We start from the raw sequence: 57,671 nt of genomic DNA, 5'->3' as shown, positions 1-57,671 counted from the left end.
GCGTCCGGGACAGTGAATTGATCTTGTACCTTCGCCAAGCAATGCACAGACGGGAACAGGATCTAGGGTAGCCGACATCACCAGCAATTTTAGATCTGGACGTAACATCGCTCGCGATTCTAATGCCAGGGCCAAGCCCAATTCCCCGTGTAGATGCCGCTCATGGAATTCATCAAATATAATCATCGCCGTATCCTCAAGACCCTGGTCCTGCTGCAACATCCGGGTCAATACCCCTTCCGTCACAACTTCAATACGCGTCGCCTGACTCACCCTGGTATCCATGCGTACACGATATCCTACGGTCTGACCCGCTTTTTCTCCAAGCGTAGCCGCCAGTCTCGATGCAGCCGAACGCGCAGCCAGCCTTCGGGGTTCCAGCATAATGATTTTCCGTCCCGCAACCCACGGCTCCTCCAGCAAAGCCAGCGGAACAACAGTCGTTTTTCCCGCTCCTGGCTCTGCAATTAACACACCTGTATCTTGATCCCGAAATAACTGTCTTAACTCCGGAATAACCTCTTGTATCGGTAACTCTATATGCATATAATCGCTCCTAATGAATGTACCCTACTGCTCTTCAGTATCTCTATTCGAATGTTAGCATTATAACAAAAAAAGCCGTTCCAGAGGAACGACTATCGCAGACACACCCTAAGACACGCCTTAGCAAAAATGAAATTTATCCAGGATACTCACTTAGCTGAGCAATGATTCGGCACCATCAATAACGATCTCTGCTCCGGTAATATGTCTGGATTCGGACGATGCGAGGAAACTTACCAGATCGGCAACATGTTCCGGCTGACCCGGCCCGTCCGCCAGCGGCTGCTGTCCTTCCGGGAACTCCATCGGAATGATGATCTGCTGTAGATCATCCGTTTTGACCGTACTTTGATCGATATTTGTTGCAATCGCTCCTGGACAGATCACGTTCACACGTATCTTGAACTTCGCCAGCTCAAGCGCAGCCATCTTGGCAAAAGCAACCTGTCCTGCCTTGGACGTGCTGTATGCCGACATGCCAAAGCTTGAGAAGCGTTGATTGCCATTAATCGAACTCGTGATGATAATACTGCCGCCACCCCGTTTTTTCACGTGAGGCAATGCATATTTAATCGTGAAAAACGTACCATTCAGGTTGGTTGTAATAATCTGTTGCCAATCTTCAACCTGAATTTCCTCAATCGGTGCCGATACACCGTTAATGCCCGCATTGGCAAAAACAATATCCAAACCGCCGAATAACTCAACGGTTTCCAGTACAGCCTTTTCCACACGTGCCGGGTCGGAAATGTCTACATCAAATGCTCTTGCCGCACCGGGGTGCAGCGCATTAATCTCTGCTTCCGTTTCCGAGATCCGATCATTCACCAGATCAAACAATGCAACATGTGCACCCTCTTTAGCCAGCTTGACCGCAGTGGCTTTCCCAATCCCGGAGCCTGCTCCGGTAATAATCGCAACCTTGCCTTGGAACCGTGACTTGCCGTTATGCTGTGTCATTATCCATCCCACTCCTTCATTTTAGCAATTATGTAAGAATGTACGTTCAAGCTCATCGTGAAAGCCAATTCTTCACAAGATTACCCAAAAAGAGTGTCTTTTAAATCAACACCAACAAGTTTTTTCACAGTTTTGATCTACACCAATGTCACAGCAACATCAGGATCGGTCCACAACTTTATGACTGGCACTCACCATTCTAGCTCAATGAAAGCGGCATCATCTTCAAGACCGCCGGTATGTGTCGCATCCAGCAATACCTGAATGTGTTCATCCGGGACATAGGCTTGAATGGCATCCAGGTCGTTCAGTCCATCCGTATATAACTGAAGACGCAGTGAATCTCCTGCGGACCCTTTCATCTCGCAGATGTGCGGCTTACCACCAACAGGTCCTTCAAGGGTAGACCAACGCTCATTTGTCTTGCAGTGAGTCTGAAATAATTCAGACTGTTCCTGACCATTACGCCACAGGCGAATACGGGAATCTCCTTGCCACGCAAGCCACACCCGACTTTTGCGGCCGCCTCCCGTGAGCTCAATCCGCCCACAGACATACATGGCCTGACTGCCCCGACTTCGCTTTTCCATCAACACTTCACGCAGCAACAAAGGGGAACTTTCCAGTGGCTGTAATTTCTCCAATTGCTCCGATGCGGGAAGGGTAAGATCATGGAGAAGACGCTCAACACCCTCTACCGTTGTGTGTTGCGTCGTTTCCAACCAATCCAGCAAAGCATTCCCTAGAAAACGCGCTGCAAAATCGCCCAGGTAACTCATGCCTACGCCATCACACAAAACAAAATTACAGATATTCCCTTTCATACGTACCGCAGCAAAATCCTGTCCGGTATCTCCCTGATGTACCGTCTCAGCCGCTCTGCCATAACCATATCTGCACTTGAATGTGCCTTGATAGCGAGTTAGCGGCTGTTCCCCGGTCTGTACACTCACATAGCGAAAGTTGCCATGCCGTTGCTCGGCATGGCCCCCCTTATCTCCAGCAGACAATGTTGCCAAACGCATCGCTCTCATGATTCCCCTCCTATCTCACAGGCGTAGCAGCGGACATCTGGAACCCGATTGATACCAATTCTGCACATGTACCTGGCAGCATCATGAGTGCACCGGGTGCAAGCAAATAATCAGCTTCAACAAGCATTTCCCGATAACTTTCGGGTAGGACGGATGACATATTCCGCAGCTTCTCTCCATGCTCATCCTGTAGATTCGTTTCCGAAGAGATTCCCTTCCATCTTCTAGGTTCAGCAATTGGTCCTTCAAGCAAATGATCCGATATAAAAATATTCTCCACCAGTACATTGCCGTCAGGTACACTCATACCCATAATTCTTTTTGCAATAGGTTCGGGATCTTCACCTGTGGCTACCCCATCGGTCATGTGGCATACAAGTGGCGCAGGACAATCCTGCATATTTGGAATTTCGGCCTGTAGAATCTTTTCCGCCTGCAGGAAAGCCTTCGCAGAATCTGAAAACCTTCTCGGAGTCAGGTCAGGCAAAGAACCAACGGCAGCGATCTCATCAATTCCTTTGATTCCGTTCAACAAGTCATATACATCATCGCTGTAAGCCAATATGGCTATACGATAGCGAGGTGTCAGACGATTTCCCTTGGTAGACCGAAATACCATTTGGCGGATCGCGAGAGATAAGGCATCATAGACGACGTCAATCCGTCGACGATTTTCCAGAACCATGTTCATGGAGGCGCTAATATCAATTAAATATATAATAAGTGCAGGTGTACGCTGTGATGCTTGAATCGTGTAGTTCATCTAGGGTGAGTCACCTCCATCATTCACATTAATTTATAAGTTGGGCAACTTGTAACTGTTGTTGCTCAGGAATTTGTTAATGGCACTCATTCGAGCGGCTACTTTGCCAACACCTTTGAAATAGGAAGCATCGGTATTGTAAAGATTTTTGAAATCACGAGCATACGATTCCGCATTTTCAATTTTTCTGCCTTTTTGTGCGTTATACGTTTTATTGTAATGAGCAATCAGCGTGACCACATTCTGGGCGCGTTTTTTCTTGAGCGCGGCTTTCTGAGCGATCTGCTGCTGACGTTTAACTTCAGCTGCCGCTTTACGCTCGGCTTCCTGTTTTGCAAGCTTCGCATCATTCTCTTTTTTCCAGACCAGATAAGCTTCATATTTTGCCTGTTTATCGTATTTTTCCTGCTCCGCTCTCTTAGCCGCTTCTTTCTTCTGCTGTTCCTGCTTCACCAGAAAGGCCTCATATTTCGCCTGTTTGTCGTACTTGGCCTGTAACGCCTTACGTTCTTCTTCTTTTTTCTTTGCTTCAGCTTCCTTCTGTTTGGCTTCAGCAAGCTTTTTCTTTTCCTCTGCGTCCAGTTTTGCAGCATCTGCGGCCTTTTGCTTCTCTTGCTCTTCCTGCTGTTTGAGCGCAGCTGCCTTTGCTGCTTCAGCCTCTTCCGCAGCTTTGATATCTGCCAGTCGTGTGGCTTCCTGCTGTTCTTTCTGTTTCACCTCTGCCTGATCGGCGAGTATTTTGACGGTTGGCACGCCACCTGCCAGCAATACAATAAGCACAGCGGAGGAAATCATGAACTTTTTGGATCTGTAGAATGGCACAGGTACAGGTTTGTCTGTGTCTTCTTTTGGATTAAGCTTTGCATCCAGTTCCTTAATTGCAGCCTCTACTTCCATCTGCATCGCGCTGTTATGAGGAATAAAATGATAAAGCGAGCGGTACACTTCCAGTGCTGCAGCCGGTTTATCTTCATCCTCCAGGGCTCTTGCTTGCAGGAACAGACGGTTCACAACCGCTTCCTGATCGGGAGAGTGCGGCGTTTGAGGACGGTTCCCGTCTTGCGTATTCACCGGTTCACTTACTGGTTCTGAGCTCTTTTTCAGATTCACATCAGCTTCGGACGAATTGGCAGCTTCTTCTTCCGCTGTCACAGCAGCCGCTGCATTGGCCTGATCCACGTCTACCGCAGCCAATGCAACATACCACTCACCAAACGTCGGACAACTGCTCAGATCGTGACTTTCCCAAGCTCGAATAAACAGATCGGACAGTTTGGAACCCCAACGCTTCTCAAGGGACTCCCGCATCGCATAATACCGTTCACTCACCGTTTGCATTTCATGCTGATCAAAATAACTTTCGCCCCACGCTTTCTCTACAATCACAGGGTCGGACCAACTTAACATTTCAGCAATGATAACCGCTCCGGCAAATCGGTCAGCATATGAACTCCACAAACCGCTGTGCACTGTTCGATGAGCTGCATAACCGGGTGAACCGGCAAGCAGGGCATCCGGACGATCCATCTTTGAACCGTACATCTGCTCGACATCCACAAGTTCTACCGCAGACATCTTCCCCAGGTTCTCCACTTCGGAAAAAAACGGAATCATTACATTGGGAGCGGACATATCGCAATGAGCCAGTCCACGTTGTTCCATAGCCGAACCTGTTCCAGCAAGCGCTCTAGCCAGCTTCAGGCTCTCCTCAGCCGTCAACTGTCTCTGATCACTGATCACATCGAACCAGGTCTGACCTTGCACCCATGGCATCAACACCGCATATAACAGATCGGGATGTTTTCCAATGAGCGCTCCGTTTCTTTCCGGAGTGAGCACATCACGCTTGCATACCTGCAAACCTGGCAGTTCACTATAAGACTCCATATGCTCAGACTGATATACCATAGCCGGAATACGGAATTTAGGAAAAAATACTTTTAGTGCTTTAGCCCCATGAATGGAACCATTTCGGGGTAACAACTGATAAACAATCCCCTGCCTTCCGGCTTGGGCATAAGCCAGACCCGGCGCAGCCGGATGTTGCCCAATCGTATAGGCAATGTCGTTAATCACCACTTCATCCCCGGGATTTGGTTGAAAAGACATGCTTATCCCTCTCTCTGTCCTAGTGTCATAGTTGCAACAAAAACCGGGTGTTGTGAAAACGCCCGGTTTTTGCTGTAGTTGTACATCTTCAGCTTGCTATCCACCTATAATTCAGGACGAATTCAGACTTCACATCGGCCTGATCTATGTAAAGCAGATTAACGAGCTTGGTCAGCTGTACGGAATTTGTTAGCAATAGCTGTAAGTTCAGCGCTGATGCTGTTCAGCGTTTGAACGAATGATTGCATTTGTTTGCTAGCTTCTTGGAACTCTTGGAAGAAGCGTTGCTTTGTCATACCTTCCCATTGTCCTTCCATGCTTGTGATGGATTGAGTCAATGTAGATACGATTTGCTGACTTTGCTCACCGCTTTGTTTAAATTGGTTGGAAACCTGATCAAGCTGCTCTGGGGTAACTAAAATACGTCCTGCCATTTGTAAATTCCTCCTTGGTTTGTGCAATTAAATTTTTACTTGTTCAAATTGTACTATACCAGGATCGATCGGACAAAAGCCGAAGGACCTAATCCTATTTACCCCATTTTCAGCACTTGAAACTTCTCCTAACAGCCTATTTACAAAAAAATATTCACTTTCTGCTGTTACTTTTATTCACCCTGTTCAGGAAACAACAGGCTCGGTCCCTCTTCTTCCCCGAAAGGAAGGATCTGTGAATCTCCATGCTACAGGCTCAGGCTGCATAGCCTGCACCAGTGTAGCCGGGGAGCCATCAGGCGGAGCGGCATCCTGTACACGATATACGGCCGCCATTGCGGAAAGGGGATCGGATACTACAGCTACAGTTGCAGAATGTGCAGGCATGATTTCTCCTGTACGATTGTTCTGAAGAACATTCAGCATATTGACCGCATTACCATAGGCTGTGTTCACATGACTCAGCACGGAACGATACTCCATGTCTGCCTGCTGGAATAACAACGCTTTGCGTCCCAGCTGTACGCTTAAGTCCATTAATCGACGCAGCGCATCCTCGCCCAGTCGTTTACTGTGATTCCATTCATTCATCACCGCTGCGCGGGATTCAACCTCCCACTCCAGCGAATGAATCGCCTGATCCAACACTGTCATCTTTTGCTGTATTTGCTCCGCTGCATACTGAATCTGCTTGCTCAGTGCCCGAAGCACATCCGGTTCCACACGAATGCGCATTTACCATCACCTTTCCTCTTCCCCTGCAGGCTGTTTAAGCCAGTCCAGCAGCATCTCGTGAAACTGTTCTCTAGTCGTTAGTGCTGCAACAAGCCAATCATCTGAAGCCGCAGTGCTCATCCGGAACAACCAGTTGGATACCGCACTTGCAGCAAATGCTGCCGACTGCGACTTCCACCCGTCTTCATTCCATACAAGCAACCTAAGCTCCCCGTCTGACTCCTTACCCACCAGACAGCGTGCCAGTGCAAGTGAGCCCTCAGGATCACTTGTCTCCTGTTCGAGTTCCGCTGCTACGGTCTGTACTCCGCTGTTTTCGAGCTCATTCATGACATCATAAAATTTTTTCTTGGAGCACATTAGGGCCGGTTTCTCCGCAGGAGAATGGCCGCTCCATTTCATCCGCTCTATCAGAACATCAATGGCTTCACGAACACTTCCCAGATCGCTGAGCCGGAACGAGTCCGGTACGTCGTCCACACGGGAAACTTCAACGACCCGCTCATCCGTGCAATGTATATAACTCTCATACGACTTGCCGTTGATCGTGTAGCGAATCCAACAAGCTCTGTCGGACAATCCGGCAATGGCTACCCTGGAGAAAACGGTCGGTGTCATGATCAGCTCATCGGTATCCTGATCCCGAATCAGATATCCTTTGTCAAGCAAGGAGGTTTTGACACGCTCCCACTCCATCGCGATATCCTCCGCCATATAGCCGCGAAACGGATCTTCCACACCAAGCAGTCGGTCTGAACCGAGAATACCAGCCAGGAAAAAAAGTTCCTTTGTTTGCAACGTGACTACCTTTTGCTTAGAATCATGAACCGTCAACATTATGAGCCACCTCCCCTCAAACTACAACATGCCATCGGTCACGAATTTCAGAAATCCAATCGGTCATTTTCCAGCTGTCATCACATGGAACTGCACCTTTAACCCTGGAATATTTACGTTTTACATAATAACCTTGACCCGGAGGCAGTACCTTCAGCCCACCTGAACTACCTCCGGATTCGGAATAAGGTATACGGAAGAACGAGAGATCGTTAGGGTCTAAAGTCCCGAACAGCATTCCACTCTGGGAAGCCTTCACATCCGTTACCCAGTCAGAACCAAAAGTTGGGAAGTCTGCCGGAACTCCGGATAGAATCACGTGTACACCGCGATCCCTTCCTTGACGAACAATCGCTCCCAATTGATCTTTCACATTAAAATCGTTTAACTGCTTGGACAAGGTGTCCGCATCGTCGATGACGAGCACAAGTTCCGGTCCACCGGAAATCTCGCCTCTTTTCAGAACTTCATCGTACAACTGTTGAATGACAGGCGCAAGCTGTTCTTCTCGCGATACATGTCCACGGACATGGGGCAAACTGCTGATTTCCCCCAGCCCACCTGAGCCATAACGCATATCTACTGTGTATATTTGCACATCTTCCGGAGAAGCATGATAAGCCAGTGATAACATCCATGTCAATAAAAATGTCGTTTTGCCGCCTTCCATCGGACTCGTTACCATGAAATGCGGACCTTCACGCAGATTAAGCTCGAATGGTTCCAGATCATCCGTAAGCAATCCCACAGGGACAGTTACAGACGATGTATCCCAAGCCTGACCATATGATCCTGTCCGAATGAGCAGATCTTTCAGTTTGATCTCTTCCGGAAGTGGAGCAATCTGCGGCGCTTCTTCCCCTGTCCAGCCTTGGCGAATCTCAGCAATCGTACGGCGCAGTGCCGATGAACGCTTGCCCTCATCTGCCCCTGAAGAGGGTAATGCCGCCTGGAACATTAACGGAGGCACTTGCCCTTTGACCAGACCTCTTCCTGGCGGAAGTTGGCTTGGGGCCTTGGAAGGTCTTCCCACGGCATAATAATAATCGCTTGGATCGGATAACTCAAATGAAACCGCATTGGGAATATTGCTTCTGAATTTTTCAAATACATCTGTTACCCGATTGGCTGTGAGCACAAAGGTGATACCCAGACTTCCGCCTTCACGCAGGATCGTCTCCAGAAGTTCATTCTCTTCCGGATAGGCATTGCGGAATGAAAGATAACCATCGATAACGACCACAACCTGCGGGACAGCCGCGTGAGCTGTCCGGCGGTACGCCGAAATCGTTTTAACCCCCGCCTCCGAGATGATATCTTTGCGTTGTGCTGACAGCTTGAGAATATAGCGGAATAACCGCTTGATCCGGTCTTCCTCTTCAGCCATCATCACACCACCGATCTGAGGTAGTGCTGCAAAGTCTTTCATCATACGGCCCATGTCGATAATGTAACCATGCCAAGGCTCAGTTCTATGGGAACGGGCCAAAGACATAAGCAAGGTCTGAACAAATGTTGTTTTGCCCAGTCCTGGCATACCGTACACGACCAGATGGCCTTGATCCACAGGCAATGCGAGCGGTTGTTGGCGCTGATTAGGGAGATCATCCAGCAAACCAACCAGTGGTTTCAGACCACTCGCTCCGCCATCAAGCAGCAGATCCCGATTCTCTTCTTCCTGCCATTCCTGAAGACCTTCCCATTCCAGTGTCTCTGGTAAAGGTGGCAACCATGGTCCTGGCAAACGACGGATACCCGCATCCGCTGCAGACTGCGCAACATAATCAATAAATACCTGAAGCTGTTTCGGAACATCTTCACCTTTGAGAACGGCTCTGCGCTCTCCAGTTAACAGAGGCTCCCGCTTACCGTTCAGGCGCACTTCCATAACAGGCAATACCGTTGTTGAATCCTCCTGCTGGTTATACGGTGCACCACTCCAAGCGAATTGCATTTCTTCAAACACTTCATCACTACCAACCTGGAAATATCCACGACCAGGCTTTGTAATCCAGGCAGCATTCGGAATCTTGATCATATCCCTGCTATCTCCCTCACTCTGTACGCGAAGGCAGATCCGGAAGCGCGAATTACTCCATATTTTATCGTCCACAACACCGGCTGGCTTTTGGGTTGCCAGAATTAGATGAACCCCAAGTGTCCGGCCAATGGCCGCGATACTGATCAATTCATCCATGAACTCCGGCTGGTCCCGCTTCAATTGAGCAAACTCGTCAATGATAATAACCAGATGTGGAAGTGGCTGTTCATGTCTGGAACGCAGAATCTTGTAATATTCATCAATATGCTGGAGGTTTCCCGCATCATTTAATATTTTTTGCCTTCTGACCAGTTCGGCACGAAGTGAAATATTCGCCCGCTCGATCAAATTCCCATCCAGATTGGTGATTGTCCCTACCACATGAGGCAGATCAACAAATGTATTGGACATCCCGCCACCTTTATAGTCAATCAGCATGAAGGCCAGATCATGTGGATGGAATTCTGCAGCGAGTGAAGCTACGATGGACTGGATAACTTCACTTTTACCTGAACCAGTTGTACCTGCAATCAGACCATGGGGACCATGACCCTGACGTTCAATTTTGTCATGCAGGTTTATCGCAATTTTTTTGCCACCAGCGCGTACACCCATTGGTACAGGCAGCGTATCAGGATATCTCGTCTGTCCCCACCTGGACACCACATCCAGATCTTCCACGCGTGATGTACTCAGCATATCGAATAACGGAAGCACTTGCGGGATATCTGAAGCAGATGACCGCTTCAACCGGATCGGTGACATATAACGGGAAAGCGCCTCTGCCATCTCCTTCGAGATCACATCAGGCTTGTACGTTTGTTGAATAACATCCGCATCTTCCGTTTTTTTGATATACACCCCTTTGCCTTTGGAGGCATCCATGATCAACTGACAATGCATCGGTAGAGACTCCTTGCGATTAGCCAGTATGATGGTGCATACATCAATCTCGTGAGCCGACTCCAGCAGCAGCGGAAGCAACGGTTCTTCTTCAATTAATTGCGTATCGGAGAGAATTACAACGTAGCACGGCGTTTGTACGCTTTTCTTGTAGCGGTCTTCCTTATTGTTACGACGCCGATTCAACACGGAAAACAAGCTGTCCGCCAATTGATGCGCACCGCTGTGCCTGTCGGCCATATAGCGTTGTCCTTGGTCTTCATCCCAGATATGGGGCATCCAGCGAAGCCAGTCCCATTCCTTGCTGTCCTTTTCTTCATAGAAAGCAGCAAGCTTCAGTTCATCCGGGGAATGGCGTACCGTCAGTTGTGAGATGATGACTCGCAGGGAAGCAAGCACTTCCTCCCGATCACCGACAAGTCCCATAACCTTCGATTGGAACAAAGGCAATGTAATGGAAGCATCCGGTACCGTCTGGAATTCAGCCGCAAGTTCATGGGCCGCTTCAATCAGCTCATCCTTCTCATAACCATCAATCCGCGGAACCTGAAGTTTGATTCGGAATGGAATCTCTCCCGTACCAATGCGCACCTGAAGGAAATCATCATCCTCTGGTGAACGCTCCCACAAGGAACTGTTCCGGTTCTTCACCACTTGAAGACACACACCCGGATCACCATGAATTTCGTACAGGCTCTTCACTTGCTCCGCCTGAGCTTCTTTCAGTTCTTCCCGGTGTTTGTCCAGTTGGGCAAGATACATTATTTTTCGTTCTTCCAATTTTTTGCGATATGATTTCTTGTTGCTCAGATACACGAAGAATGGAATGGTGTAAGAAGTAAGCATCATCATGACCGTCATCATCTGAAACATCATATAATTGCTGTTATTCATTTTGCCGGTCATATTGATATATACGTAGAAACCAATGCTGACCATGGTCATCATGATCGGCACAATAATGGATATCATGGAAAACGTGGGTTTGCTCGGTTCTGTTGGAGGCCTGAGTATTTCGAGTCTCTCTTCCTTGAGAACCGGTGTCATTCTTGGAGAACGCTGATATAACACATTCACGAAGAGAAGACCTCCTTTAGTTCGTTCAATAATGAATGTATACGTTCAAAAGCCCTATTCGTTGCTGTCCTGCTGAAACAATGAACGTCTTCCATATACAGGCGCTTCTTCCGAAGTCGTTGAAAAAGCCCGCTGGACACGTACGCAACTGCCCTGTCGCAGCCCTGTTTCCATTAACTGCTGTGCGTTCTGCGGAGAGAACCACAGACCTTCTGGAAACTTGGCTTCAAGGATGTACTGAATGCCGTCTCCCGGTGCCTGTCCAAAAATGCGAACGCCGAGTAATGTCTTCAAATGTTCGATGGTACATTCGTCCGGAACATCGATGTCGAACCATTCTCCTTCCTCGCGGCCGGAATACACGGTTAGAATCATCCGAATCCCTCCCATGGTCTCATATGTAAATTGTCCTAATGTCAGATTAAATCAAAAAAAAGAGAATGAATCGTTATATCAACCCTATTTTCTTACATAAACACCCTGTTTGCAATGTACCACCTGTAATTTTGTTACATATGACCCACGTATATATTAAAATATCGTACATTCGACTCAGAACTTTCGTGGCAGTTATGCAATTAAATATTGCGAGGATACGAAAACTATCGTTTTTTGTTCCATTTAAATGGTAATTAAGTTACGTTTTTCAGGACTTTTATTCCTTCGCTCACAATTGAATTGTGAACACTTTTCAAACATTACCCACCTTTATGTTTTCATAAGCTGATTTTAAGGTAATTTTAAGCATTGGAATTTAATATTAGCTGTATGAAATAACAACCGTGAGGTGATTTCAAGTGAGAACCCTAATAACCTTTCAAAACAAATCAATCCCTGTATATTTTAATCAAGAAAACAAACAACCTATGCAGAAGACATTAAGATTGCTTAGCAGTGCTCTTGAGCATAAAATTAGCAACGGTAAACGCGCCATTCAAAAATGTCTGCATTCTTTAATTAGTATTGAGATTGTTAATGGAGAAGCCATTCTCCACAGTCGAAGTGAAAACGACTCCCTTGCTTTATCGTTATATTAAAAGGAGTCAAGTAAGACACAGTCATTACAAGACATGAAAAAGGAAGCTGTCGTTATAGACAAGCTTCCTTTTTTGAGTTGTATACACGTTAACAGCGGATCGCAATTATTATCAGCCATCACTCAGTGTAGTTTGCTCAGGACATAGGCGGCATCATGTTCTTCCGCAATCTCGGCTTTACGAATACGAATGACAAACAGCCGAACCAAATTGGCACGTGTATGTTCTTCCTGACAGGTATTCAGTTTCCTCAGAATAAAGCGGTCAATGGACATGAATTTAAAGCCCCTTTGCCATTGGATTTACGGATCGATTCTTCCGTGTATCCATAAATAACCAGATAGCGTCAGCCCCAAACAGCTTTTCCACTCTTATATTAAGTCGTATTTTGCCAAGGTGTAATATTGTGCAAAAAGCCCGTCCCACCAAGCTGGAGACGGACTTTCGCATGATTTGTCGATCTTTTTGTAACCCACTCTAATCATTCATAAATGCCCCTGCTAATTTACTCTTTTTCGACTTATTTCACTCCCGGATATTCCCGATATTGGTGCTGAATGCTGATCCAACGAGTACGTGTAAACTTCTCAATCGCCCAATCCCCACCGAAACGTCCAATCCCTGAAGCTTTTTCACCGCCAAACATCACATGCGCTTCATCGTTCACAGACTGATCATTTACATGCACCATACCCGATTCAATGCGCTGGGCAACCTGATATCCTCGATTCAGATCTTGGGTGAATACGGAACCACTAAGTCCATAAGGCGTATCATTCGCCAAACGTACAGCTTCCTGTTCATCATGAGCCTTCATGATCACTGCCACTGGGCCAAACAATTCCTGCTGCACGATATCCTGTTCAGGTTTAACATCGGCAAGTACAGTAGGAGACAGCACGCTGCCTTTACTGGTCCCCCCGAGCATTAACCGTGCACCTTCGGCCTTGGTTTTGTTCACAAGCTCCTGTAATCGTTCTACCTCTTTTTCCCGAATGAGAGGACCCACGAGTGTGTTAACATCCGCCGGATCACCTGCCTGGACATTCTTCGTTTTGGCTACAAATGAATCGACGAACTTATCGTAAATATCGGCATGCACAATGATACGATTCAGAGCCATACAGATCTGTCCCTGATGCAGAAACTTGCCAAAGACCGCCGCTTCGGCAGCACGTTCAATGTCCGCATCTTCCAGCACAACCATGGCGTTGTTGCCACCCAGTTCCAGTGCCGTTTCTTTTAAATGTTCACCCGCCAGTTTACCGATCCCTTGTCCAACTTCGGTGGAACCCGTGAATGAAATTACTTTGGGAACCGGATGAGCGACAAAGTAATCCCCGATCTCGCTGCCACTTCCCGCAACGACATTCAGCACGCCCTCAGGCAGACCGGCTTGTTCAAACAAATCGGCAATGAGCCAACCTGCCGTAATCGGAGTGTCTGATGCTGGTTTAATCACCACACCATTACCAAGAGCAATCGCTGGAGCTACAGATCGCAGGCATAGATGCAAAGGGAAATTCCATGGCCCGATAACACCAATCACTCCCTTCGGCTCACGAACCACACGGTTCTCTTTGCCAGGGGTATTGGACGGAATAATCTCACCCTTCATTCGATAAGGAAAAGATGCTGCTTCATCCACAATGCGTTTAGCCGCTGCAAACTCCGCCTCCGATTTGATTCGGGTACTCCCGGATTCCGTGATCAACAGTTGAATGATCTCCTCTTTGCGCTCCGCCATCAGGGATGAAACTTTACGCAATACCTCTTCTTTCGCAGCAGGCAATGATTTCGCCCATTCAACCGAATTTTTCTGAGCTGACTCATAAGCCTTATCTATGTCTTTCTTATTGGAAGAGCGCCATGTGGCAATTACTTCTCCCGAATAAGGATTGATATTCTCCATTGTTTTCTCACCGGAGCCATCTACCCAGCTGCCATTAATATATTGTTTCGTCCATGTTGTATGTTCAGTGTCCATTAAAGTCATGTGAATACGCCTCCTGATCAAGATTAAATGTCACACCTGCATCACGGTGTAATACATCATTAACCTTGTTCAGAATTACGCAAACGTGAAGATCTGAATTAACTCTTCCATTCTTTAAACTTAAGGAAACAATACAACCCACACTATTCTCTCGCCATCTGGACGTCTTTCAACAGTCGGGCAGGCTCTTCTCTCCAAAGAGGCTCAAGTCTTCCCATCCGTAGCCAACTTCGATCAGATCTTGACCACCAAAGCGGAGGGACTGTGTCTGGACTGGAGTGCCTCCCATCTTTTCATAGAAGCCACAAGCTGATTTACGCTCCAAAGCCCATATGATCAAACGTTTCATATTGTGGGTCTGTAGATGATGAACGACATGTGTCGCCAGTTGCTGACCTATCCCCTTTTGTTGTACTTCCTTCAGCAAATATATAGCATACAACTCTCCATCATAAGGTAATTTTCCTTCACGCTCCTTACCCCCACAAGCAAATCCGACAATGTTCCCATCATTCTGTTCAGCTACCACCAAGATCTGATCCTTTTCGCCAGAACGAATGGTCTTCTCCCACTGGGGCAATCTTGATTCTATAGTCAAATGATCCAAAAAATCGTCAGGCACAATTCCCCGATATGTTGTTTTCCAACTCTCCGTATGTACATGAGCTATCCCCTGCGCATCCCCTTCACGCGCCCGCCTGATCAGCATAGCTATCACTCACTTTCTCTCGTAACTGCCGCAGCTTTACCATATTATATGTTATTCTTTCTATAATTCCAAATTCATCCACTTCAGTCCTGATGCGCCTAGGCATCATTCGTAATCAAAAGTGGACTTTTTGAACTGCCTTTATAAAAGTAAAATCCGGCCCTACGGCCGGATCGTTACTCTCGTGCCTACAGATACCTTGAAAGACAGATCCAGTACATCCGAGTTGTACATGCGTATACAACCGTGGGAGACGGATTTGCCAATAGACCAGGGCTCATTGGTCCCGTGTATGCCATAATGGGGAGCAGACAGCCCCATCCAGAGCACGCCAAATGGCCCACCTGGATTCGATTGTTTGTTAATAATAGTGAACTCCCCGTTTGGAGTCTGCGTGAGCATCTTGCCGGTGGCCACAGGATAGCCCTTAATCACCTGGTTGCCGTCCAGAAGATATAACATGTGGTCAGACAGATCTACAATAATCCTGTAATCTGGCATAATGACATCCCTCCTGACCTATCTTATGCAAGATACCGGATGATGCCCGCCTGATTTCAGGCTTCCTCCCACTCTTTCACACTACGGGAGTGCTTGGGTTTGCGACTATTGGCCGGTTTACTGGAAGCGGTACGCCTTCTGGATGCCACTTCTTCCTTGCGCTGCTGATATTGCAATTCCTTCTGCATTTTCAGATAATTATTCAATCTTTTTTCATCCAATGAACCATCCTGTATGGCTTCTTTCACTGCACATCCAGCTTCCCGTGTATGACTGCAATCCAGAAATCGGCACGTGGCGGCAAGTTCTTCAATTTCTCCAAACGCATGCGACAGCCCATCATTGCCCTCATCCCAGAGATTAAGCTCGCGCATTCCTGGAGTATCGATCAATACGGCTCCCTGTGGAAGTACAAACATCTCCCGGTGTGTTGTCGTATGTCTCCCCCGACTGTCTCCCTCGCGAACGGATTGCGTAAGCTGCACATCCTCACCCATCATCCAGTTCACCAGCGTAGACTTGCCACTGCCAGAAGATCCTGTGAGCGCAACAGTCAGCCCTGGCTGCAAATATCGTTCCAGTAAGGATTTACCTTGACCCTCCACTGCAGATATCGCAAGCACTTCAACGCCTGGAGCAATCCCTTCTACACTTCGGATCTGTTCTTCCACATTGTTGCACAGATCACTTTTGCTCAGAACAATGACTGGCCTTACGCCACCATTCCAGGCCATCATCACGTACCTTTCGAGTCGTCTAAGGTTGAAATCATGATTAAGTGCAGCCACGATTAACAGTGTATCTACGTTTGCGGCGATTAATTGTTCCTTGGTCACTGGACCTGCCGCCTGTCTTGATACCCTGCTCCGACGGGGCACCAGATTGTGAATAATTGCTTCTTCACCTGCCTGACCTGTAATGGCCACCCAATCTCCAACCGCTGGTGCCAAGCTGGTCTCCAGACTATCATGACGCATTCGGCCCGAAATCCTTCCCCAGCATTCGCCCTCTTCTGTTATCAAACGTTGCAGATGTCCATGGTCTGCGATAATTCTGGCTGGCTTTTTCTCCTGCTCTTCCATCCCTGTCTCTTGCCACAGTTCCTGCCACTTTGCTGACCAGCCGTACTTCTCAATATGGTTATCTAAAATAAAAATTCCTCCCAAAATAAGTTGTTTACTTCGTTCAAGCCGAGTGAACAATCATCTCCGGTTCAGATCAAAACAAAAAACCACGAGTAGAAATACACCCGTGGCAATAGGTAGTTAGCCGAATCAAAGATCATCCCTTCTTGTAGATCTACCGGATAAAATACTTAACCCTCCGATATAAACAATTCAGGAACACCCTTTTATCGGCAAACAAAAAAGCCACGGGTGCGTCACCCGTGGCTTCATCTGAGCATGCGATACTTCACGTTACAATGGATACTGCTATCCATCTAACGCAAAATTACATGCTTTGATCCGTTCCGGAGACGCTGTTCATATTCAAATTAACGTATACTGCATTTAAATTTGTCATAAACAATCGCCTCCCTTGTAGAATTATCCATTATGTTACACACTGAGCTTAACAGTTGTCAAGCCCAAACTTTTTTTTACCACCAGCTACTCTATTTAACCTGATCCCAGCGTGTCCACATTTCCTTCGGATTCAATTCGTAGATCTCCTCTTCCCGATACATGAACTGATGCATGATAAATTCCCGACGAATCGTGGCAAAGTCTTCATGGTATTGCTTTATAAATGTATTGATTTCTTTTTCCGTATACTTCCGACCAAATTCAAGCTGCTCGACCAGATGACCAAGTACAATCAGTTTTTTCTTGTATTGAGCCGGAATCTGACGCAGTCGTCCATCTTTGGAGAAAAAATTTCTCATGACCGACGCTTTCAATGTTTCGTTCACATCACTCATATCCGTAACCTCCTCTCGATTAAAGATAAAATCAACCGAAGCCTGTGCATTCTCGCGGATAAACGAAGGATTGAGTGTGAAATACACTGTATTTTTCTCCCGTCGTTCCTTAATCAGCGCCGCCTCTCTCAGCTTGGATGCATGATGTGTCACGGTTGGCTGTGAAAGATTCAGCCGCTCGGCAAGTGCCTGTCCGTGCAGTTCACCCTGTGCCAACAACAGCAGCATGCGAAGCCGGGTCGGGTCAGCCAACGCTTTATGATAAGCCACAATTTTCTCCAGCTGCATCATCGTTCATCTCGCTTTCAATTAGATATATATCTAATTTGATATTAGTCTTTTCTTTTCTACACGTCAACTCCTTTGGTTTCAAGTAAGCTTGTCTAATTAAACTCCACGCTTGAACTGGCATTGGCTCGTTATTTACGGTAGGATTATATTGCTTGAAATAAGGAGGATTAAGAACATGGAAGATGTCATTATTATCGGCGGAGGCCCATGCGGTCTGTCTGCTGCCATTGAATGTGAGCGGCTGGGACTGTCCGCTGTGATCGTTGAGAAATACAATATCGTTCAATCTATTTATCTGTATCCAACCCATATGCAGTTTTTCAGCACAGCCCCGCTGCTTGAGATCGGAAACGTTCCGTTCAGCACACCTAATGATAAACCGTTTCGTTATGAAGCACTTGCCTATTATCGCAGGGTAGCCGAACATTTTGGTCTGCGTGTTCATAACTATGAGGAAGCCCGTGAAATTAAACGCAAGGATGATGGTACGTTTGAGGTACATACGCTCAATCGCCGCGGGGAGGCCATCGTACATGTTGGACGCAATGTTGTTGTAGCTACCGGTTATTTTGACCATCCTAACTATTTGGGCATCCCTGGAGAAGATAAAGATAAAGTAACTCACTACTTCCGGGAAGCCCACCCTTATACCCGTACACGTGTCGCCATTATTGGCGGAAGCAACTCAGCCGTGGATGCGGCCATGGAACTGGTTCGGGTCGGAGCACATATTGATATGGTTTATCGCGGTAGTGGTCTGTCCCAGCATATTAAACCATGGGTACGCCCGCTATTCGAGAGCATGGTGACAAAAGGTCATATCACACTCCACCTGGAATCACGCGTGAATGAAATACTCGATGATTCGATTCGTCTGATACACACGGATGGTTCCACTCGGGAACTGGATAATGACTTCGTACTGGCAATGACCGGTTTCCGTCCAGATCGTCAACTACTCACGTCGGTAGGTGTGGAGATGTCTGATGATATGGATAAACCTCTATATGATGCACAAACGATGGAAAGCAGCGTACCTGGTGTATATGTGGGCGGAGTCATCGCTTCGGGGCGTAATGCCAATGAAGTCTTTATTGAATCCGGGCGCTGGCATGGACGTTACATTGCGGAACATATCGTTAGCAAACAACGTGGACAGACTGAAGGGAAATGAAAACAATGGATATGACTTCCCTGCTGTTGCTCGTATTTGCGGCTCTTGGGATTATCAGCAGCAACACACCTGTGACCGTAGCGATGGTATTTCTGTTGTTGCTACGAGTCCTGAACCTGAATCAGGCATTTCCATGGCTTGAAAAATACGGACTTACACTGGGCATTATCATTCTGACCATTGGCGTGATGGCACCTCTTGCCAGTGGCAAGATGAGTCTGCAGACGATCGGTGAGTCTTTCCTGCACTGGAAGTCACTGCTCGCCATTGGCGTAGGTTTACTGGTGGCATATCTCGGAGGACGTGGCGCTACGTTGATGGGTACACAGCCAACTGTCGTTGCCGGGCTGTTAATCGGAACGGTACTTGGGGTTGCCCTGTTCAAGGGTGTACCTGTGGGTCCATTGATTGCGGCGGGAATTTTATCATTGCTGCTGGGCAAATCCTGATTCAAGTTGTGAAGGTTGTGACCTGACATGCTATGCAGATTGGCTGTATTTCCCACCGTTGTGTGATATACTTCTATTCATGCAAATTATGTACACGAGTCTACAGCAGAATAATGCATATTAGAGGTTGTTCAAAAAGTCCGCTTTTGATTACGAAGGATGCCTAAAGGCATCCTCAGCATCGAAGATGGAATTCAGCCGAAATAAGCGGGAGGCTTACGAAGTATGTTTCCTTAGGAAACATTTTGGTTGCTCACGTAGTTTTCCCTACGCTCCGCTACTCCATTTCTAGCTTCATCCCATCTTCTCGGTACTGAAAACCGTCCTATTTGAACACGTACTATTATGGTTATGCTGTTGCATAAACGTATAGATTCACTTTGCAACTATTAATGGCGCAGGAGGATTAAGGAACCATGTCACGTCAGTTTATTACAGAAGCCGTGATGGTGGCCATTTACGGTCAATTGCTAGCGCCGCCCGCGCCTGTTGAATATATTGTTCCTTATACCACCATCCTTGAGCTATATGAATTCCAGACCAGTCCTGATCCCATGATGGATAACCCGGCAGATGATCAGCATGTGAAATCCAAAATCAATGAAATGATTTCTTATTTCGAGGAACCGCTGAATAAGAAAAAAATAGAGCGTGCGTTACTTGTTCCATGGGCCAAAAGCCCCTCCATTTTATTTGGTGACCAAGTATCCATTGCCATTATCAATGCAATAGATACGGCACAGTACGGGGAATATTTCGATCCCATTGAGACCGAACTGCTACTGACATCTCAGCGCCTGAGTATCCCGATTCTTACCGATCAGGTTGAACTGATTGCACGCATAATTGAGTCTGAATCACCTGTACAGGTATTCGATATTGATGATTTTGATTTTGCGATGGATGATGAACCACTGGATCAGGTGTAATTCATGCTCTGAGCACCAGAATCGGATTTTTTAAAAAATGACCTTGGCATCCACTTTATCGTGCATGCCAAGGTCATTTTTTTGCGGTCAACACTTATTTTATTCTGCAATATCCCGCGCTAACAGGATTCGGCTAATCTGATTCAGAGGTGGTAACGACTCCAGCGCAAAAAACTTCAGACCTGCATCACTATTTACACGCGACTCCACAAGGTCATCCTGAATGATCACTGTCCGAAACAGGGCAATGACATAATACTCTTCATCTCCGCTTGAATGCAGATACCGAAGGTCAGGCCCCGAATAGAGACCTTCCAGTGTCATGGTATCAGCAGTCCAACCTGTCTCTTCCCATAACTCCCGATGTGCAGCATCTTCAATAGCCTCACCCGGGCGCATCTCACCTGCTGGCAATCGCCAGTGACCATGTTCAGCATGCTGAATCAGCAGTAATTCACCTTGTTCGTTCTCAGCCCGCACCGCCGCTTTTACAACAATATGAGAGCGTTTTGCGATATACTGGGCCAAATCTCGTGGTGGCAGATTCACTGCTTATCCCCTCCTCCTACTCGGAAGCCGGTGGCGACCTGTAATCCATCTATTGCTTAGACTTCCGTGTAACGATATTCGATATCCTGACCTTCATCAACGATGTCCACATGCAGTTGGTGCCCTTTCAGATACCAATAATCGTGATCTTCCATAAAGAATTGAATCCCCGACACTTCGGTTTGATCCGCAGGATGTCTTGGTTTCTCTACAGCAATACCTAGCGAAAATCCAGGGTGAAGACCTCCGCCAGAGCTATAACGTGCAAAAAATCGAATGCTGTCTCCCTCGTTCAAATTCAGCTCTTCCTTGTACCAGCGAGCAGCTTGATCGGATACATGTATGGTACTCATTTGGTGTCAGCTCCTTCTGTATATATATGTTCCATCATATCTCGACAGGGACTTGAATACAAACCCGAGTGACCACATAAAGACAAAATAAGTTGTGAAAAATGTTTGACAGATTGTAAAAGCCGGTGTTAAGATGCAAACATACGAGGTCTACATTGTATTTATTTCCAAAAAAAGAAAGGGTGATTACGGTGTTTAACAAACATATGATAGGTCAATTCAGCACACAACTAAATACCGGAGCACACCCGAAATCATTATTCCGTTCATAAGTCGGCATGACAGGCGATCTTTCATTAGAACCTCTGTGATGTATACTCACAATCGAACTTATATATGGTGACGGCTCTGTTCTCTGAGCCATGCTGCCGTATGATTATATGAAGACATACCGCCTGCGTGCGGTATGTCTTTTTTTGTGGGTACATTTCGGCATTCATGAACGGAATTTGCATTTCTCGGACATCGAAAGGAAGGGATAACACTTGTTCTCTGTACTTAAAAACCTGGCCTGGTTCTTCCGGCTGGAACGCAAACGATACCTAACCGGTGTCATTTTGCTTATTCTGGTGGGCATTGCCGAACTGCTGCCTCCTCGTCTTCTTGGTAATGCCATCGACGAGATTGTGCGCGGTTCCATTACCGGCACCTCACTTACGCGTTATATTTTGCTTATTCTAGGAACGGTCATCATTATCTATCTGGTTACATACGTTTGGATGCACAAACTGTTTGGTGGTGCCAACCTGGTGGAGCGGCTGCTTCGTTCACGCTTTATGGACCACTTGTTACGGATGACTCCTCCCTTTTTTGAGAAAAACAGAACAGGAGATCTGATGGCTCGGGCCACCAATGATCTTCGTTCCATTGCCACTACAGCAGGCTTCGGCATGCTGACCTTAACAGACTCTACAGCCTTTCTGGCCACCGTATTGTTCGCCATGGGTTTCCTGGTTAGTTGGAAACTGACCTTGGCGGCAATCCTGCCATTACCTTTTATCGCCATTGCCATGATGATCTATGGTAAAGCTGTACATCAACGTTACACCCTGGCACAGGATGCATTCGGAGATATGAACGACCAGGTGCTGGAATCCATCGCCGGGATTCGTGTCGTGCGTGCTTATGTGCAGGAACGTCTGGACGAGAAACGGTTCGCCGACGTGACCGAAGATGTGTATCGTAAAAATCTGGCTGTTGCCAGAATGGATGCCCTATTTGAACCCACCATCCGCCTCTTCGTTGGACTCAGTTATGTGATTGCACTTGCCTACGGCATATATCTTGTATTTCATAATGAAATTACCCTGGGGGATCTCGTATCGTTTAACATGTACCTGGGGATGATGATCTGGCCCATGTTTGCCATCGGCGAATTAATTAACCTGATGCAACGTGGTAGCGCTTCGCTTGATCGGGTCAACGAGACTTTATCAGTAGAACCTGCCGTACAAGATGTGGAGCAACCTGCTCACGTTACGAATCCGGAAGAAATTGCGATGCAGGATGTTACATTCCGTTACCCAAGTTCCACTGTCGACAATCTCAGTCATATCAGCTTTTCGCTACGACGGGGTCAAACATTGGGTGTTGTGGGTCGTACGGGTAGCGGTAAGTCTACTTTGCTCAAACAACTGCTTCATGAATACCCTGCCGGTTCGGGCACATTAAGCATCTCGGGTCATCCGATTCAGGATATCGCCAAAGATGACTTGCACAGCTGGATTGGGTACGTACCACAGGAACAAGTTCTGTTCTCCAAATCAGTTCGTCAAAACATTCAATTTGGTCAACCTGGGGCCAGTGATGAAGTCATCATGGAAGCCATTCGTACCGCCGCTTTTGACGGGGATCTGGGGACTTTGTCCGATGGACTGGATACACTCGTTGGTGAAAAAGGAATCTCTCTGTCCGGTGGACAGAAACAGCGGGTATCGCTGGCGCGTGCCTTTATTGCTAATCCTGATATTCTGATCCTCGATGATGCCTTATCTGCTGTCGATGCACGTACTGAAGCCAAAATCATTGAAAATATACGCAACAAACGCTCGGGCAAAACCACGCTGATCTCGACTCATCGCCTGTCTGCTATTGAACATGCTGACCGAATCATCGTACTGGAGCACGGGAAAATTACGGAAGAAGGCACTCACCAGGAATTGTTAGCCATGAACGGCTGGTACCGTGAACAGTATGAACGGCAACAGGTCGAGTCCAATCTGTCCACGTAGGAGGTCAATTCATTGAAGTCTAATACAGGCAAAAGGCTGCTTGATTACGCCTTGAAAGCCAAAGGAACATTTATCGCTGCATTAATTATGCTTACCATTGGTGTTGCGGCCGAGCTTGCCGGGCCGTTCATCGCCAAATCCATGATCGATAATCACTTGCTCGCGATTGAGCAGCCTTTCTATGAGACAACAGCTTCTGATGAAGCCGCAGTCTACAACGGTAAGAATTACAAACGCGAAGGCTTGTTCGAACCGGATGAAAACAAAGGTTCCGAAGTGCGGGTATTACAAGCCGGCAGAAGTTTTTATTTTGTAAACGAACCGGTAAGCGCACCTGACGGGGACCGCACATATACGGATGGAACCCTCACGGTTACACGCGCAGGTGAGGTAACAGGCCAATATGCGGCAACACCCCTGTCCGCTGGTGAACTGTTTGCTTTTTACAAACCGGAGATGCCCAACATCTATCAATTAATTGTGTATTACATGATCTTCCTCGTGATCTCGGTCATTATGGAGTTTGGTAAAACTTTCTGGCTGCAATCCTCGGCCAACAAGGTCATTCAAAGACTGCGTAACGATGTGTATGCCCATATTCAGCGACTGCCGGTGCACTTTTTTGATAACCTGCCCGCAGGTAAAGTTGTATCTCGGGTCACAAACGATACAGAAGCCGTAAAAGATCTGTTCGTTGCTGTTCTTTCGAACTTTTTCTCAGGAATCATCACGATTACAGGTGTGTATGTTGCACTCTTCCTGCTTGATGTTCGCCTGGGTCTAATCTCATTATTCGTTGTGCCGATGCTCATTACATGGATTGTGCTCTATCGCAAATTCGCTACTCGCTACAACACGATCATTCGATCCCGACTGAGTGAGATCAATGCAATCATTAACGAGTCCATTCAGGGGATGTCCATTATCCGCGTATTCCGCCATCAGAAACAAACCAAACAGGAATTCGAAGATCTGAATGATGACTATATGAAACACCAGAACAAAATGCTGAACCTGAATGCCTTCACCTCACACAACCTGGTTAACGTATTACGGAATATCGCATTTGCGGTGGTCCTGTGGTACTTCGGTTCCAGTGTGCTGGATGGCACAAGTATTATCTCCCTTGGTGTTCTGTATGCCTTCGTAGATGTTCTGGGTCGCTTGTTCCAGCCAATCACCGGTATGGTGAATCAACTCGCCAACCTGGACTCCTCCCTCGTATCCGCTGGACGTGTCTTTGAGCTGATGGATGAAAAAGGAGAAGCCGTAACCGATGGCTCCATGCCAAGATACAAAGGGAATGTTGTCTTCGACGATGTATCCTTTGCCTATAAAAAGGATTATGTGCTCAACAATATCTCGTTTAAAGCATCCCAAGGTCAGACCGTGGCTCTGGTCGGTCATACCGGTTCGGGTAAAAGCTCAATCATCAACCTGCTATTCCGGTTCTATGATCCGCAAAAAGGCAAGATCACGATTGATGGTCAGAACGTCAAAGATCTACCTAAACAGTGGATTCGCGAACATATGGGGATTGTATTGCAGGACCCGTATCTGTTCACAGGCACCATTGCTTCCAACGTCAGTCTCGGCGATGAGAAGATCTCCCGTGAACGAATTGAACAGGCGCTACGTGATGTAGGCGCTGAACGTATACTGGCTCATTTGCCTCAAGGCTTTAACGAACCTGTCATCGAAAAAGGAAGCACATTGTCTGCTGGACAGCGTCAGTTGATCTCCTTTGCTCGGGCACTGGCGTTTGATCCGGCCATCCTCATTTTGGATGAAGCTACAGCCAATATTGATACGGAAACAGAAGCTTTGATTCAGAACGCACTCGAAGTCCTCAAAAAAGGACGTACCACCTTCATCATTGCTCACCGTCTCTCCACCATTCGTTCGGCAGATCAAATTCTGGTTCTGCATCGCGGGCGTATCGTTGAGCAGGGTGCACATGATGAACTGATGGAGCTTAAAGGCCGCTATTATAAGATGTATCAGCTTCAACAAGGTGCGCAAGCAGCAGCGAGTGCAACCAGCGAAAATCCGTCGGGTGAGATCATTCCAACCTCAACCTCCTTTGCCGGAGGCAATGCATAACAGAGTAAAACAGAACGCTCTTTAAGTAACCAATCAAAATGATGTACTCGACGGCAAAACAAAAACCGATCTACACAGCTACCTCAGGGTTTGCGGTGTAGATCGGTTTTTTTGTATTTTCATCTGAAGGCATGTTCGGTTACTGTTTATTTCGTCCAGACAAAAAAACAATCCGCGCGCAACCTCACGGCTGCTGCGGATTGTCTATCCATCCTTTGATCGTATATCCCATGTACATCACAGTCTCCCTTGCGAGAAAAGGAAACTTGCTGCGCCAGGTTCGATAAGCCGTTGTTCGTGTCGGAGATGGTACGGCATCCATACCCAGCCCGGCAGCCAGCTTCATGGCCCGTTTCATATGCAGCGGATCACTCACAATTGTATAGGTTTGATAACCGGCTTGTTCACCAATTGGAATTGAATTGACCAGATTCTCCTCGGTAATTCTGGATTTGGTCTCGATGCGAATGTCCGCAGGATCTACTCCATGTGCGATGGCATACTTCTGACCCACTTCAGCTTCCGTATGTTCTCCATCATCACCTGACCCGCCTGTGAAAAGCAGATTACGAACGGTACCCTGACGGTATAATTCAATCCCGTGTTCAATACGTTCGCGAAATACAGGTGAAGGGTTATCCCCTGCCACGGCTGCTCCCAGAATGATTGCTGCGTCCGATATCCTGGATGAATCCTCATCCGTATATGCAGATATACGGATTGTGGTAACCACAGTCCACAGGATTCCAACCAATACTACAGCCAGAACCGTCTTTAATATCCAGCGTTTCGTTATCTGTTTGCTTGTCATTCATCCTCTTCCAAAGCCCTTGCTTGCATACTCTCGGTATGCATACGCTCCAGCGTTTGCAGAGCTGCTGCGGATTCGGCATCCAGACCAAGCTCTGCGATCCAGGTACCCGTATATTGCTGAAGACGGATCTCCAACTCCTGTGCACGGTCTTTGAAATCCTCCAATTCCTTAATCATGCGTGATCGTCCTTCCGGACTGAATGTCTCGTGAATTCGTTCCTTGAAATAATGATGTACGATACGGTTACGTTGCTGCCATAACTCATTCAACTGGCGAGTCTCTTCCTCAGAGAATGTAAAATGATGGCGTACTTCGTGAATGAGCTGCCCCAGTGAACTGCTCATCTTTCGTTCGTACAGATCTTCCAGATCCTCTTCAGACACGGCTTTGCCCTGAGACATTTTCATTAATAAAATCAGATTGACCAGCTGCTGTTCAAGCGCCTGCCCGTAGTACACTGCCAATCCGTAATAGGCAAACAATTCCCTGGAGTGTTCGCTGTCCAGCATGTCACCATTCTGGATATCTGTATTTTGCATATGCGAGCGCCCCCTTCAACCGTACAATGTTAACCATTCCATGTCCCTCTATCCTAACCAAACCAAGAGCAACATTCAAGTTATCGGGAAGCGCGTCTTCTAACTCCGCAGATCTCTTCTTCCGGACAGCCACACATGGATGATTAGTAACCCTAATGCATAGAGCACAGTCCATAGCGTAACCGAAACAAAAGAATCCATCTTTGATTCATCAAATAACATCATCTCACGAACCAGATAAAAGGCTGGTGGAAGAATGCGGCCAAGCCATTCTAACGATTCAGGCAAACGTTCACTTAAAGAACCTTGGATAAACGATAGTAATAATACAATAATGAGAGCAGGCATACTGCGACTAAGCAAAGGAATGTACGATTTTTGAAAAAATACACTGATGCCCAATCCCAGCAGTGATAATCCCAGATGTCCTAACCAAGTCATCATCCACTCCTCACTTGTGGGTTGTCTCTCGAACATTCCCGCGAACACGGGATACAGCACAGTGATTGCGGTGAGCATGAATTGCATTATCCAGGCACAGATGAGTTGACTTGTTACCACCTTACGCCTGCTTCCTGCATGATGGACGAGTAATTGATACTGCTTTGCAGGTTCGGTATTCATCACCATTACTCCGAGCCAAGCAGCTGCTAAAAATAACAGCATAGCCGTAACACTGTAACTGTCCGCAATAGGGTTGGGTTTGTAGGAATAGATCAGCAGCATGGCGATGATATAAAAGATAACCGGTGCAAAATATTTCTGGGAGCGAATGTGATGCCTTAACAAATATCGGGTCAGATAGATCATTCGGCTTCTCCCCCCGCATCATCCATCGAAGAGTCCACAGATTCTGTGACACCTCTACGACTCGCATGTACAGCTGGATGTTGTCCTTCCAGCAGACTTTCCATATGTAATTGACTTTCTTCCTGTTGTACAGACACAACCGAACCTCCGGATGCCAAAATTCTCCTGAGGACATCATCTGTTGATTGTTGAACCACTTTCCAATCCCACAACCAGGAATTGGATTTCTCCGAGTTTGTATTACGAACTAAAGACAGCACTCCCGGTTGTTGTACAATAGATAGATCGTTAGCCAGATCCTCTCCAGCTTCCGTCAGACTTTGAATACGTACAACGGGTTCGCCAGCTTGAAGTATATCTTCACGACTCCAGTAGCGGAGCACGCTGCCTTTCTTCAACACAATCACCTGGTCTGCCAAACGTTCAATAAGCAACGGTTCATGACAAGCTGTAACGATGGATGTCCCTTCATCCTTCCATTGTCCCAATAAGGATACCACTGCCTCTTGAGCTGGAATATCCAAGCCTGATAAAGGTTCATACAGCAACAAAAGACCACCCGGTCCAGGTAACAGGGCCTGAATCAAATTTACTTTTTGCAATGTGCCCTTGGATAATAAGGGTAACTTCTGATCGATCGCGGTATCCAGATATAAAAGTTCACTAAGTTCTCTAATCCGCCCACGCAGTATTTCGGGGCGAATGCCCCGAATCCGTCCCATGTCCCACAAGTACTCTCCAGAAGTAAAGGGTAAACGTGGCAGGCCATCTACTGCATACCCATCAGAACCCTTCATTGTGCGCTGGATCGATCCTGTATCGGGTAACAAAATACCTGCCAACATACGTAGCAACGTACTTTTGCCAGAACCGTTTCTGCCAATAAGTACAGCACATTCTCCCTGCTTCACTTCCAGATTAATTTCATCAAGTACTTGAGCATTACCTAATCGCTTGCTCACTCGTTGAAGCAACATACCTCTACCTAATGAGTCTGGTACATCTTGATTGGCTTTCTTGAAAAGTCCACGTTTACTCCATATCACCTGGGATCACATCCGCTCTGGAGCTTGCACACCTAGCAAATGTAAACTGTACGCGAGGCGTTCGGCAGTCCGTTTGGCCAATGCCACTCGGAAGGATCTTACATCAGATGACGCATCCGCAATCCGTTCTGCGTGATAGAAACGGTTGAATGCTTGAGCGACATCTATAGTATATTTGGCAATGACCGAAGGCTCATTCCGATGAATCGCTTTTTCCAAATACTCGGGATAATCACCAAGCAGTTTCAGCAATGCCCATGAGGTATCTCCGACACTGGATGGAGTGGCCCCTGTGTCATTCTCACCATCCGCAAGGCTGGGGTTAGTCAGAGTGTTTTCATTTTCCACGCGGATCGCCTCTTCTGCCTTGGCAAGCACACTTTGAATCCGGGCATGGGTATACTGCACATAAGGTCCGGTCTCTCCTTCAAAACTCACCGCATCCTCCAAGGAGAAGTCCACATCGTTTAACCGACTATTACGCAGATCACCGAAGACAATGGCACCTACACCGACCGCCTCAGCCACCTTCTGAGGGTTCTCCAGATTCGGGTTTTTCTCCTGAATAATCTGCAAAGCACGAGCGACTGCCTCGTCCAACACTTCCTGCAAAAAGACGACTTTACCGCGACGTGTAGACATTTTCCGTCCCTCAAAACGCATTAATCCAAACGGGATATGTTCACACTTCGCAGACCATTCATGCCCCATCCGGGATAGGACCTCAAATACCTGCCGGAAATGTAACTTCTGCTCGCCTCCGACCACGTATAACAACCGATCTGCCTTCATCACCTCATGACGATAGACTGCCGTAGCTAAATCCCGAGTAGGATAGATTGTTGTTCCATCTTTTTTGATAATCAGGCACGGGGGCATGTTCTCATCTTCCAGACGTACCACGAGTGCACCATCACTCTCTTCAAGTAAACCTTTTGCCTTCAGTTCTTCAACCACTGCGCCCATCTTGTCATTGTAAAAGCTTTCTCCCAGCGTATGGTCGAACTGTACATTCAGACGTTCATACATCCGGTTGAATTCCTTCATGCTCACTTCCACAAAGAACGCCCATAACCGCTGTGCTTCATCATCCCCTTGCTCCAGCTTGCGGAACCACTCGCGTGCCTCAATCTCCAGAGAAGGATCGTTCTCCGCCTCATCGTGGAAGCGCACATACAGTTCCAGGGACGTACGGATCGGGTCTGCCTGCAACGCTTCATCATTGCCCCACCGTTTGTACGCTGCGATCTGCTTGCCAAACTGGGTTCCCCAGTCTCCCAGATGATTCACACTTACAGAGGTATAACCCGCTTCGTTATACAACCGATACAGTGCTGCACCGATTACAGTAGAACGCAAATGTCCGATTCCGAAGGGTTTTGCGATGTTAGGGGAAGACATATCAATCACAACACGTGAACCTTGACCAAGCTGAAGCTTACCAAATGCCGCATTCCCCAGTTCTTTCAGCAGATTCGGCGCGAGCTTCTCCCGATTAAAACGGATATTTACATACGGCCCGGCGGGAGTCGCTTCAATTCCAGATGCCTGCAATCCCGTTGCGAGCTCGGTCGCAATGACTGCCGGTGCTTTCTTTAATGACTTCGCTAATGCAAAACAAGGGAATGCTGCATCACCCATCTCCGCCTGTGGTGGGACTTCCAGTAATCTTAGAACCTCTTCTTCATTCAATCCCGTTAAAGGGGCAATATCGGCCGCAGCCTGCTTCATCAACATGCCAAACACTCCTTATCCATTCATTATTGGCTGGAAATAAACACAAAAAAGCTCTCGTCTCTAAATAAGAGACGAGAGCTGACTTAACAGTTCCCGCGGTACCACTCTAGGTGAACAGCTTACTCTTAATATGCATCAACATGCATACCAATAGAACCTGTTCCGCTCGATGCGTATAACGGTCGCAAGCCGGGTTACCCTCAGACAGATATGGCCTATCCCCAATCGGGATACGTACATCTTTTCGGATAACCATCTCACGGGTGCGGTTCACTCAGGTCATGTCATACCGGCTTCCACCTCTCCCGGCTCGCTGTCATGTATGGATCTGGCTACTCTCCCGATCATTGATATTCTTCAATTCAATTCATTGCCATCATTATACATACCACGATCAGACTTGGCAACCTGCATTAAAAATCCCCTACTGAAAGGCAACACATAGGCACATCGTCTCAGATGCTTGTGTTCACTGCCTTCCCTTAGGGGACAACGGTCATTATCGGTTTGGTTATATATTCCAGTGAAATAATATTTACGCTACTGCTGCCATCAACCGGCAAGCTTCTGCACATCTGCGGCAAGCCTCTGCACATGCTTGGCAGTGATCATGGTGGTGTTTGCCACACTCAGCGGCGCAAGCTTCACAAGCTTTCACACACAATTCGCATATTTCAGCAATGAAATCACTTCCACGTGTCATCGCTTGTGCAGCAAAACTGCAGATCTCCGCACATTCCCGATTCAAACGAATGCAATCACGCAACATCGCCAGATCATATTCTTTCAGACTCGATATGTAACATACGTTGCATGCATTCATGCACTCCAGGCAAGCATCGATACATTGTTGATATTGTTGTTGTGTCATTTAAAGTTACCCCCCAGGCAAAGTTTGCTATGCATCTTAATACCCAGTTCGGAGGAATATTGAATCATCTAACCTACTTTATCGCTTCCAATTCCAGTAATTGGTCACGAATGACAGTTTGGTCAAAATGTTCACCTATAAACACAGCAACATTAGGGACCTCTCCCTGAGGTGTGATCTTCATGTAATCCGATTCACGGTAGGCATACTGGAACCAGAAACGGCTCGCCGTGTCACTAAACGATAAAATACCTTTTGCTCGATACACGTCCCGTGGCAAAGCAGATACAAATTGTTCAAATGCTTCGCTGTTCACCGGATGACTGAAATAATGCGTATACACCATGACATGTTCGTGTGATGCATGAGGAGCGGAATGCTCGTGACTGTGGGCATGGACATGCCTATGGGATGCGTCAGTATTCGTATCATCGCCTTGGAGTGTATGATCTGTATGTTCATGACCATGATTGTAGCCATGTGTACCACAGGCTTCCGTATGCACATGATGCTCTTGGTGAGCTGGCTTGTCTGCTTCAGAAGCTGAATCACGTACATGCACGTCTGCCCCGCTGCGAAGCAACAGATCCATCTCTACCTCACATTTCACCGTAGGAATTACAGGGGCGAAGCCATTCCATTTTGCCAAAAGCTGCTCCAGATCCTGCAGTTCCTGTGCACTCACCCGATCCGTTTTGTTCAAGAGAAGCACAGACGCACAACGAATCTGCTCCTGCATTAGCTTGAAGGTCTGCCCCTTCTGCTCCTGATACAGACCAGACAGATGTGCTGCATCCACAACAGTAATGAGACTTTTCAGTTCCAGTCGCATGTAGAGTGAGGTCTCCGTTACCGCATCCAGAATCTCCATTGGATTCGCCGCACCGGTGGCTTCAATGATGATCACATCCGGTGATTCCTCTTGAACGAGATCAGCAAGTTGCAATCCCAAGTCACCACGTACGGTACAACAGATGCATCCACCTAACATCTCAGTCATTGGAACGGTGGAATCCACAATCTGACCATCCAGATTAACTTCGCCTAACTCATTCATAACCACTGCGGGGCGCAAACCCTGCTGTTGCCAATGTTCAATCAACTGAACAAGCAGTGTTGTTTTGCCACTCCCCAAAAAACCTGACAGTATATATACAGGTATGGATTGTTCTTTTAAAATCGTTTCATTCATGCGTATACACCTCTCTGATTGTCCTTCTTGTAACCTAGTCTATCTATATCTAGCGAGTGTACACCATCCCGCATTCGTTGTGCAATAACGTTCAACTCTTCCCCAGTACATTGCCTGATTCTAACGGATGGTCTATGCTATGAGGACATGTTGATTGAAGGAGGAAGTTTCATGACTAATTCAGTGGAACAACATCGCCAGGAAGCTCCAACCACGGTATCGTGCATGATTGTTACAGTGTCTGACACGCGAACTAAAGACACTGACACCAGTGGCCAGCTCATGCACCAGCTTTTGAATGAAGCGGGTTATCAGATTGTTGAATACATCATCACACCAGATGAGACGGAGAACATTCGAAGCATCCTGCAAGATGCAGCTGTTCGTGATGATATTGAAGCCGTGTTACTTAGCGGCGGAACAGGGATTTCACCCCGAGATACAACTTATGAAGCAGTATCCTCACTACTCGACAAGGAACTCCCGGGCTTTGGTGAGATCTTCCGTTTTCTCAGTTACACCGAAGATATCGGTTCCGCTGCCATCCTGAGCAGAGCCGTCGCTGGAACGATTGGACGCACAGCCGTATTCTCCATGCCGGGTTCCAAAGGAGCCGTCAAATTGGCCATGGAAAAACTCATTCTGCCCGAGCTGCGGCATGTCATGCGTGAAATATATAAACCCGTCTGAAAGATCAGACGGGTTTTTCGGGTTTATTTTCAGCTGTATGGTAAGGATTGAAAGTTTTCTGTGCTCCCATCTTCTCCTACCTTAATTGCCCCAGCACATGTTGGAACACCTGCAACACATCCTGTTCATACTTGTCCTTTTCCCCACCGGAAGCTGTATAAACGAGTGAGACGTACCCTTTGCTACGAATCGTTGTTCGGCCAAGCGCATTCTCCAAGACAGCCTCATCACGATTCTCACTATACATTTGTTTCATACTGGCAGCCCGGGTTGCAGCATCACTGAAAATATGGACTTTCACGATGTGTCTGCCACTTCCATTCAACAAATACATATAAGAGACCCCACCATGGCCGTCATCGGCAGACATGTTATTCATCAGTTGAATGCCTTTTGCTTCAAAACTCTTACTGATCTCACTCACCAATTCACCGTTTAATCCGTGTCCTTGACTCTGTGCCCGCACATTTCCTTCATCCGTCGCTTCGCGCGTGTAGACCTTCCGCTCCTGCTCAATGGATGATGCCGAACAAGCCGCCAGGGACCAGACACTCGTGATCAACACACCACTTACAAGTACCGACTTCATTGTTCTTCCAACCAGACTTCGCCCTTTTCTAGCAAACCACATGCCAATCCTTCCTTTCCAGCCACGTGTGCTGTGACCCAATCAGGTAGAATTAGCATGTCTAAGGACTTAGAATCTTATGCGGATGGCAGATCTGATATTGTATTGACCACCGTACGACCTACTGCACCACCTTGGAGTATCGTCTCCAGCGTAAGAGGCAATTGATCTAGAGAGATCTCCCGGATTCCCAGTTCCAGCGCGCGCTCTGGTTTCCATTCTCCGCCGAGCAGTTTCCACAATCGTTCCCGACGTTCCATCGGACAATATACAGAGTCTATACCAATAAGCTGGATGCCACGCAAAATAAACGGAAGTACCGTGGATTCAAAAGCTGTGCCTCCAGTTAACCCGGATACCGCTACCGCACCTCCGTATTGAATCTGTTTCAATCGCTCCGCAAGAGCCGGTCCTCCTGTTGGATCAACAACTCCCGCCCATAGCTGTTTCCCCATCGCTCCTTTAGCTGGAGCATCAGCTTCTTCACGAGTAATAACCTCTGAGGCGCCCAAGTTTCGGAGCAATGACTCCTCCTGATCCTTCTTGCCTGTGCTGGCTGTTACTTCAAAACCAAGTTTCGCCAGAATGGCAACTGCCATACTGCCAACACCACCCGTTGCACCCGTAACCAGAATCTTGCCCATCTCCGGTGTCACTCCAGCCTGTAACAGCGCATCTACCGAAAGTGCAGCCGTAAAACCTGCAGTTCCAATTGCCATGGCTTCTTTCTCATTGAGACCCGGTGGCAGAGGCACCAGCCATTCACTGCGCAGACGAGCATACTCGCTGTACCCTCCGTAATGGGATACGCCAGGTTCAAATCCTGTACTGATCACCCGATCTCCTGGTGCAAAACGTCCACTGACCGACTCCTCTACCGTTCCTGCCAGATCAATTCCCGGTACCATCGGGTACTCACGAACGACACCGCCTTTCTCAAGGGTAGCGAGTCCGTCTTTATAATTGACACTGGAGTACTGCACCTGTACCGTTACATCTCCATTTGGCAGATCTTCCTTCTTCAGTTGCTCTATAGCAGCTTTCACTCCGCCCTGTTCTTCTTTACGGACAACATATGCGTTAAAATGATTTTTCATCGATAACCACTCCTTCTTTGGATTGTATATATTTTTCCATTAAGCACATGAATTGTTCGCATTCAGCTTAACGGCTCCTTTTACCTGTGGAATTCTTCAAATATTGATGATCAAACTCTGTCTCTCCTGAGCGTCAACAGATAGATTAGTGGACCCACAATAGGGATGATGCCTGCCGCGGTCCAAGCTGCTGAACGTCGACTCACTTTAGTATCCCTGTATATCGCAATCATGGAAAGTAAGGTCAGCAGTACAAAATCAATTGTCATGATATGTACAAAGGCAGATTGCTTGAATGCTTCCATATATACATCCGGATGACCTTGCGTCACGGCATAGAAAGCTGTCCCCAGCGTCAACAGCAGAAGGACTACATGCGTCAGCTTGTGGGTTGCTACCCGTCCAATTCCCGACTCACGCTGACGACCAAAATGTAAGCTTCCGTAACCCGAAGCTCTATTTGCGGATGATGACCATGCATAATAGGGAAGCAGGGCAAAAGCACCCAGTCCGAAAGAAAGTATGACAAAAGGCCAAGCCGGTACACGGCCACCTCGTTCTTTCACAGATGTTCTTAACAGCATACAGGCATAAACTGCCGGGAAAATACCTAACCACGAAAACACCGTAAGTAACCAAGGTTCTTTGCTTTGCAGGGTGATCAGTTCTTTGAATATCGGATCACTTCCAGGTGACTGCCCCGGTGCCAACAACAATGCATAGGCAATAAAAGCGATCCAGACCAGTCCTAATATCCACCTCATGTCTGCACCTCCTCTTACTTTCATCCCCTACAGCTACGGGATTGAAACAATGCGATGCAGAATTTGGCGGCTCCTGCGCTTTCCCGAGAAATAATTACTGCTTTTCCCCTACAACCTCTTGAATTGGGCATGACTATTTCCAGTATAGCCTGTTACCATGGCAGTCTGTCCATGAGATTTCTTACATCACTGGTCCACCTCATCGGGATCATATAAGAATAACGTCTATCAACTATCGACGTACTTTCACAGAAGACAGAACGCGTATAGCGGAAATTTTGCTTGCAATCATCGAATCGTTCAACTCCGGTAAGAACGTATACATTCTATAGGCAGCAAAAAGGCATAAGCCAGTATACCTCACTGGTTATGCCTCTCTGTAATTCTTATGTGTGAATTATTCCTCTGTGGATTTCACATGTTCCGCAATGAGCTTCTGCTTCATATTCCATGCCGCAGGGCTGATGTTCACACGGTAGATCTCCGGGTTGAGCTTCCGTTGGTATTCAGGCCAGAAGAGGTTCATCTGTTCCCGGTGGTACGCCCGAATCTCATCCAAATTAGGCAGTTCATACACTTTACGTCCATTCACAAAGATTGGCTCCAGCATATTCACCGCTTCGTAGCGGGTAACCGTCTTTTTCAGATAAGGGTGTAGCGGGTTGAACAGCTTGAGCGGTCCGCCCTGTAGCGGCTGCTCTTCCTCTGGATAGCAGATATAATCTGCAATCGCTTTGCCATGTTTCGGATCAATGATCCGGAACACTTCCTTTTTACCTGGAGTGGACACCTTTTCAGGATTGGCAGATATTTTGATCGTAGGCAGCATGGCACCGTCCACTTCACGCTCCACCAATTTGTACACTCCACCCAAAGATGGCTGGTCAGAAGCGGTAATCAACTGTGTACCAACACCCCATGTATCAATCCGTGCTCCTTGAGCCTTCAGGTTGAAAATCGTATTTTCATCCAAATCATTGGATGCTACAATTTTCACATAATCCAGCCCAGCCTCATCCAACATCTGACGTGCCTGAATCGACAAGTACGCAAGGTCACCACTGTCCAGACGAATCGCATTCATCTTTTTGCCTTGGCTCTCCAACTTCTTGGCTGTCTTGATGGCGTGAGGTACCCCACTGTTCAACGTGTCAAAGGTATCAACCAGCAGCGTAACCTGATCAGGCAACACTTTGGCATACACGTCAAACGCCTCCTGTTCGCTCATAAAGCTCTGTACCCAGGAATGGGCATGTGTACCTGCTGTTGGGATTCCAAAGCGCTCTCCAGCCAGCATATTAGACGTTGCATCGAAGCCTGCTACATACGAGGCACGTGCGCCCCAGATGGCAGCATCCGCTTCCTGCGCTCGCCGTGTGCCGAATTCAAGCAACGTATCCTGCTGCGCTACCTGTTTGATCCGCGAAGCCTTAGTTGCAATCAACGTCTGATAATTCATGAAGTTAAGTATCGCCGTCTCCACCAATTGAGTCTCCATAATGGAGCCTTCTACCCGAATGAGCGGTTCGTCAGGGAAAACAATTGCACCCTCCTTCATGGAATGAATCGTCCCCTGAAATGAAAACTGGAGCAACTCTTCCAGAAAGACCGGATCGTAATTTTCCTCTTGTTTGGATAAAAATTTGATGTCGTCCATCGTGAACCGAAGCTGGCTGATATAGTTCACAATACGTTCCAATCCGGCAAATACCGCATATCCGTTGCCAAAAGGGAGCTTACGGAAATAGGCTTCAAATACCGCCTTCCGCTTGTGAGTACCATTCACCCAGTGGGCGTACATCATATTGATCTGATATTTATCCGTATGTAAAGCCAGGCTAGTTGTCTGCATTTGTCTCATCCTCTCTGACTTCCGCTCGTGCCCCCAGATTTCATCTGTGAACATGGGTTAACATATGGAGACTCATTCTTCATGATTCTGTTCATCCGTATTAAACAAACAAGTCTCCCGTAAAAAAACTTTATACACCATTCACCACATTCATCCGGTTCCTAACATGAGGTCAACCAAACATGACTATGGAGTAAATTAAGCCAAGACTGTCTCGCTCGCCCTAACCACCCAAGCACCAAGGCTGGAACGAAAATGTCCAAGTGCCCACTCATGCCCTGCCGGATTGAAGCTGGCAACGCCATCTTCATATACCGTAATATGAAAACCTTTATTGTAAGCATCCACTGCGGTATGCAATATGCAAATATCCGTGCATACCCCTATGAGTGCAATATCCGTAATACCACGTGCACGCAGTCTGAGTTCCAGATCGGTCCCACAGAATGCACTATATCTCGTCTTATCCATCCACTGTATATCTGTTTTCCGTTCTTCCATCACTTGGGCAAGACGACCATATAACTGTCTTCCCTCCGTATTTCTGATGTTATGAGGTGGGAAAAGTACAGTCTCCGGATGATACGGATCATTCTCTTCGTGCAGATCCACAGCCATGATTACCTCATGTTTGTTCTTACAATAGGCCTCGGTTACAGCTGCAATCGTCTCTTCGAGCTCTACTGCCGGCTGACCTACAGGCAAAGAACCTGTCACAAAATCCTTCGTAAAATCAATGACAATCAGTGCTTTCATCGTCAACACTCCCTTATCCCAGAAATGGTTGATCCTGATTCAATCAGATTGACACATCTACACCTTATTACGTATAGATGGAAAGGCGTGGTACAAGTTCTGTAAAACGATATAGCTGCGCCGGACGCTGCGAGTATTGGTTGGAACTCACCAGGTTCCCCTCTTCATCTCTTACTTCTTCCACAATGCCTTTACGGCTGCGGGTAGACGTAATCTTGCGAATGAAGTTTGGTTCTTCAAAATCCGGTACAACACTTTGAATAACCTGATATAATTCACTTAATGTAAAATCACGTGGCAGGAACTGACGAGCAATCGTCGTTTCCAGCATCTGCTGTTGAATACGTCGATAAGCATCTTCAATGATTGTTCTGTGATCAAAGGCCAGTTCCAGTTCTTGCAGCGCCTCCTGAATGGTGAACAATCCAACATCCTCAGCATCATCTGCTGCTTGGCGTTGATCCAGCATCCATTCTTCCACAAGCGCGAAAAATGCGTGGGAGATAATCCAGCCCCTCGGGTCACGACCCGGCTGACTGTATACATTCAAGTATTCCAGATGTCCACCGTCTACCCCTGTCTCTTCCATCAGCTCACGCTTAGCTGCACCATAGATGGATTCATTTTCCTGACAAAATCCACCGGGTAATGCCCATCTGCCTGCAAAAGGCCAGCCTTTGCGCTTGATCAGCATCACTTTCAGTTCCCGAATGGGAAGTGTCTTCGTCACCGTCTTGCGCTCCCGCTTGGTCAAGGTGAACATAACGATATCCGCAGGAACACCATCGGGGGTACGATATTTTTGGGAACTATAAGCAAGTGCTGCTTGTTCGTCGCTCTCTGCATTAAAGTGTTCGTAGTTTTCGCTCATGGGCACCACCGACTATTTTCATTTTGATAATTTCATTATGACATAATAATATCTTTTGTCAACCGCAGGATTCATGCGTTACGTTCTCGGGCGTGCTATGCGGAATGTCGCCGTAGCCATACATCCCAACGTGCCCGATGCATCACGAACCTCCGATTGAGTCGTAACACTGCGGCCTGCTTGATGCAGTACCGTAGCTGTCACCGTTAATTCCCCTTGTTTCATTGGTGCGAGAAAATGTACGTTCAAATTTGTTGTCACACAGCCGTCCACTTCCATTGCTGCTGTTGCAACCATACCCATCGCCTGATCCATCAGTGAAGTTAATACACCCCCATGAATAATCCCCATGGAGTTGGTATGATGTTCGCCTGCTGTCAACGCGATCTGTACTTCTTTGCCGTCTCCTTTAATATAACGACAACCTAGAAATCCCCAGAATCGTCCGTCTCCGTCTTCCACCATTTTGTCCAAAATACTCATTATTCATTTCTCCTTTATTCACTGTACGTATCAAGCTCTCTTGATGTCATGTGCCTTTATCATTAAAAATCAGCCGCGCCACACAAAATAACCCCACAGCGTGGAGCTTTGCTTGGAATTATATTCCGAGTACTTGGCGATAGCCACTCCACGTTAACGGTTATGTAATGTCAAAAAAGGCGCGGACAGCGTCCGCACCCTTCCGTCATTTAACCGCAACTGGTCGGAGGTGAATCCGTTCCAGCCTCCACGTTTACTTTTTCAGAAACCGTATCCCGGATTACAGAGATCACTAGTTGAAGCAAGTAGTTGATGTCGCTCTGGCTCTGCTGGAATTCCGTAACCAATGGAATACTGTCCAGTTCGCTTTGCAGATCTTCAATTTCCTGTTCAATTTTGCTGACCATCTCCACATTTTTGAAGCTTTCAAAAGCGACAATCTCTTTTTGTTTTTTCTTGATCGTTGCAATCAACTGCTGGATGCGCTCATGATCCCGAATTTTGGTTTCAGCCTGTTGAAACTGTCTAACTTCCTCACTCGTTCCGAGCATATCAGCCAATTCTTTGGCTTTTCCCATAATGTCGTCGCGTATGACCAGATTGCGCGTATCGTAGGTTGGCATTCCATAATGGTTGTACTGCACTTCTTCCTGCGCCACTGAAATCGCTCCATTCTATGAGATGATATAAGATGAAAACTCACTGTTGCACTAAGTTCAGCTGACTGCTGAGTGACCGCTGCGGTGTCGGATCGTTCTTTTGATCGCTGTTGTCTCCGAATTTTTTCGATTGAGATTGTTCAAGGTTAATATTCGGAGACAAAGGCGAACGCTTCGCTTCTACAGAATCGATTCCGTCACCTTCGCTACGCTCGGCGTAACCCCGCTAAGTGCAAAAAATCATTCATCTTATTTGTGTGTGTGTATTACTGATTGGCAGCTACCGGCTCGGAGAGCAGGTTGCCCCGAATATAAAAAGTCATCGGATCGGTGATTTCCACTTGTACGAAAGTACCGATCAAATCTTTAGGTCCTTCAAAATGCACCAACTTGTTGCTGCGTGTACGTCCTGCCAGAACTTCGGAATTCCGTTTGCTCTCGCCTTCAACGAGCACTTCAACGATTTTGCCGCGTTGCTCTTCATTGCTTCGGTGGCTGTATTCGTTGATCGTTTCGTTCAAGCGCTTCAAACGTTCCTTCTTCACTTCCATCGGTACGTTGTCTTCCATCACTGCAGCCGGTGTACCTTCACGCGGGGAATAAATAAAGGTATAGGCAAAATCATACCCTACTTCACGGACAAGGGAAAGTGTATCTTCAAACTGTTCTTCCGTTTCCCCCGGAAAACCAACAATAATATCCGTTGTCAACACAACATCCGGGATGGCCTTTTTAATTTTGTCAGCCAGCTTCAGATAGTGTTCCCGGTTATACTTGCGGCTCATACGTTTGAGTACTTCTGAACTGCCAGATTGCACCGGAAGATGAATGTGCTCCACCAGATTTCCGCCCTTGGCCAGCACTTCAATCAAGTGGTCATCAAAGTCACGTGGGTGACTGGTTGTAAAACGTACCCGCGGAATATCAATTTGGCGAATGGCATCCATCAAGTCACCAAAACTGTAGTTCAGGTCGGTGAAGTCCTTGCCGTACGCATTCACATTTTGACCAAGCAGCGTGATCTCCTTAAAGCCTTGTCGTGCCAAATCACGTACTTCGGCAATGACATCTTCCGGACGACGACTGCGTTCTTTGCCCCGCGTAAACGGAACGATGCAATATGTACAGAATTTGTCGCAGCCATACATAATGTTCACCCAGCCGCGCATACCCTCACGTTTCTTTGGCAGGTTCTCAATAATGTCGCCTTCCTTGGACCATACCTCAACAACCATTTCTTTGCTGAACAATGCTTCCTGGATTAGATGTGGCAGTCGATGCACGTTATGTGTACCAAAGATCATATCCACAAAGCCATGCTTCTGCATGATTCGGTTGACGACGCCTTCTTCTTGGGACATACAACCGCATACGCCAAGTAACAATCCCGGACGTTCGAGTTTTAGCGTTTTGAGGTGACCAAGCTCACCAAATACTTTATCTTCCGCATTTTCTCGTATGGCACACGTATTGAGCAGAATAATATCAGCTTCTTTGCGATTCTCTGTAGCCAGATATCCCATAGACTCAAGGAGTCCTTTGATGGTCTCCGAGTCATGCTCGTTCATCTGACATCCATACGTATATACAATATAGTGTTTACCTTTCCCTATGTTTTTCAGTTCATCGGGAACGGCATTTTCGTAAAGCACCTGGACGTCTTCCTTGCCCCGCTGTTTCTCCTGACGATGATTGGGTTCCGATTTGATGTTAATCTCACGGCCCCGGATTCTTATCTTTTTGCTGAATTCATCTTGCGAAATTACTTTGGCATCGGAAAAATCAAAATATTGGGAGTAATCCTTTTTTGAGTCTTTAGCCATTTCCTTCGGTCACTCCTTACAGCCTCTATTAATAAAAAATCGTTCATTCATCCCTGTTCCACATGAATATCTTGCTTGGAACATTAAAAGAGCATTACAGCAAATTATAGCATGAATTGGGCTGTAGTTCCACATCCAAAGCGCATGTCCCTTCGTCTAATCCGAAACATGCCATGCTCAGAAGAGCACTCAGAAAACACAAAAACCTGAGCCTTGCCGTCAGGGCTGGAATTAACCGGCCCCTGTTGGCTGTGCTCAGGTTTATATGTTATTCAGACCGCCATAATTGGGGGCTGAAGCTATTACATGTAATTAATCGATGATTTCAGCAGTGTCGCCATTACGAGCGCCAGCAGCGTTAGCTTCATCTGTATCAATATGCATGTCCAGTGCGAAAGAATCGGATACACGAGCCAGTACATTTTCCAGTACCAGACCACGATCTCCACCCAGACGAACTTTCAACATTTGTTTGTCCTCGATACCCCATTTAGCAGCATCAGAAGTATGGAAGTGAATGTGACGAGCAGCAACGATAACACCTTTATCAATCGTTACTTCGCCAGCAGGACCTTTAATTGTGATTCCTGGTGTACCTTCAATGCTTCCAGATTCACGTACAGGTGCTTTAACACCAATCGCAAATGAATCTGTCATGGAGATTTCCAGTTGCGTTTCAGGGCGAACAGGTCCAAGGATACGCACTTTATCAAACTGTCCTTTCGAACCAATTACCGCTACAGTTTCGTTAGCAGCGTATTGGCCAGGCTGGGACAGAGGTTTAAATTCAGTCAGTTCATAACCTTTGCCAAACAAAATTTCAACGTGCTCTTGGGATACATGAATGTGACGGGCAGATACGCCCACAGGTACTGTTTTACTCATTGTAAATTCACTCCTTGTTTATCTATGGCCTGTACTCAGGCTCTTAACAATCCAATGGTATTATACCCCTTTTTGGAGTGAAATGAAAACGAACTGGTGAAAATTCATGAAATACACTTATTTCACCATCATTCCCCTCCTTTATTTGGAAAACAAGTTTCAATTCAACCCATTCAACGCACACACCAGTTCACTATTTCATGGAATTCCCCTTCATCTGCATCTTCGGTTTGCTCTCTGGCAAGTGTTCCCCCAGATAACTCATCGCATTCCCCCACAACCAGCCACGCACTAAATGTTCATCATAATGCTTGAGCAGGATTTCCGTCAGTCTCGGATAATGTCCTGAATGTTCAAGTCTCTGAATATACGTTGAAATTCCATCAAAATCAGACCCCATCATCAGATGATGCTGCCCGCCGAGAGAACAGATCTCCTCAATATGAGGCAGCAGATCTTCTATACGTACCTCACCCTCCTGCTTTACAAACCAGGGTACAAACGTCAGTCCAATCCGCCCTTCCCGGGCAATGATAGCCTGAATCTGATCATCTTTCAGATTACGCACATGAGGACATACGCTATAACTGTTGGAATGGGAGGCGATAAAAGGACGTTTGCTCAAGTCAGCCAGTTCCCAGAAACCTTTCTCTGTCAGATGTGACACGTCGAGCAGCATTCCGATTTCATTACACTGGCGCACCAGTTCCTTCCCCTTCTCGGTCAGACCTGCTCCACGCTTCTCCATTACTCCGTCAGCCGCCCAATTGGCATAATTCCACGTTAGTCCAATAATTCGAACGCCCATCTGATAACATAACTCCAGATAGAACAGGTTGCCCTCCAGGCCATCCACACCCTCCAGTGTGATTAATCCCCACGGCCCCCCTGTTTGCCCCACCTGAGCCACCTGTTCACGCCATAACAACGTCTGTGTGCCGCCAGGCCGCTCCTGACTTCTCTCCACACGTCTACGATAGATCTCCAACTGCCCCATCACATGTTCAAACTTGCCTCTGCCAAGTACTTCGGGTAAATAGATGGCGAACGCCTGCAACCCTACATTCCCCTCTTTCAAACGTTGCAAGTTCACATCCAGTTGTGGAGCATTTTCAAATGAAAGGGCAGGCTGCATCAAAATTTTGCTCAGTGCATCACAGTGAAAATCAGCTACACGCCAATCAGACATGGACATCTTAAACCCTCCTCAATATGTGATTGCAAAAAAAACGCAAAAAAACCTGTCTACATCGTAAACAGGTTCAATGCATACTGCATGTATTATCTGGGCTCCACAATCAGCTTAATGGCCGTTCGGTCCTCGCCGTCGATCACAATGTCTGTAAAAGCTGGAATACAAATCAGGTCAACTCCGCTTGGTGCTACAAATCCCCGGGCTATCGCTACCGCTTTAATGGCTTGGTTCAGTGCTCCCGCTCCAATTGCCTGCAGTTCAGCATTTCCACGTTCACGAAGAACCCCTGCAAGAGCGCCGGCTACAGAATTAGGATTGGACTTTGCTGAAACTTTTAATACATCCATGGTAAGTACCTCCCTGGGAATGTTGAAAGTTTGTTTCCACTTACTAGATGTTATTCGCGGGAGGCAAAAAAATTCCTTCTTTTTAGACGGGTTTCCCTGCAAATTGGGACAATACCCCTATTCCATGCGCCACTCGTCCTCCGTCAGACGAATTTTTTCGATGCGTGTTGCCGCACCTGTGGCTTCATCAATTTCAACAAAAACACCATGGAAGTGCCATTTGCCATCATCCACAACAAAACGTACGGGTAGCTGGGTGTAGAACTTACGCAGCACGGCCTCACGCTCCATACCCAATATACCGTCACGAGGACCTACCATGCCTGCATCCGTCAAGTAAGCCGTTCCTCCAGGCAAAATCCGATCATCATTACTCTGTACATGCGTATGTGTACCTACAACGAGAGACGCACGGCCATCCAGATGCCATCCCATGGCAATCTTTTCTGACGTCGCTTCAGCATGCATATCGACCAAAATACATTTATGGTCTTGGCGCAGCTCATCTACAATTTCATCAGCTACACGGAATGGACAATCCAGAGCAGGCAGGAACGTTCTTCCTTGAAGATTGACAATCGCTAGCTCTTTCCCTTCGCCTTTGACAACCGTGTACCCTCGTCCTGGTGTGCCTGGTGGAAAGTTTGCTGGACGAATCATGCGGGGCTCATCATCTATAAAATCAAAAATATCCTTATTGTCCCAAGTATGATTACCAAGTGTAATACCATGTACACCCCAGTTGAAAAACTCATTTGCGATTGCACCGGTAATGCCACGACCTGCTGCCGCATTTTCACCATTCACAATCACTACATGTGGCTTATACTTCGATTTCAGATACGGTAAATTTTCCTTTAATGCCTTACGTCCCACGTTGCCTACAATGTCACCAATAAACAAAACTTTCATTGATTACTGCCTCCTCAATTCCTGCAAAGTCCTCTTACTTCAAATGTTGAACCTTTGCAGGACTCTATCTCATGCTCCATGATGTGTAGTTGCCTTTTAACAGGCTATCAACAGGAAAAGTGGCCCACTACTGCGGCCACTTTTCCGTAATGCTCTATTTTGCGTATTCAACCGCACGGGTTTCCCGGATGACGGTGACTTTGATGTGACCCGGATAGTCGAGTTCATTCTCAATCATCTTCGTGATGTCACGGGCTAAGCGGAAGGCTTCAGCATCATCGATCTTCTCAGGCTGTACCATAACGCGAACTTCGCGTCCGGCCTGAATGGCGTACGATTTCTCGACACCTTCGAAGGACTCTGAGATTTCTTCCAGCTTCTCCAGTCGTTTGATATACGTTTCCAGCGTTTCGCGGCGTGCGCCTGGTCTTGCTGCGGAGAGCGCATCTGCTGCGCCAACCAACATGGCAATGACCGAAGTCGCTTCGCAATCTCCGTGATGGGACGCGATACTGTTGATTACAACCGGATGTTCTTTGTATTTCTTCGCCAGTTCCACGCCAATTTCGACGTGTGATCCTTCCACTTCGTGATCCAGCGCTTTACCGATGTCATGCAATAGACCTGCACGTCTTGCCAGAGTTACGTCTTCTCCCAGTTCGCCAGCCATCAGTCCAGCCAGATAAGCGACTTCCATGGAATGTTTCAAGACGTTCTGACCGTAACTTGTACGGAACTTCAACCGGCCCAAAATTTTGATCAGATCCGGATGCAGACCATGCACGCCCACTTCAAAGGTAGCTTGCTCACCGTATTCACGGATGCGCTCATCCACTTCTTTGCGGGATTTCTCAACCATCTCTTCAATCCGTGCCGGGTGGATACGTCCATCAGCCACCAGTTTCTCCAGCGCAGTACGGGCGATCTCACGGCGAATCGGGTCAAAGCCCGACAGAATAACAGCTTCTGGCGTATCATCGATAATGAGGTCAATCCCTGTAAGGGTTTCAAGCGCACGGATGTTACGTCCTTCACGACCGATAATCCGGCCTTTCATTTCTTCATTTGGCAGGGTAACAACAGATACCGTTGTTTCCGCTACGTGGTCAGCCGCACAACGTTGGATGGCGAGTGTAATAATCTCGCGGGACTTTTTGTCCGCTTCTTCCTTCGCTTGTTGTTCAATGTCCTTGATCATTTGAGCCGTCTCATGACGAACTTCCTGTTCTACGTTGGACAGTATGATACTGCGTGCGTCTTCCATGGTGAGGTTGGATATACGTTCCAACTCTGTCACCTGGTTTTTGTAAATCATTTCGATCTGCTGCTGAGTCTCATCAATTCGTTTCTCTTTGTTAGCCACTTGCTCTTCTTTACGTTCGAGTGATTCCAATTTTTTATCCAGCGACTCTTCTTTTTGCAACAATCGTCTTTCTTGTCGTTGAATTTCATTCCGACGTTCACGAGTGTCTTTTTCAGCTTCAGCGCGAATGCGATGGATTTCATCCTTCGCCTCCAGCACCGTTTCTTTCTTCAGTGCTTCTGCCTCTTTCTTCGCGTTCTCCACGATTTGTACGGCAGCTTGTTCCGCACTAGAGATTTTAGCCTCTGCAAGAGATTTGCGAATAAAATATCCTACTCCGAACCCAATGAATAGCGCGGCTGCAACGAGAGCGATCGTGATTGCAATTTCCATACTGTTCACCTCCTCGTTGGTTCCTCCAAGGCATTCCTTGGGTCAATTTGCAGTTTTCAAACCTTACATATGTTTGGGAATAACGAATACTCACGGCGATCCCCCGCCGATTTTCATTTCACATGTACATGTTTCCACGTACTATTCACTGTTTCCAGCGAACCCATAATTAAGAATGGTATAAATCTTAAGAAACCGAAACCGCTTTTTTGGAAGGAAAAAGGGTTGTCCATTTCTTACAGACTCATGTCCATTTTAGTATTTGACGAAAGAAATTGTCAAGAGAATGCAGTATAGAGACTCTAGTCTGCTAATCCCATAACAACGCTTCGTCATCTTCAGGGTCCCCAGCCTCATCTTCTTCAATTAAACAATTCACGACCTTGCGCACCATATCCATTGAAAAACCACGTCTCATTAGGAAGGGAAGCGTTTTATTTTTCTTCTCTTTGACGTCCCCTTTGACCTGATTCCATTTTTTTCGTCCGGCACTCAAAGCAGTCTCAAATTCCGCATCTGTACTTATCCCTTCTAGTGCCTCAACAATGAGATCATTGGCAATGCCCTTTTGACGCAGCTCTTGCCTTATCCACAGTTTTCCCTTCCGCTTGCCCTCCATACGCTGTCTTGTCCATTCCTTCGCAAATAGATCGTCATCCACCAGGTTCTCCCGCTCAAGCCGATCCAGCGCCTCTTCAATCAAAGGTGCAGCAAACTCCTTCTGACGAAGTTTCTGACTTAATTCATGGCGCGTACGTGGCTTATGCTCCAAAAAACGCAGAGACTGTGCATACGTCCGCTGTCGCTCGTCAGCTAGAATGATATCTTCCAGATCCTTCTTCATAAACGTATTACCTTGAGTCATCCTGTATTTAATCATCACATCTTCAAGAACCGTAATGGAGTGGATGCCAAAAGTGATTCGATAACGAGCTTGCCTGCTCTTCGTTCGTTCTACACGTGTAATAATAAGTTCTTCGTTGTCCGGAAATTGGGATAGGCCATCCTGTTCTGCTTCTTCATATAAATCCTCGTCATGTTGATCCATTCTGGTCTCCCCTTTCATAACATTTTCATTCTGACTACGCCAAACACACCTTCAGATAAGACAAAGAACACCAATAATACAAAAGACCGGGAACTCTGCCCGGCCTTTACTCCACAGTTAGCGTGCTAACAGCCCCTGTCCATTGGGACAGGGGCTGTTAGACAGCACGAGTACTCCCACTACAATCCATTATCCAGATTGATCCAAGCTCAATCAGATAAGTTTACGGAGTCCAGTGGGGAACACCCTCAGGGTCCTCCCTACAAGGGAGGTTTTGAGAGATTACTCGTTGATTTCAAACAATTCTTGTTCTTCTGCTGCTTCTTTTTGTTGCTCTTCACTCGTTGGCGCAGGAACTGCAGTAACCAAGTTACTGGCTACACGAATTTTTTGTTCAATGATGTCAGCAATATCTTTATGCTCTTTCATGAACTGCTTTGCGTTCTCACGACCTTGTCCTAAACGCTCGCCTTCGTAGGAGTACCAAGCACCACTTTTATTAACGATGTCCAGCTCTGTACCAATGTCAATGATACTGCCTTCTCTCGAAATACCCTCGCCATACATGATATCCACTTCCGCTTGTTTAAACGGAGGTGCCACTTTGTTTTTCACAACTTTAATACGAGTACGGTTACCAATCATGTCATTGCCTGATTTGATACTCTCAATACGACGCACATCCAGACGTACTGTGGAATAAAACTTCAGAGCACGACCACCAGGTGTTGTTTCCGGGTTACCAAACATAACGCCGACTTTCTCACGAAGCTGGTTAATGAAGATTGCGATTGTTTTGGATTTGCTGATTGCACCAGACAGTTTACGCAGCGCCTGAGACATCAAACGCGCTTGCAAACCAACGTGTGAATCGCCCATTTCGCCTTCAATCTCTGCTTTTGGAACCAATGCGGCTACAGAGTCAATAACGACGATATCTACTGCACCACTGCGTACAAGAGCTTCTGCAATTTCCAACCCTTGCTCACCCGTATCTGGCTGAGACAGAAGCAATTCATCAATATTAACACCAAGTTTGCTTGCGTACTGTGGGTCAAGAGCATGCTCGGCATCGATAAATGCAGCTTGTCCACCCGCTCTTTGTACTTCAGCGATAGCATGCAATGCTACGGTTGTTTTACCAGAGGATTCAGGTCCATATATTTCAACAATACGGCCTTTAGGCAAGCCGCCTGTTCCTAATGCAATATCCAAAGCCAAGGAACCACTGGGAATAATTTCCACATTCATATGAGTGGACTCACCCAGTTTCATGATGGATCCTTTACCAAATTGCTTCTCTATTTGACGGAGCGCCATATCAAGCGCGGCACGACGGTCTGACAATAAGCTCACACCCTTTACTGTTTATAAGATAATGATACCTTGTTTTAACACGTTTGCCAAGCTTTTTTTCGAACATACATTCGTTTTTTTTGTAAAGGCCGAGGCGCCTCTTCCTCAAGGAAACTTTCCATTAAACAGAAAAAAGAACCGTAAACAAGGCTGTAAAGCCTAATTCTACGGTTCTTCCGTCTTCCTTAATTATACTTGCTTGGAACTGTAAATGCAATCGAAGCTATTAACTAATCAATCCATCGCCACAAGTTTTTGCCATAAGCGATATAGAATTGCTTTGGCTGAACGAATGCGAACAGTCTCGCGATTACCATTAATACGTAGCTCATGGATTTCCGTCTCTTTTCCACGTTCTGCAAGAGCGATGAAGACAAGTCCGGGTGGCTTGCGTTCCGAATATCCCGGTCCAGCTACACCGGTAACAGCCAAGCCAAAATCAGCATCGCCAATCATGCGGATCTGCTCAGCAAGCACTTTTGCAACCTCAGGACTTACCGCCCCAGGTGCATCTTCACCCTCCAGATAATCATGAGGCACATTCAGCAGCTTTTCTTTAATTTCATTGGAGTAACAAACAATACCACCTTTGAGCATTGATGCACTTCCGGGTACAGAGGTCAGACTCTGCATGACAAGCCCTCCTGTACAGCTCTCAGCAGCGCTGAGCGTCAGCCCCATGTCAGACATCATAGTTACAATCGTGTACTCTATAGGCACATCCTCGTTCGCGTAGAGATGTTCTGTCAAACGTTCCCGAATCTGAACCTCCATCGCATCCAGCTTCAGCTTCGCCTCTCCCTCACTCGCAGCCTTTGTGGAGACACGTACCGTAACTTCGCCTTCGCTCGCGTAAGGAGCAATCGTAGGGTCTGTCTGCGCGTCAATCAGATCCAGAAGTCGATCTTCAAGAGCAGATTCACCAATACCTGCGAATTTGAGCATTCGGGAATAGATCGGCATCTCTTCTGTGAGTACATGCTGGAACAGCCAAGGTTTGACTTCCTGTTCAAACATTGGAATCAACTCTTTAGGTGGTCCAGGCATCACAACATAATATTTGTCATTGTCAGAAATCGCATTTCCTGCCGCAAGGCCCGTTTCATTGGCCAGAGGTGTTCCGCCATCAATAACGATCGCCTGACGTCGGTTATTCTCTGTCATATCCACATTACGATCTCTGAAAAAGCTCTCAATTTTGTCCATTGCCATTCGATCTGTATGCAGTTTCCGGTTAAGAACAGCTGCGAGCGCATCCTTGGTCAGATCATCTTGGGTAGGTCCGATGCCACCGGAAAATAAAATAACGTCTGCACGGCTCTGCGCAATGCGAATAGCTTCACTAAGTCGGTTCAGGTTATCCCCAACCACCGTTTGGAAATATACATCGATCCCCATCGCAGCCAATTCACGGGATAGGTATCTGGCATTGGTATTGACGATTTGTCCAAGCAGTAGCTCTGTGCCAACTGCAATGATTTCTGCCTTCATTGAGCATCCTCCTGTACACGTGGTGAGTGATCAAAGGGCAATAGGATAATTTCCTATTGCCCCTGACCCAATGCTTCCTTCATGATTACCCAATTAAGAACAAACCATTATGCTTTTGTTAAATGAAGCAAATTTTTGTTTTTGATAAAGTAATCGATACCCGACCAGATGGTAATAAGCGCTGCTGCCCATACCGCGATAATATCGACGTGAATACCCGTGTATGAAAACGGGAAATTGTTCAACAGCAACAGCACAATCGCTACAATCTGCACTACAGTCTTCAGCTTGCCCCAAGCACTGGCGGCAACAACCGAACCATCCAGCAATGCAATTTGACGCAAGCCGGTAACTGCAAATTCACGACTAATAATGACAACTGCAATCCAGGAATCCAGCTTGCCCATCTCCACAAGCGAGATCAAAACTGCAGTAACCAGCAACTTGTCTGCGAGTGGATCGAGCAGTTTCCCCAGATTGGTAACCATGTTATTTTTCCGCGCAAGGTATCCGTCAATTCCATCTGTGCTTGCGGCGATGATAAAAATAACAGCAGCAATCAGTTGATTATACGGAAGCGACAAGCTTCCAAGCTGCAACGGCTCTGGATAAAATGGAAAATCCACGAGCAGGAACACCATCAAAAAAGGGATTAAGCAAATTCGTGCAAGCGTAATCCGGTTGGGTAAATTCACAAGACGCCCTCCCTCATATCCTCCATTACTCCAAACAATCATCATAATCCCGTTATCATCATCCGGAACATGAAATGTACAGTTTCAATGTCAATCCATATTAACATGATCCCACTATGTAGAAACGCAAAAAATAAAGTCAACCGCTCAAAAGCAAAACGCTTTAAACGTTCCGGTGACTTCCAGAAGATGTACTGCTTTTCACAAAGTCAGCAAACGATGAGGACTGGACTTGATGCTTGACTGCCAGCAATGCACACTTAGTATAATATACGCCCAATACCGTGTCAAAAAAACACTTTTGCTACAAAAAGGCCTTATTACTTGAAATTTGTATATTGCAAATCCAGAGGCAGGTTAGCACCATTTAGCAACTGCATGACAGCTTGCAAATCATTTTTACTCTTACCAGTTACCCGAAGTTGATCTCCCTGAATCTGACTCTTCACCTTCATCTTGGAATCCCGAATCAGGATATTGATTTTCTTGGCGATGTCCTGATCAATCCCCTGTTTAAAATTCAAACGCTGGCGGACTGTACCAGAAGACGCTGGCTCTACCTTTGCGTAATCAATGTTTTTCAATGGTAGACCACGCTTCGCCATTTTGGATTGAAGCACGTCAATGACAGCCTTGAGTTTGGTCTCATCATCAGATACGATCGTTAACGCATCCTTATCCAGTTTCAGGCTGCTCTTGCTGCCCTTGAAGTCATAACGAGCGCCAATTTCTTTCTCGGTTTGTGTAACGGCATTTGTCAGTTCTTGCAAGTCCATTTTGGACACGATATCAAATGAATTTTCTGAGCTCAAACCAGTCACCCTTTCAGTTAATCGTATGTTCTGTAACATTATAGAGGATACCTTAAGCAAAAGTCTAATTTCAAGCTGTTTTACACAAAGAAAAAAGCATTTTTGGCTTCCACTTCAAGTGGTTGCCAAAAATGCTTGCTGTTCCAGCTTCCAACCTAATAGCGGCTGCGGTTGGGCTGTCTGAACATATCGAGCACACCCAAAAGTACATGTGCAAGTCCAAAACCCAATATTCCGTAACCCCAAGCACTTGGAGTCAGGTAATAACCCAGGAGGCTGACAATGATCCCTAAACCTGTTACGATCCAGCTGACTGTCACAGCCATCCACCTCACTTCACCAAAAGTTAACTGCAAGTTAAGACACGATTATTGTCTCCTGCAGTTGACCCGGTTATTCGCTACCCGTGGTACCCCCTGTACCGTCCGTTGATCCATTTTCAACACCTGTGGAAGAAGTAGTGCCACTACTATCTTCACCAAGCTTCAAACGGATCCGATTGGTCGCCTTGCCATCCGTTACAACCTGCCCGCCAACCTCAATCGTGGTCGCTGCAGCGTAACCAGACTTAATATACATACCTACACTATCCAACTCAAAGGTATAGCTGTCACCTTCGGCTGTGTTACCATACTCCAACTTCTCTCCACTGGAGTTTTCGCCTTTATACACTTCCAGCCAGCTATGACCTGTTGCTTTGATCGTAACCGTTACAGGTTGCCCTGCACTACCGTTAACTTTAAAGTTCGTAATATTCCCTGATTTCCCATCTTCTGCAACAGTCACATTAGACGGTGAATTGTCAGTTGGTTTTTCCTCAGTTTCATCCGTCTGTCCGTCCGTTTGGCCATCAGTTTGACCGTCCGTCTGTCCTTCAGTGTCTGTACCGCCACCGTTACCGCCAGCGTCGCCCTCACCAGTACCGTCAGTACCTGAGTCTGTCGCAGGCGGATTAGATGCCTGTCCGTTGTCGGCAGGTGGATCCGGTTTATCCTCAGGCTGTTGTTGACTGTCTGTAATTTTGACCTGATCAAGACCCGGATTATCTGATTCATCACCATTGTTATACACCACGTATACATACAACAGTACTACGATCAAAACAGGGAATGTCCACATCAACGCGACAGACATCCACCGATTACTACGCTCAACCGGACGGCTGGAACGCTTCTGAATAACCGGTTCCATCGTTGCTTCCGTCTCTTCTTCGGGTACGTCTTTTTTGTGTCCCTCCAGCAGCTCATCAGGGTTCAGTCCCACGGTCTCCGCATAGGTTTTGATGAAAGCACGCACATAGAAGCTACCCGGCAGCACTTTATAGTCTCCTGCTTCTATGGCCTCCAGATACCTCTTGCGAATTTTTGTCATTTCCTGTACATCGTCAAGACTCATCCCTTTTTGCAGCCGGGCCTCCCTTAACTGCTGACCCAGTTCAGACATGCCATCTCCTCCTTATGTTTATCTCTTGAGTTGTTGCTAATCTATTCCATGATTCCGTACGGTTCCTTACAATTCATCGGTGTAGCTAGCCGTAAACGTATCATAAATAATCTCTTCATTGGGAATGTTACGCAATTCAATAATAATATCAAAATCATTAAAATCATATTCGGATTCCTGTACAAAAATATCCGGATGTTCAATAACTTTGGTGCTAGGCATGGACATAATATCCTGCAACAAATTGTAATGCCGCTCACTGGAACGAATCGTACTTACAATTCCGTCAATGATGAAGACATTGTTTGGGTTCAATTCGTCTTCGGACATTTGACTCCTTATCGTCTGACGAAGAAGTGTGGAGGAAACAAACGTCCATCGCTTCATTGCACATACGCTGCCCGCAATAATAGACTCCGTTTTGCCAACACGAGGCATTCCGCGCAAACCGATGACCTGATTGCCTTCCCTCTTAAATACTTCACCCAAAAAGTCCACAAGTAACCCAAGTTCATCTCGTGTGAAACGAAATGTCTTGCGATCATCCGAGTCACGGTCAATGTATCTGCCATGACGTACGGCCAAAATATCCACCAATTTAGGTTGCCGCAAAGCCGATACGGTGATGCTGTTTACTTTGCCAAGCATTTCACCAAGCAAACGGATTTTTTCATCATCATCCGATTCAAGCAACATGCCTCGAGTTTTGCCTTCAACACCGTTAATGGTCAATATATTCACTTCAAGCATCCCCAGCATAGAGGCAATATCGCCTAACAAACCGGGTCTGTTCTTATGTATTTTATATTCCATGTACCATTGTTTAGATTCCATTTCAACACCCCGTAATGCATTATTCCCCATTATTCGACAGCAACAGAACATATCCACTGGACAACAATCTGAGACATCTTCTAAAAATGGGTCACGTTAATGATATATAAAATGAAAATGAATTACAAGAACAGCTCTGTAATCCGTTTGTAATCATTAGAGAAAAGCCCCCTTGCGGGAGCTCTTCATCTGTAATCTTATGCGTTTTGTTTGGCCAATTTGACCATCAGGCACGCAATCGTACGACGCTCATCAGCATCGCCGACATCCCATAACTCTTTCAATGCCCGGTTGGAATGGTTCGCCGGATCGACTTTCTCATCAAGGAAGTCGCCGATTTCATACGCAAGTTTGTTGATGGTTTCTTCACTCATCCCCATCTTCTCTGCTTGCAGTACGCGGTCACCCAGGAACTTCTTCCATGTGTCAAAACTGGAGAGCACTGTTTTTTCTGTTGACATGATAAATCCTCCTTAGATGACGCATGAGATTTAAAATCAACAGTTGTAATATGTGCTTTCGAGGCATTTTATATACGAGCATTTTGAAAATAATCCGGAAGACGACTGCTTCTCAGCAACCTTCACCCGGTTCGTTCACAGCCAGGCAAGTTTTCTTGCTTTTTTTACGTTAACCAACCGCCATTTGGACTGATGATCTGCCCATTGATATAACCCGATTCAGGGAGAGCCAAAAAATAAACCAATGATGAGATTTCATCAGGTTGAGCAAGTCTTCCTGCCGGAATTTCCTCTTCCAGCATCTTCAGTTCACTCTGATCCAGATGGCTCAGCATGGATGTCTGAACGGCACCAGGAGCAACGGCATTTACGGTTACTCCGGAAGGCGCGAGTTCTTTCGCAAGCGCTTTGGTGAATGCATTCACCCCACCCTTGGTTGTGGAATACAGCACCTCACAAGAAGCACCAGACAGCCCCCAGATCGACGATACATTAATGATCCGGCCGTACCTTTGGGAGATCATGTGAGGCATCATTTCCTGTGTACACATAAACGTGCCTTTGAGGTTAATCGCCATCACTTCATCCCAGATCTCCTCTGTAACATCAGCCAACATCCCATAGTGCGAGATTCCTGCATTGTTCACAAGGATATCTGGCATGAGATTGTGCGACTCCAGCTTCTCACGCATACGCTCAATCTGTTCCCGGCTGCGAAGATCCGCAGACACGGTCATGATTTTTCCGCTGCCTTGTTCCATGCACCGTCTGGCGGCTTCATTCGCTGCTTCATGCGATTTCATATAGTGTATAACAACATTCATTCCCACTCTGGCAAAGCGTTCTGCGATAGCCGCTCCGATGCCACCGCTTGCGCCAGTTACCAGTACAGTCATTTCCCCAATTGCCTTCAATTGTCCCGTTCCCCTCTCCATATCAAGGACTCACGACTAGCGATACAGCCAGATGATCCCACCGAATATGCTCTCTCAGTCTGAGATTTACATCTTCCAGTGTAATCGATTCATAGAGCGGCAGCATATTGAAAAAATCACCGCCACGGAATTGCTGACGTGTAAATTCATGCGCAATGTTCTCCGGAGAATTGAGCATACGCAAATATCCGCCTATTTTCTTTTTGCGTGCACGTTCAAAATCCGTGGAATCGAACCCTTTTTCTACAATGGCATCCACTTCTTCACGTATACGCGCGAGCAGTTGATCCGGGTCTTTTGTATCACCACCAATGGCTGAAAAAGCATATTGCGGCGAACTGTTATACTCATGTCCAAAGCTGTCCGAGATCAGATCTTCATCGTAGAGCTTCTGAAATAATCGTGTGCTTGAGCCAAACAAGAGGTCCATCATCAGCTGCGTTGTCATATCTCGCCGTAACAATTGTTCCCCGGTAAGTCCAACGTCCGTCTCCTTGAATCCAAACAGACATTTGGGCAGTGAAACAGCCAGTTTCGCTTCCCGTCTGGCTTCTCCTACCTGCTCAGGCTCCGGTTCGAAGAAACGTTGAATGCTCCCCTGTGGCTTATAATCCTTCTGCTCCTGGTTCGATCGAACCATATCAATGACTTCTTGTGGATCTACACCACCCACCACAAACAAGAGCATATTACTCGGGTGATAGAAGGTGTTATAACACTCATATAACATCTCTTTGGTAATCGTACGGATGGATTCCACCGTTCCTGCAATATCGATATGCACCGGATGTTTCTGATACATGGCTTCGATCAATCCAAAATAAACACGCCAATCCGGATTATCAGCATACATGTCAATTTCCTGTCCAATAATGCCTTTTTCCTTTTCCACATTTTGATCCGTGAAGTAAGGATTTTGCACAAAGTTGACTAATGTTTGTATATTTTCATTCACATATTCAGTCGCTGAAAACAAATAAACCGTCTGATCAAAGCTCGTAAACGCATTAGCTGAGGCACCGTGAGACGCAAATGTTGCAAAAATATCGCCTGTTGGTTCTTCAAACATTTTATGCTCCAGGAAATGAGCAATCCCATCCGGGACCTTCACTTCTTCCTGCCCCTCAACCTGAAAATGATTATCCACCGATCCATACTTGGTTGCAAACGTAGCATACGTTTTCTGGAACCCCGGTTTAGGCAAAATATAGACATGCAGTCCGTTATCCATTACTTCGTAATATAGT

General features: G+C 46.7%; 57 protein-coding genes and 1 other annotated feature (2 of these 58 running past the window's edge). Of the genes, 7 read left to right on the top strand and 50 right to left on the bottom strand.

The window, feature by feature from the left end:
• From hrpB to PAEAM_RS26010, 10 genes are all read right to left on the bottom strand, one after another.
• On the bottom strand, positions 1-546 hold the beginning of the coding sequence (gene hrpB / locus PAEAM_RS26055; RefSeq protein ID WP_100529435.1) for an ATP-dependent helicase HrpB. 1,974 nt of this gene lie to the left of the window's left edge; the window shows 546 of its 2,520 coding nt (coding positions 1-546); its start codon is at positions 544-546; the stop codon falls past the left edge of the window.
• Between the two features lie 153 nt (positions 547-699).
• Positions 700-1,506: an SDR family oxidoreductase gene (locus PAEAM_RS26050; RefSeq protein ID WP_017689067.1), complete on the bottom strand. Its 807-nt coding sequence runs from the start codon at positions 1,504-1,506 to the stop codon at positions 700-702.
• A gap of 191 nt (positions 1,507-1,697) precedes the next feature.
• Positions 1,698-2,540 (bottom strand): protein phosphatase 2C domain-containing protein, encoded by an 843-nt coding sequence (locus PAEAM_RS26045; RefSeq protein ID WP_036609194.1) that lies wholly within the window; start codon positions 2,538-2,540, stop codon positions 1,698-1,700.
• Positions 2,541-2,550: 10 nt separating this feature from the next.
• Positions 2,551-3,303, bottom strand: coding sequence for a vWA domain-containing protein (locus PAEAM_RS26040; protein WP_017689069.1), 753 nt, complete (start codon positions 3,301-3,303; stop codon positions 2,551-2,553).
• A 33-nt stretch (positions 3,304-3,336) separates the two neighbouring features.
• Positions 3,337-5,412, bottom strand: a complete 2,076-nt coding sequence (locus PAEAM_RS26035) for a protein kinase family protein (RefSeq protein ID WP_100529434.1) — start codon at positions 5,410-5,412, stop codon at positions 3,337-3,339.
• Positions 5,413-5,570: 158 nt separating this feature from the next.
• Positions 5,571-5,846, bottom strand: coding sequence for a WXG100 family type VII secretion target (locus PAEAM_RS26030; RefSeq protein ID WP_017689071.1), 276 nt, complete (start codon positions 5,844-5,846; stop codon positions 5,571-5,573).
• Positions 5,847-6,032: 186 nt separating this feature from the next.
• Positions 6,033-6,581 carry a WXG100 family type VII secretion target gene (locus PAEAM_RS26025; RefSeq protein WP_017689072.1) on the bottom strand — a complete coding sequence of 183 codons (549 nt, stop codon included), beginning with the start codon at positions 6,579-6,581 and terminating at the stop codon, positions 6,033-6,035.
• A 6-nt stretch (positions 6,582-6,587) separates the two neighbouring features.
• Positions 6,588-7,418 carry a hypothetical protein gene (locus PAEAM_RS26020; RefSeq protein WP_047842537.1) on the bottom strand — a complete coding sequence of 277 codons (831 nt, stop codon included), beginning with the start codon at positions 7,416-7,418 and terminating at the stop codon, positions 6,588-6,590.
• 16 nt (positions 7,419-7,434) lie between these two features.
• Positions 7,435-11,439: a type VII secretion protein EssC gene (gene essC, locus PAEAM_RS26015; protein ID WP_100529433.1), complete on the bottom strand. Its 4,005-nt coding sequence runs from the start codon at positions 11,437-11,439 to the stop codon at positions 7,435-7,437.
• Between the two features lie 54 nt (positions 11,440-11,493).
• A complete protein-coding gene (locus PAEAM_RS26010; RefSeq protein ID WP_074094613.1) occupies positions 11,494-11,814 on the bottom strand; it encodes a hypothetical protein in 321 nt (106 codons plus the stop codon).
• Between the two features lie 422 nt (positions 11,815-12,236).
• Between PAEAM_RS26010 and PAEAM_RS32415 the strand changes: the two genes are divergently transcribed.
• Positions 12,237-12,476 (top strand): hypothetical protein, encoded by a 240-nt coding sequence (locus tag PAEAM_RS32415; protein WP_074094612.1) that lies wholly within the window; start codon positions 12,237-12,239, stop codon positions 12,474-12,476.
• Positions 12,477-12,598: 122 nt separating this feature from the next.
• Here the strand turns inward: PAEAM_RS32415 and PAEAM_RS31990 are convergent, their stop codons facing one another.
• The 6 genes from PAEAM_RS31990 to PAEAM_RS25980 form a co-directional block, all read right to left on the bottom strand.
• The gene (locus PAEAM_RS31990; protein WP_164783094.1) at positions 12,599-12,751 is read right to left on the bottom strand and encodes a hypothetical protein; all 153 of its coding nucleotides are present in this window, start codon (positions 12,749-12,751) and stop codon (positions 12,599-12,601) included.
• Between the two features lie 245 nt (positions 12,752-12,996).
• Positions 12,997-14,472, bottom strand: coding sequence for an aldehyde dehydrogenase family protein (locus tag PAEAM_RS26000; protein WP_100529432.1), 1,476 nt, complete (start codon positions 14,470-14,472; stop codon positions 12,997-12,999).
• Between the two features lie 169 nt (positions 14,473-14,641).
• Positions 14,642-15,181 carry a GNAT family N-acetyltransferase gene (locus tag PAEAM_RS25995; protein WP_100529431.1) on the bottom strand — a complete coding sequence of 180 codons (540 nt, stop codon included), beginning with the start codon at positions 15,179-15,181 and terminating at the stop codon, positions 14,642-14,644.
• A 162-nt stretch (positions 15,182-15,343) separates the two neighbouring features.
• Positions 15,344-15,682, bottom strand: coding sequence for a L,D-transpeptidase (locus tag PAEAM_RS25990; protein WP_100529430.1), 339 nt, complete (start codon positions 15,680-15,682; stop codon positions 15,344-15,346).
• A gap of 56 nt (positions 15,683-15,738) precedes the next feature.
• Positions 15,739-16,848, bottom strand: a complete 1,110-nt coding sequence (gene rsgA, locus PAEAM_RS25985) for a ribosome small subunit-dependent GTPase A (RefSeq protein WP_100529446.1) — start codon at positions 16,846-16,848, stop codon at positions 15,739-15,741.
• A 449-nt stretch (positions 16,849-17,297) separates the two neighbouring features.
• Entirely contained in the window at positions 17,298-17,891 is a 594-nt protein-coding gene (locus tag PAEAM_RS25980) for a DUF2087 domain-containing protein (RefSeq protein ID WP_100529429.1), read from the bottom strand.
• A gap of 178 nt (positions 17,892-18,069) precedes the next feature.
• On the opposite strand from PAEAM_RS25980, the gene PAEAM_RS25975 reads away from it, so the two are divergent.
• From PAEAM_RS25975 to PAEAM_RS25965, 3 genes are all read left to right on the top strand, one after another.
• Entirely contained in the window at positions 18,070-19,068 is a 999-nt protein-coding gene (locus PAEAM_RS25975; protein WP_076249782.1) for a YpdA family putative bacillithiol disulfide reductase, read from the top strand.
• 5 nt (positions 19,069-19,073) lie between these two features.
• Positions 19,074-19,517 (top strand): DUF441 domain-containing protein, encoded by a 444-nt coding sequence (locus tag PAEAM_RS25970; protein WP_036609212.1) that lies wholly within the window; start codon positions 19,074-19,076, stop codon positions 19,515-19,517.
• Between the two features lie 416 nt (positions 19,518-19,933).
• Complete coding sequence (locus PAEAM_RS25965) at positions 19,934-20,446, top strand: hypothetical protein (RefSeq protein WP_036609214.1); 513 nt, start codon at positions 19,934-19,936, stop codon at positions 20,444-20,446.
• Positions 20,447-20,545: 99 nt separating this feature from the next.
• On the opposite strand, the gene PAEAM_RS25960 is transcribed toward PAEAM_RS25965, so the two are convergent.
• Positions 20,546-20,995, bottom strand: a complete 450-nt coding sequence (locus tag PAEAM_RS25960; RefSeq protein ID WP_036609216.1) for an NUDIX domain-containing protein — start codon at positions 20,993-20,995, stop codon at positions 20,546-20,548.
• A 56-nt stretch (positions 20,996-21,051) separates the two neighbouring features.
• A complete protein-coding gene (locus PAEAM_RS25955; protein ID WP_036609218.1) occupies positions 21,052-21,348 on the bottom strand; it encodes a HesB/YadR/YfhF family protein in 297 nt (98 codons plus the stop codon).
• A 485-nt stretch (positions 21,349-21,833) separates the two neighbouring features.
• Between PAEAM_RS25955 and PAEAM_RS25950 the strand changes: the two genes are divergently transcribed.
• Positions 21,834-23,579, top strand: coding sequence for an ABC transporter ATP-binding protein (locus PAEAM_RS25950; protein WP_036609220.1), 1,746 nt, complete (start codon positions 21,834-21,836; stop codon positions 23,577-23,579).
• 12 nt (positions 23,580-23,591) lie between these two features.
• Positions 23,592-25,682: an ABC transporter ATP-binding protein gene (locus PAEAM_RS25945; RefSeq protein WP_100529428.1), complete on the top strand. Its 2,091-nt coding sequence runs from the start codon at positions 23,592-23,594 to the stop codon at positions 25,680-25,682.
• A 184-nt stretch (positions 25,683-25,866) separates the two neighbouring features.
• Here the strand turns inward: PAEAM_RS25945 and PAEAM_RS25940 are convergent, their stop codons facing one another.
• The 7 genes from PAEAM_RS25940 to PAEAM_RS25910 form a co-directional block, all read right to left on the bottom strand.
• Positions 25,867-26,493 (bottom strand): YdcF family protein, encoded by a 627-nt coding sequence (locus PAEAM_RS25940; protein WP_100529427.1) that lies wholly within the window; start codon positions 26,491-26,493, stop codon positions 25,867-25,869.
• Complete coding sequence (locus PAEAM_RS25935) at positions 26,490-27,035, bottom strand: hypothetical protein (protein WP_100529426.1); 546 nt, start codon at positions 27,033-27,035, stop codon at positions 26,490-26,492. The genes PAEAM_RS25940 and PAEAM_RS25935 overlap by 4 nt, the downstream gene beginning before the upstream one ends.
• Before the next feature lie 99 nt (positions 27,036-27,134).
• Positions 27,135-27,845: a hypothetical protein gene (locus PAEAM_RS25930; RefSeq protein ID WP_100529425.1), complete on the bottom strand. Its 711-nt coding sequence runs from the start codon at positions 27,843-27,845 to the stop codon at positions 27,135-27,137.
• The gene (locus PAEAM_RS25925) at positions 27,842-28,891 is read right to left on the bottom strand and encodes an ATP-binding cassette domain-containing protein (RefSeq protein WP_100529424.1); all 1,050 of its coding nucleotides are present in this window, start codon (positions 28,889-28,891) and stop codon (positions 27,842-27,844) included. The genes PAEAM_RS25930 and PAEAM_RS25925 overlap by 4 nt, the downstream gene beginning before the upstream one ends.
• Positions 28,892-28,897: 6 nt before the next feature.
• Positions 28,898-30,628 carry an arginine--tRNA ligase gene (gene argS, locus PAEAM_RS25920; protein WP_100529423.1) on the bottom strand — a complete coding sequence of 577 codons (1,731 nt, stop codon included), beginning with the start codon at positions 30,626-30,628 and terminating at the stop codon, positions 28,898-28,900.
• 64 nt (positions 30,629-30,692) lie between these two features.
• Positions 30,693-30,985: a binding site (T-box leader), on the bottom strand.
• Positions 30,986-31,163: 178 nt separating this feature from the next.
• The gene (locus tag PAEAM_RS25915) at positions 31,164-31,499 is read right to left on the bottom strand and encodes a four-helix bundle copper-binding protein (protein ID WP_036609230.1); all 336 of its coding nucleotides are present in this window, start codon (positions 31,497-31,499) and stop codon (positions 31,164-31,166) included.
• Positions 31,500-31,572: 73 nt separating this feature from the next.
• Positions 31,573-32,691, bottom strand: a complete 1,119-nt coding sequence (locus PAEAM_RS25910) for a CobW family GTP-binding protein (protein ID WP_100529422.1) — start codon at positions 32,689-32,691, stop codon at positions 31,573-31,575.
• Between the two features lie 171 nt (positions 32,692-32,862).
• On the opposite strand from PAEAM_RS25910, the gene PAEAM_RS25905 reads away from it, so the two are divergent.
• A complete protein-coding gene (locus PAEAM_RS25905) occupies positions 32,863-33,381 on the top strand; it encodes a MogA/MoaB family molybdenum cofactor biosynthesis protein (protein WP_100529421.1) in 519 nt (172 codons plus the stop codon).
• A 76-nt stretch (positions 33,382-33,457) separates the two neighbouring features.
• On the opposite strand, the gene PAEAM_RS25900 is transcribed toward PAEAM_RS25905, so the two are convergent.
• From PAEAM_RS25900 to yfmH, 25 genes are all read right to left on the bottom strand, one after another.
• Positions 33,458-34,012 (bottom strand): hypothetical protein, encoded by a 555-nt coding sequence (locus tag PAEAM_RS25900; RefSeq protein WP_100529420.1) that lies wholly within the window; start codon positions 34,010-34,012, stop codon positions 33,458-33,460.
• A gap of 74 nt (positions 34,013-34,086) precedes the next feature.
• On the bottom strand, positions 34,087-35,106 hold the full coding sequence (locus PAEAM_RS25895; protein WP_100529419.1) for an oxidoreductase: 1,020 nt from the start codon (positions 35,104-35,106) through the stop codon (positions 34,087-34,089).
• Between the two features lie 110 nt (positions 35,107-35,216).
• Entirely contained in the window at positions 35,217-35,870 is a 654-nt protein-coding gene (locus PAEAM_RS25890; protein WP_100529418.1) for a hypothetical protein, read from the bottom strand.
• A gap of 397 nt (positions 35,871-36,267) precedes the next feature.
• Positions 36,268-37,722, bottom strand: a complete 1,455-nt coding sequence (locus tag PAEAM_RS25885; protein ID WP_036609243.1) for a nicotinate phosphoribosyltransferase — start codon at positions 37,720-37,722, stop codon at positions 36,268-36,270.
• A gap of 198 nt (positions 37,723-37,920) precedes the next feature.
• Positions 37,921-38,478, bottom strand: coding sequence for a cysteine hydrolase family protein (locus PAEAM_RS25880; protein ID WP_100529417.1), 558 nt, complete (start codon positions 38,476-38,478; stop codon positions 37,921-37,923).
• A 67-nt stretch (positions 38,479-38,545) separates the two neighbouring features.
• On the bottom strand, positions 38,546-39,349 hold the full coding sequence (locus PAEAM_RS25875; protein WP_100529416.1) for an NUDIX hydrolase: 804 nt from the start codon (positions 39,347-39,349) through the stop codon (positions 38,546-38,548).
• 78 nt (positions 39,350-39,427) lie between these two features.
• Positions 39,428-39,832: a PaaI family thioesterase gene (locus tag PAEAM_RS25870; protein ID WP_036609249.1), complete on the bottom strand. Its 405-nt coding sequence runs from the start codon at positions 39,830-39,832 to the stop codon at positions 39,428-39,430.
• Positions 39,833-40,041: 209 nt separating this feature from the next.
• Entirely contained in the window at positions 40,042-40,455 is a 414-nt protein-coding gene (locus PAEAM_RS25865) for a YlbF/YmcA family competence regulator (protein ID WP_197997748.1), read from the bottom strand.
• Positions 40,456-40,757: 302 nt separating this feature from the next.
• Entirely contained in the window at positions 40,758-42,314 is a 1,557-nt protein-coding gene (miaB, locus tag PAEAM_RS25860) for a tRNA (N6-isopentenyl adenosine(37)-C2)-methylthiotransferase MiaB (protein WP_100529415.1), read from the bottom strand.
• 312 nt (positions 42,315-42,626) lie between these two features.
• Positions 42,627-43,199 (bottom strand): phosphate propanoyltransferase, encoded by a 573-nt coding sequence (gene pduL, locus PAEAM_RS25855; protein ID WP_017689107.1) that lies wholly within the window; start codon positions 43,197-43,199, stop codon positions 42,627-42,629.
• A 193-nt stretch (positions 43,200-43,392) separates the two neighbouring features.
• Positions 43,393-44,394, bottom strand: coding sequence for a dipeptidase (locus PAEAM_RS25850; protein ID WP_435303333.1), 1,002 nt, complete (start codon positions 44,392-44,394; stop codon positions 43,393-43,395).
• An 86-nt stretch (positions 44,395-44,480) separates the two neighbouring features.
• Positions 44,481-44,741 carry a stage V sporulation protein S gene (locus PAEAM_RS25845; protein ID WP_007430104.1) on the bottom strand — a complete coding sequence of 87 codons (261 nt, stop codon included), beginning with the start codon at positions 44,739-44,741 and terminating at the stop codon, positions 44,481-44,483.
• Between the two features lie 117 nt (positions 44,742-44,858).
• A complete protein-coding gene (locus tag PAEAM_RS25840) occupies positions 44,859-45,653 on the bottom strand; it encodes a TIGR00282 family metallophosphoesterase (RefSeq protein ID WP_036609256.1) in 795 nt (264 codons plus the stop codon).
• A gap of 154 nt (positions 45,654-45,807) precedes the next feature.
• The gene (gene rny, locus PAEAM_RS25835) at positions 45,808-47,349 is read right to left on the bottom strand and encodes a ribonuclease Y (protein WP_036670418.1); all 1,542 of its coding nucleotides are present in this window, start codon (positions 47,347-47,349) and stop codon (positions 45,808-45,810) included.
• A 310-nt stretch (positions 47,350-47,659) separates the two neighbouring features.
• A complete protein-coding gene (locus PAEAM_RS25830; RefSeq protein ID WP_036670417.1) occupies positions 47,660-48,397 on the bottom strand; it encodes a regulatory protein RecX in 738 nt (245 codons plus the stop codon).
• 282 nt (positions 48,398-48,679) lie between these two features.
• Positions 48,680-49,744: a recombinase RecA gene (recA, locus tag PAEAM_RS25825; protein ID WP_036609261.1), complete on the bottom strand. Its 1,065-nt coding sequence runs from the start codon at positions 49,742-49,744 to the stop codon at positions 48,680-48,682.
• 243 nt (positions 49,745-49,987) lie between these two features.
• Positions 49,988-51,244, bottom strand: a complete 1,257-nt coding sequence (locus PAEAM_RS25820; RefSeq protein ID WP_036670416.1) for a competence/damage-inducible protein A — start codon at positions 51,242-51,244, stop codon at positions 49,988-49,990.
• 107 nt (positions 51,245-51,351) lie between these two features.
• Positions 51,352-51,939 carry a CDP-diacylglycerol--glycerol-3-phosphate 3-phosphatidyltransferase gene (pgsA, locus tag PAEAM_RS25815; RefSeq protein ID WP_017689114.1) on the bottom strand — a complete coding sequence of 196 codons (588 nt, stop codon included), beginning with the start codon at positions 51,937-51,939 and terminating at the stop codon, positions 51,352-51,354.
• 320 nt (positions 51,940-52,259) lie between these two features.
• Positions 52,260-52,751, bottom strand: a complete 492-nt coding sequence (locus tag PAEAM_RS25810; RefSeq protein WP_047842512.1) for a YajQ family cyclic di-GMP-binding protein — start codon at positions 52,749-52,751, stop codon at positions 52,260-52,262.
• 155 nt (positions 52,752-52,906) lie between these two features.
• Positions 52,907-53,107 carry a hypothetical protein gene (locus tag PAEAM_RS31980; RefSeq protein WP_133384340.1) on the bottom strand — a complete coding sequence of 67 codons (201 nt, stop codon included), beginning with the start codon at positions 53,105-53,107 and terminating at the stop codon, positions 52,907-52,909.
• A gap of 37 nt (positions 53,108-53,144) precedes the next feature.
• Positions 53,145-54,194, bottom strand: a complete 1,050-nt coding sequence (locus tag PAEAM_RS25805; RefSeq protein WP_036670414.1) for a helix-turn-helix domain-containing protein — start codon at positions 54,192-54,194, stop codon at positions 53,145-53,147.
• Positions 54,195-54,260: 66 nt separating this feature from the next.
• Complete coding sequence (locus PAEAM_RS25800) at positions 54,261-55,028, bottom strand: DUF3388 domain-containing protein (protein ID WP_036609270.1); 768 nt, start codon at positions 55,026-55,028, stop codon at positions 54,261-54,263.
• Positions 55,029-55,225: 197 nt separating this feature from the next.
• A complete protein-coding gene (locus PAEAM_RS25795) occupies positions 55,226-55,489 on the bottom strand; it encodes a DUF3243 domain-containing protein (protein WP_017689119.1) in 264 nt (87 codons plus the stop codon).
• A gap of 164 nt (positions 55,490-55,653) precedes the next feature.
• Positions 55,654-56,424, bottom strand: a complete 771-nt coding sequence (ymfI, locus tag PAEAM_RS25790) for an elongation factor P 5-aminopentanone reductase (protein ID WP_036670413.1) — start codon at positions 56,422-56,424, stop codon at positions 55,654-55,656.
• A 1-nt stretch (position 56,425) separates the two neighbouring features.
• On the bottom strand, positions 56,426-57,671 hold the 3' portion of the coding sequence (gene yfmH / locus PAEAM_RS25785) for an EF-P 5-aminopentanol modification-associated protein YfmH (protein WP_076318533.1). It continues 35 nt past the right edge of the window; the window shows 1,246 of its 1,281 coding nt (coding positions 36-1,281); its start codon lies beyond the right edge, outside the window; the stop codon is at positions 56,426-56,428.

The sequence above is a fragment of the Paenibacillus sp. GM1FR genome, from assembly GCF_002803315.1.
In the GTDB taxonomy this organism is placed as follows: Bacteria; Bacillota; Bacilli; order Paenibacillales; family Paenibacillaceae; genus Paenibacillus; species Paenibacillus amylolyticus.
The sequence above is the reverse complement of the archived record's forward strand: the minus strand, read 5'-3'. Positions and strand labels throughout refer to the sequence as shown.

Coding starts and splice junctions, on each gene's coding strand:
- PAEAM_RS25840 (WP_036609256.1), bottom strand. CDS start 45,653: ATGAAAGTTTTGTTTATTGGTGACATTGTAGGCAACGTGGGACGTAAG.
- PAEAM_RS31990 (WP_164783094.1), bottom strand. CDS start 12,751: ATGTCCATTGACCGCTTTATTCTGAGGAAACTGAATACCTGTCAGGAA.
- miaB (WP_100529415.1), bottom strand. CDS start 42,314: ATGGCTAAAGACTCAAAAAAGGATTACTCCCAATATTTTGATTTTTCC.
- PAEAM_RS25800 (WP_036609270.1), bottom strand. CDS start 55,028: ATGGAATCTAAACAATGGTACATGGAATATAAAATACATAAGAACAGA.
- ymfI (WP_036670413.1), bottom strand. CDS start 56,424: ATGGAGAGGGGAACGGGACAATTGAAGGCAATTGGGGAAATGACTGTA.
- PAEAM_RS25910 (WP_100529422.1), bottom strand. CDS start 32,691: ATGAATGAAACGATTTTAAAAGAACAATCCATACCTGTATATATACTG.
- PAEAM_RS26035 (WP_100529434.1), bottom strand. CDS start 5,412: ATGTCTTTTCAACCAAATCCCGGGGATGAAGTGGTGATTAACGACATT.
- PAEAM_RS26000 (WP_100529432.1), bottom strand. CDS start 14,472: ATGACTTTAATGGACACTGAACATACAACATGGACGAAACAATATATT.
- argS (WP_100529423.1), bottom strand. CDS start 30,628: ATGTTGATGAAGCAGGCTGCGGCCGATATTGCCCCTTTAACGGGATTG.
- PAEAM_RS25995 (WP_100529431.1), bottom strand. CDS start 15,181: ATGCTGATCAGGCGGGCGCGTGAAGGGGATGCGCAGGGGATAGCTCAT.
- PAEAM_RS25885 (WP_036609243.1), bottom strand. CDS start 37,722: ATGCAGACAACTAGCCTGGCTTTACATACGGATAAATATCAGATCAAT.
- PAEAM_RS26030 (WP_017689071.1), bottom strand. CDS start 5,846: ATGGCAGGACGTATTTTAGTTACCCCAGAGCAGCTTGATCAGGTTTCC.
- PAEAM_RS25890 (WP_100529418.1), bottom strand. CDS start 35,870: ATGAGGTGGATATTAGGACTGGTCTGGATCGCTTTTATTGCCTATGCA.
- PAEAM_RS25850 (WP_435303333.1), bottom strand. CDS start 44,394: ATGTCCATGTCTGATTGGCGTGTAGCTGATTTTCACTGTGATGCACTG.
- PAEAM_RS25935 (WP_100529426.1), bottom strand. CDS start 27,035: ATGCAAAATACAGATATCCAGAATGGTGACATGCTGGACAGCGAACAC.
- rny (WP_036670418.1), bottom strand. CDS start 47,349: ATGGAAATTGCAATCACGATCGCTCTCGTTGCAGCCGCGCTATTCATT.
- PAEAM_RS25970 (WP_036609212.1), top strand. CDS start 19,074: ATGGATATGACTTCCCTGCTGTTGCTCGTATTTGCGGCTCTTGGGATT.
- PAEAM_RS25980 (WP_100529429.1), bottom strand. CDS start 17,891: ATGCAGCTGGAGAAAATTGTGGCTTATCATAAAGCGTTGGCTGACCCG.
- PAEAM_RS25955 (WP_036609218.1), bottom strand. CDS start 21,348: ATGAGTACCATACATGTATCCGATCAAGCTGCTCGCTGGTACAAGGAA.
- PAEAM_RS26040 (WP_017689069.1), bottom strand. CDS start 3,303: ATGAACTACACGATTCAAGCATCACAGCGTACACCTGCACTTATTATA.
- PAEAM_RS25875 (WP_100529416.1), bottom strand. CDS start 39,349: ATGAGCGAAAACTACGAACACTTTAATGCAGAGAGCGACGAACAAGCA.
- PAEAM_RS26020 (WP_047842537.1), bottom strand. CDS start 7,418: ATGTTGACGGTTCATGATTCTAAGCAAAAGGTAGTCACGTTGCAAACA.
- PAEAM_RS25830 (WP_036670417.1), bottom strand. CDS start 48,397: ATGGATCAACATGACGAGGATTTATATGAAGAAGCAGAACAGGATGGC.
- PAEAM_RS25940 (WP_100529427.1), bottom strand. CDS start 26,493: ATGACAAGCAAACAGATAACGAAACGCTGGATATTAAAGACGGTTCTG.
- PAEAM_RS25880 (WP_100529417.1), bottom strand. CDS start 38,478: ATGAAAGCACTGATTGTCATTGATTTTACGAAGGATTTTGTGACAGGT.
- PAEAM_RS25990 (WP_100529430.1), bottom strand. CDS start 15,682: ATGCCAGATTACAGGATTATTGTAGATCTGTCTGACCACATGTTATAT.
- PAEAM_RS25895 (WP_100529419.1), bottom strand. CDS start 35,106: ATGAAAAATCATTTTAACGCATATGTTGTCCGTAAAGAAGAACAGGGC.
- pduL (WP_017689107.1), bottom strand. CDS start 43,199: ATGAGTAAAACAGTACCTGTGGGCGTATCTGCCCGTCACATTCATGTA.
- PAEAM_RS26045 (WP_036609194.1), bottom strand. CDS start 2,540: ATGAGAGCGATGCGTTTGGCAACATTGTCTGCTGGAGATAAGGGGGGC.
- PAEAM_RS25870 (WP_036609249.1), bottom strand. CDS start 39,832: ATGAGTATTTTGGACAAAATGGTGGAAGACGGAGACGGACGATTCTGG.
- PAEAM_RS25930 (WP_100529425.1), bottom strand. CDS start 27,845: ATGATCTATCTGACCCGATATTTGTTAAGGCATCACATTCGCTCCCAG.
- PAEAM_RS25795 (WP_017689119.1), bottom strand. CDS start 55,489: ATGTCAACAGAAAAAACAGTGCTCTCCAGTTTTGACACATGGAAGAAG.
- PAEAM_RS25820 (WP_036670416.1), bottom strand. CDS start 51,244: ATGAAGGCAGAAATCATTGCAGTTGGCACAGAGCTACTGCTTGGACAA.
- PAEAM_RS25905 (WP_100529421.1), top strand. CDS start 32,863: ATGACTAATTCAGTGGAACAACATCGCCAGGAAGCTCCAACCACGGTA.
- PAEAM_RS26025 (WP_017689072.1), bottom strand. CDS start 6,581: ATGCGCATTCGTGTGGAACCGGATGTGCTTCGGGCACTGAGCAAGCAG.
- PAEAM_RS25965 (WP_036609214.1), top strand. CDS start 19,934: ATGTCACGTCAGTTTATTACAGAAGCCGTGATGGTGGCCATTTACGGT.
- PAEAM_RS25900 (WP_100529420.1), bottom strand. CDS start 34,012: ATGTGGTTTGCTAGAAAAGGGCGAAGTCTGGTTGGAAGAACAATGAAG.
- PAEAM_RS25975 (WP_076249782.1), top strand. CDS start 18,070: ATGGAAGATGTCATTATTATCGGCGGAGGCCCATGCGGTCTGTCTGCT.
- PAEAM_RS26010 (WP_074094613.1), bottom strand. CDS start 11,814: ATGATTCTAACCGTGTATTCCGGCCGCGAGGAAGGAGAATGGTTCGAC.
- PAEAM_RS25805 (WP_036670414.1), bottom strand. CDS start 54,194: ATGTCTGAACTGGGTCAGCAGTTAAGGGAGGCCCGGCTGCAAAAAGGG.
- PAEAM_RS26050 (WP_017689067.1), bottom strand. CDS start 1,506: ATGACACAGCATAACGGCAAGTCACGGTTCCAAGGCAAGGTTGCGATT.
- PAEAM_RS25845 (WP_007430104.1), bottom strand. CDS start 44,741: ATGGATGTATTAAAAGTTTCAGCAAAGTCCAATCCTAATTCTGTAGCC.
- PAEAM_RS25865 (WP_197997748.1), bottom strand. CDS start 40,455: ATGCCAACCTACGATACGCGCAATCTGGTCATACGCGACGACATTATG.
- PAEAM_RS25915 (WP_036609230.1), bottom strand. CDS start 31,499: ATGACACAACAACAATATCAACAATGTATCGATGCTTGCCTGGAGTGC.